Annotated in this window: 47 protein-coding genes (2 of these 47 running past the window's edge); 41 read left to right on the top strand and 6 right to left on the bottom strand. The window is 54.7% G+C overall.

Annotated elements, in window-relative coordinates; genetic code table 11:
• From NSU18_RS03460 to NSU18_RS03305, 32 genes are all read left to right on the top strand, one after another.
• A protein-coding gene (locus NSU18_RS03460) for an SDR family NAD(P)-dependent oxidoreductase (RefSeq protein ID WP_341148224.1) crosses the window boundary here: on the top strand, positions 1-8,074 show its 3' portion. 866 nt of this gene lie to the left of the window's left edge; 8,074 of the gene's 8,940 nt are visible here — the last part of the coding sequence; its start codon lies beyond the left edge, outside the window; it ends in the stop codon at positions 8,072-8,074.
• A complete protein-coding gene (locus NSU18_RS03455) occupies positions 8,071-10,650 on the top strand; it encodes an alpha/beta fold hydrolase (protein ID WP_341148223.1) in 2,580 nt (859 codons plus the stop codon). The genes NSU18_RS03460 and NSU18_RS03455 overlap by 4 nt, the downstream gene beginning before the upstream one ends.
• Before the next feature lie 112 nt (positions 10,651-10,762).
• Positions 10,763-11,470 (top strand): MBL fold metallo-hydrolase, encoded by a 708-nt coding sequence (locus tag NSU18_RS03450; protein ID WP_341021939.1) that lies wholly within the window; start codon positions 10,763-10,765, stop codon positions 11,468-11,470.
• A gap of 28 nt (positions 11,471-11,498) precedes the next feature.
• Positions 11,499-14,882, top strand: a complete 3,384-nt coding sequence (gene fabD / locus NSU18_RS03445) for an ACP S-malonyltransferase (protein ID WP_341148222.1) — start codon at positions 11,499-11,501, stop codon at positions 14,880-14,882.
• Entirely contained in the window at positions 14,879-15,118 is a 240-nt protein-coding gene (locus NSU18_RS03440; RefSeq protein WP_341021942.1) for a phosphopantetheine-binding protein, read from the top strand. The genes fabD and NSU18_RS03440 overlap by 4 nt, the downstream gene beginning before the upstream one ends.
• Positions 15,105-16,409, top strand: a complete 1,305-nt coding sequence (locus tag NSU18_RS03435; protein ID WP_341148221.1) for a beta-ketoacyl synthase N-terminal-like domain-containing protein — start codon at positions 15,105-15,107, stop codon at positions 16,407-16,409. Before NSU18_RS03440 ends, NSU18_RS03435 begins: the two co-directional genes overlap by 14 nt.
• A complete protein-coding gene (locus NSU18_RS03430) occupies positions 16,410-17,642 on the top strand; it encodes a hydroxymethylglutaryl-CoA synthase family protein (protein WP_341021945.1) in 1,233 nt (410 codons plus the stop codon).
• A 3-nt stretch (positions 17,643-17,645) separates the two neighbouring features.
• Complete coding sequence (locus tag NSU18_RS03425) at positions 17,646-18,437, top strand: enoyl-CoA hydratase-related protein (RefSeq protein WP_341148220.1); 792 nt, start codon at positions 17,646-17,648, stop codon at positions 18,435-18,437.
• A gap of 12 nt (positions 18,438-18,449) precedes the next feature.
• Positions 18,450-19,223: a 4'-phosphopantetheinyl transferase family protein gene (locus tag NSU18_RS03420; RefSeq protein WP_341148219.1), complete on the top strand. Its 774-nt coding sequence runs from the start codon at positions 18,450-18,452 to the stop codon at positions 19,221-19,223.
• A 39-nt stretch (positions 19,224-19,262) separates the two neighbouring features.
• A complete protein-coding gene (locus tag NSU18_RS03415) occupies positions 19,263-19,775 on the top strand; it encodes a flavodoxin domain-containing protein (protein ID WP_341148218.1) in 513 nt (170 codons plus the stop codon).
• Entirely contained in the window at positions 19,772-20,539 is a 768-nt protein-coding gene (locus NSU18_RS03410; protein WP_341148217.1) for an electron transfer flavoprotein subunit beta/FixA family protein, read from the top strand. The genes NSU18_RS03415 and NSU18_RS03410 overlap by 4 nt, the downstream gene beginning before the upstream one ends.
• A 64-nt stretch (positions 20,540-20,603) precedes the next feature.
• Positions 20,604-21,629 carry an electron transfer flavoprotein subunit alpha/FixB family protein gene (locus NSU18_RS03405; RefSeq protein WP_341148216.1) on the top strand — a complete coding sequence of 342 codons (1,026 nt, stop codon included), beginning with the start codon at positions 20,604-20,606 and terminating at the stop codon, positions 21,627-21,629.
• A gap of 4 nt (positions 21,630-21,633) precedes the next feature.
• Positions 21,634-21,912, top strand: a complete 279-nt coding sequence (locus tag NSU18_RS03400; protein ID WP_341021953.1) for an acyl carrier protein — start codon at positions 21,634-21,636, stop codon at positions 21,910-21,912.
• 11 nt (positions 21,913-21,923) lie between these two features.
• Positions 21,924-23,003: a 3-oxoacyl-ACP synthase III family protein gene (locus tag NSU18_RS03395; protein ID WP_341148215.1), complete on the top strand. Its 1,080-nt coding sequence runs from the start codon at positions 21,924-21,926 to the stop codon at positions 23,001-23,003.
• Between the two features lie 16 nt (positions 23,004-23,019).
• The gene (locus tag NSU18_RS03390; protein WP_341148214.1) at positions 23,020-24,057 is read left to right on the top strand and encodes a hypothetical protein; all 1,038 of its coding nucleotides are present in this window, start codon (positions 23,020-23,022) and stop codon (positions 24,055-24,057) included.
• 20 nt (positions 24,058-24,077) lie between these two features.
• Positions 24,078-25,709, top strand: coding sequence for a class I adenylate-forming enzyme family protein (locus tag NSU18_RS03385; RefSeq protein WP_341148213.1), 1,632 nt, complete (start codon positions 24,078-24,080; stop codon positions 25,707-25,709).
• A 55-nt stretch (positions 25,710-25,764) separates the two neighbouring features.
• Positions 25,765-26,919, top strand: coding sequence for an acyl-CoA dehydrogenase family protein (locus NSU18_RS03380; RefSeq protein ID WP_341021958.1), 1,155 nt, complete (start codon positions 25,765-25,767; stop codon positions 26,917-26,919).
• Entirely contained in the window at positions 26,912-28,537 is a 1,626-nt protein-coding gene (locus NSU18_RS03375) for an amino acid adenylation domain-containing protein (protein WP_341148212.1), read from the top strand. Before NSU18_RS03380 ends, NSU18_RS03375 begins: the two co-directional genes overlap by 8 nt.
• A gap of 27 nt (positions 28,538-28,564) precedes the next feature.
• The gene (locus NSU18_RS03370) at positions 28,565-28,834 is read left to right on the top strand and encodes an acyl carrier protein (protein WP_341148211.1); all 270 of its coding nucleotides are present in this window, start codon (positions 28,565-28,567) and stop codon (positions 28,832-28,834) included.
• A 5-nt stretch (positions 28,835-28,839) separates the two neighbouring features.
• Positions 28,840-31,788, top strand: a complete 2,949-nt coding sequence (locus NSU18_RS03365) for a non-ribosomal peptide synthetase (RefSeq protein ID WP_341148210.1) — start codon at positions 28,840-28,842, stop codon at positions 31,786-31,788.
• Positions 31,789-31,791: 3 nt separating this feature from the next.
• On the top strand, positions 31,792-33,162 hold the full coding sequence (locus tag NSU18_RS03360; protein WP_341148209.1) for a coproporphyrinogen-III oxidase family protein: 1,371 nt from the start codon (positions 31,792-31,794) through the stop codon (positions 33,160-33,162).
• Positions 33,159-33,407, top strand: a complete 249-nt coding sequence (locus tag NSU18_RS03355) for a phosphopantetheine-binding protein (protein ID WP_341021966.1) — start codon at positions 33,159-33,161, stop codon at positions 33,405-33,407. Before NSU18_RS03360 ends, NSU18_RS03355 begins: the two co-directional genes overlap by 4 nt.
• A 6-nt stretch (positions 33,408-33,413) precedes the next feature.
• Positions 33,414-34,157 (top strand): response regulator transcription factor, encoded by a 744-nt coding sequence (locus tag NSU18_RS03350; RefSeq protein ID WP_341021968.1) that lies wholly within the window; start codon positions 33,414-33,416, stop codon positions 34,155-34,157.
• The gene (locus NSU18_RS03345; protein WP_341148208.1) at positions 34,154-35,185 is read left to right on the top strand and encodes a sensor histidine kinase; all 1,032 of its coding nucleotides are present in this window, start codon (positions 34,154-34,156) and stop codon (positions 35,183-35,185) included. The genes NSU18_RS03350 and NSU18_RS03345 overlap by 4 nt, the downstream gene beginning before the upstream one ends.
• Positions 35,186-35,256: 71 nt before the next feature.
• Positions 35,257-36,039: an ABC transporter ATP-binding protein gene (locus NSU18_RS03340; RefSeq protein ID WP_445321786.1), complete on the top strand. Its 783-nt coding sequence runs from the start codon at positions 35,257-35,259 to the stop codon at positions 36,037-36,039.
• Complete coding sequence (locus tag NSU18_RS03335) at positions 36,029-37,987, top strand: ABC transporter permease (protein ID WP_341021971.1); 1,959 nt, start codon at positions 36,029-36,031, stop codon at positions 37,985-37,987. Before NSU18_RS03340 ends, NSU18_RS03335 begins: the two co-directional genes overlap by 11 nt.
• A gap of 143 nt (positions 37,988-38,130) precedes the next feature.
• On the top strand, positions 38,131-39,981 hold the full coding sequence (locus NSU18_RS03330; protein ID WP_341148207.1) for a cache domain-containing sensor histidine kinase: 1,851 nt from the start codon (positions 38,131-38,133) through the stop codon (positions 39,979-39,981).
• Positions 39,978-40,823, top strand: a complete 846-nt coding sequence (locus tag NSU18_RS03325) for a response regulator transcription factor (RefSeq protein WP_341021974.1) — start codon at positions 39,978-39,980, stop codon at positions 40,821-40,823. The genes NSU18_RS03330 and NSU18_RS03325 overlap by 4 nt, the downstream gene beginning before the upstream one ends.
• A 630-nt stretch (positions 40,824-41,453) precedes the next feature.
• Positions 41,454-42,749: an ABC transporter substrate-binding protein gene (locus NSU18_RS03320; RefSeq protein WP_341021975.1), complete on the top strand. Its 1,296-nt coding sequence runs from the start codon at positions 41,454-41,456 to the stop codon at positions 42,747-42,749.
• An 85-nt stretch (positions 42,750-42,834) separates the two neighbouring features.
• Complete coding sequence (locus NSU18_RS03315; RefSeq protein WP_341021977.1) at positions 42,835-43,719, top strand: carbohydrate ABC transporter permease; 885 nt, start codon at positions 42,835-42,837, stop codon at positions 43,717-43,719.
• Positions 43,720-43,731: 12 nt separating this feature from the next.
• Entirely contained in the window at positions 43,732-44,559 is an 828-nt protein-coding gene (locus tag NSU18_RS03310) for a carbohydrate ABC transporter permease (RefSeq protein WP_341021979.1), read from the top strand.
• A gap of 22 nt (positions 44,560-44,581) precedes the next feature.
• Positions 44,582-46,189 carry a bifunctional metallophosphatase/5'-nucleotidase gene (locus tag NSU18_RS03305; protein ID WP_341150976.1) on the top strand — a complete coding sequence of 536 codons (1,608 nt, stop codon included), beginning with the start codon at positions 44,582-44,584 and terminating at the stop codon, positions 46,187-46,189.
• Between the two features lie 68 nt (positions 46,190-46,257).
• Here NSU18_RS03305 and NSU18_RS03300 read toward each other — a convergent pair whose 3' ends face one another.
• From NSU18_RS03300 to NSU18_RS03280, 5 genes are read right to left on the bottom strand one after another with little or no spacing between them, the layout of a single operon-like run.
• The gene (locus NSU18_RS03300; RefSeq protein ID WP_341148206.1) at positions 46,258-46,755 is read right to left on the bottom strand and encodes a hypothetical protein; all 498 of its coding nucleotides are present in this window, start codon (positions 46,753-46,755) and stop codon (positions 46,258-46,260) included.
• Positions 46,752-47,078, bottom strand: a complete 327-nt coding sequence (locus NSU18_RS03295; protein WP_341148205.1) for a hypothetical protein — start codon at positions 47,076-47,078, stop codon at positions 46,752-46,754. Before NSU18_RS03295 ends, NSU18_RS03300 begins: the two co-directional genes overlap by 4 nt.
• Before the next feature lie 4 nt (positions 47,079-47,082).
• Complete coding sequence (locus tag NSU18_RS03290) at positions 47,083-48,327, bottom strand: beta-ketoacyl-[acyl-carrier-protein] synthase family protein (protein ID WP_341021982.1); 1,245 nt, start codon at positions 48,325-48,327, stop codon at positions 47,083-47,085.
• Positions 48,324-49,610, bottom strand: coding sequence for a beta-ketoacyl synthase N-terminal-like domain-containing protein (locus tag NSU18_RS03285; protein ID WP_341148204.1), 1,287 nt, complete (start codon positions 49,608-49,610; stop codon positions 48,324-48,326). The genes NSU18_RS03290 and NSU18_RS03285 overlap by 4 nt, the downstream gene beginning before the upstream one ends.
• A 4-nt stretch (positions 49,611-49,614) precedes the next feature.
• A complete protein-coding gene (locus NSU18_RS03280; RefSeq protein ID WP_341021986.1) occupies positions 49,615-50,625 on the bottom strand; it encodes an NAD-dependent epimerase/dehydratase family protein in 1,011 nt (336 codons plus the stop codon).
• A 197-nt stretch (positions 50,626-50,822) separates the two neighbouring features.
• On the opposite strand from NSU18_RS03280, the gene NSU18_RS03275 reads away from it, so the two are divergent.
• The 6 genes from NSU18_RS03275 to NSU18_RS03250 all read left to right on the top strand — a co-directional run bounded on the left by NSU18_RS03275 (position 50,823) and on the right by NSU18_RS03250 (position 54,583).
• Complete coding sequence (locus NSU18_RS03275) at positions 50,823-51,218, top strand: acyl carrier protein (protein WP_341021988.1); 396 nt, start codon at positions 50,823-50,825, stop codon at positions 51,216-51,218.
• Positions 51,219-51,224: 6 nt separating this feature from the next.
• Positions 51,225-51,980, top strand: a complete 756-nt coding sequence (locus NSU18_RS03270; RefSeq protein WP_341021990.1) for an SDR family NAD(P)-dependent oxidoreductase — start codon at positions 51,225-51,227, stop codon at positions 51,978-51,980.
• Positions 51,981-52,050: 70 nt separating this feature from the next.
• Positions 52,051-52,500, top strand: coding sequence for a hypothetical protein (locus NSU18_RS03265; RefSeq protein WP_341021992.1), 450 nt, complete (start codon positions 52,051-52,053; stop codon positions 52,498-52,500).
• A complete protein-coding gene (locus tag NSU18_RS03260) occupies positions 52,481-53,710 on the top strand; it encodes a glycosyltransferase (protein ID WP_341148203.1) in 1,230 nt (409 codons plus the stop codon). The genes NSU18_RS03265 and NSU18_RS03260 overlap by 20 nt, the downstream gene beginning before the upstream one ends.
• Positions 53,697-54,119 carry a thioesterase family protein gene (locus NSU18_RS03255; protein WP_341148202.1) on the top strand — a complete coding sequence of 141 codons (423 nt, stop codon included), beginning with the start codon at positions 53,697-53,699 and terminating at the stop codon, positions 54,117-54,119. The genes NSU18_RS03260 and NSU18_RS03255 overlap by 14 nt, the downstream gene beginning before the upstream one ends.
• Positions 54,116-54,583 (top strand): hypothetical protein, encoded by a 468-nt coding sequence (locus NSU18_RS03250; RefSeq protein WP_341148201.1) that lies wholly within the window; start codon positions 54,116-54,118, stop codon positions 54,581-54,583. The genes NSU18_RS03255 and NSU18_RS03250 overlap by 4 nt, the downstream gene beginning before the upstream one ends.
• Here the strand turns inward: NSU18_RS03250 and NSU18_RS03245 are convergent.
• Complete coding sequence (locus NSU18_RS03245) at positions 54,558-55,292, bottom strand: SDR family NAD(P)-dependent oxidoreductase (protein ID WP_341148200.1); 735 nt, start codon at positions 55,290-55,292, stop codon at positions 54,558-54,560. The genes NSU18_RS03250 and NSU18_RS03245 overlap by 26 nt on opposite strands.
• Positions 55,293-55,391: 99 nt before the next feature.
• Here NSU18_RS03245 and NSU18_RS03240 point away from each other — a divergent pair, with 99 nt between their 5' ends.
• The 3 genes in view from NSU18_RS03240 to NSU18_RS03230 are tightly spaced (at most 25 nt apart) and all read left to right on the top strand, a layout consistent with a single transcriptional unit that may run on beyond the window.
• A complete protein-coding gene (locus tag NSU18_RS03240; RefSeq protein ID WP_341148199.1) occupies positions 55,392-56,402 on the top strand; it encodes an NADP-dependent oxidoreductase in 1,011 nt (336 codons plus the stop codon).
• Positions 56,403-56,427: 25 nt separating this feature from the next.
• On the top strand, positions 56,428-57,387 hold the full coding sequence (locus NSU18_RS03235) for a phosphotriesterase family protein (RefSeq protein ID WP_341148198.1): 960 nt from the start codon (positions 56,428-56,430) through the stop codon (positions 57,385-57,387).
• A gap of 21 nt (positions 57,388-57,408) precedes the next feature.
• Positions 57,409-57,671: the 5' portion of a sugar efflux transporter gene (locus NSU18_RS03230; protein ID WP_341022006.1), read on the top strand. Its footprint extends 973 nt past the window's final position; the window shows 263 of its 1,236 coding nt (coding positions 1-263); the start codon lies at positions 57,409-57,411; its stop codon lies beyond the right edge, outside the window.

Raw genomic sequence — 57,671 nt, 5'->3', positions numbered from 1 at the left:
CACCTTAGGCGGAGAAGCGCTGTACCTGGCCTGCGATATTGCAAATCCTGCGGAGGTGCATGCGGCAGTCCGGGAGGCGAAGCAGCGGTATGGAGCGGTTAACGGTGTGATCCATGCGGCGGGACAGGTGAGTGGGCAGCTTGTTTTTCAGAAAAACACCGCCGCCTTCGCAGAGGTTCTCCGGCCGAAAATCGCCGGAATCGCCGCCCTCGATGAAGCTACTCGGCACGAGCCGCTGGATTTCTTCGCCGCCTTCTCCTCAACGTCTTCCTTGCTGGGGGATTTCGGTCAATGCGACTACGCGTTGGCGAACCGGTTCATGGACCGGTATTTGCAGCTCAGGCATCAATGGATGGAGCAAGGCAGGCGGCAGGGCAAGAGCCTAAGCGTGAATTGGCCGCTGTGGGAAGCGGGAGGCATGCACCTGGACCCGCAGGGGGAACAGCTCTATTTGCAGACCTCCGGGATGGGATATTTATCCGCTGAGCTGGGAATCAGCGCTTTTGAACAACTATTGGCAAGTGAGACCCGGCAAGCCGCAGTAGTATACGGGGAACGGGCAAGGCTGGAGATGCAGCTGAAGCTGAAGCCGGAGCAGGCCGCGCAGGTCAAGGGAGGAAGTGTGAGGTTGGAGGAGCATACGGAGATCAACACCGGATCATTGGAACAACAGGCGATGCAGGATGTGCTGAACCTGGCGGCGCAGATTTTGCAGACACAGCCCGGGAAGCTGAACGTGGAGGAGAACATGGGCGATTTCGGCTTTGATTCGCTGTCATTGAAGGAATTCGCCGACGAATTAAGCGGGCTGTATGATATTGAACTGTCACCGGCGGTCTTCTTTGCCAAAACTACACTGGAAGAGCTGCTCGCGTTCCTGCTGGAGGAGTTCGGCCCGGAGGTTCAGGCGCACTATTCCGCTGTAACTCTGGCGGCTACGCCAGCTGCTTCACCTGAACGGGCAGAGCCGCTGCATGAGTTCCCGGCTGCGTCCGCATCGCCTCCCATGGGGGCTGACGCTGATTCGCAGCGCTTCACAGCAGCATCCGCAGACGAAGCACAGCCGCCGGAGCTACTGCCGCTGGCCCGCAAATTCCCGGGCCGCAGCAAGACCAGCCGCACTATCGCCGCTCCGAAACCGGCAGCGCTGCGGGATGTGGCGGTGACCGGCATGAGCTTCAAGCTGCCGGGCGCCGATACGGCAGAGGAGCTCTGGCGGATTCTGGAGAACCAGGAGAACCAGATCCGGGAGATTCCGGCAGACCGCTGGGATTGGAAGGCGTACTACAGTACGGACCCGCAGGCGGAGAACCGGACGAATTCCCGCTGGGGCGGCTTTATCAGCGGCCATGATACATTTGATGCGAAGTTCTTCCAGATCTCTCCACGTGAAGCAGAGCTGATGGACCCGCAGCAGAGATTGTTTATTCAGGCCGTCTGGAAGGCTGTGGAGGACAGCGGGTACAAGATGTCCGCGCTTGCCGGGCAGCCGGTGGGTGTCTTCTCCGGTGTACAATTCAATGATTATCAGCAGCTCTTATCTGCGAACATGGACAAGATTCAGGCCCAGTCCAGCATTGGTAATGCAACTGCTCTGCTCAGCAACCGCGTATCCTATCTGTTCAATTTCAAAGGGCCGAGCGAATCCATTGACACCGCCTGCTCCAGCAGTCTCGTCGCCCTGCACCGGGCGGTGAAGTCTATCCAGCAGGGAGAGAGCAGCCTTGCTCTGGCCGGCGGGGTGAGCCTGATGCTTGATCCCAATACCTATGTAGGAGCAGGAGTAATGGGCGTATTCTCCCCGGAAGGACAATGCAGAACCTTCGACCGCAGTGCGGACGGCTACGTTAAGGGTGAAGGTGTTGGAGTCATAGTGCTGAAGCCGCTGGAGCAGGCCGTAGCAGATGGAGATCACATCTACGGCGTAATCAAGGGCACTGCCGTGAATCACGGGGGGCGTGGGCATTCGCTGACTGCCCCGAGCCCGGATGCTCAGGCGGAGCTGGTGGTGCAGGCCTTCACTGAGGCGGGTGTCGATCCGTCAGCCGTATCTTACATTGAGACGCATGGAACGGGCACAGAGCTGGGGGACCCGGTGGAGATCAACGGGCTGAAGAAGGCCTTCACTGAACTGTACCGCCGCCGGGATACCCTTCCGGGTCCCGGACCGCGGATTGGTCTTGGCGCATTCAAATCGAATATCGGCCATCTGGAGCCTGCATCCGGGATTGCCGGGGTGATTAAGGTATTGCTGTCTCTCTCCAGAGGCAAGCTGCCTGGAAACCTTCATTTCAAGGAGCTCAATCCGTATATTCAGCTGGAGGGCACCCCGTTCTATGTACTGGAGCACACGAAGAACTGGGAGGCAGGGGTGAACAGAGACGGACAGCCGGTGCCGCGCTGCGCAGGTGTCAGCTCCTTCGGCTTCGGCGGCACGAACGCCCACGCCGTTATTGAAGAGTATTTGCAGCCTGTACAGCCCATACGGGCTGTGCATGAACCCGCCGTATTTCTCCTGTCGGCCAAGAATGCTGACCGGCTGTGCGAGTATGCGGCACTCCTTCAGAGCGCACTTACCGGAGCGGCGGATATACACAGGATGGCTTATACCCTCCAGACCGGACGGGAAGAGCTGGAGGAACGGCTCGCTGTCATTGGCTCGACACCGGAGGAGCTGAGGGAGGCACTGGCCGCTTATTGCGGCGGGTATCCGTCAGATTCGCTCTTCACAGGCAGCGTCCCTAAATCCCGCATAGCAGCCCAAGCAGCGGACAATTCCCCTACGGAAATCACCGGTGCCTTGTCCGTTAGGAATCATGTTTTCCTCGCCAAGGCATGGACAAAGGGCAGCACCATAGATTGGACTGTGCTATACGGCAACCGTTATCCGGTAAGAATGCCCTTGCCGGGGTACCCTTTTGCACAGTCCCGTTATTGGATGCCGCTGAAGGAGTCAGGCGGTGTTCCCGCCAAGACTGAAGTTCCTATCCATGCTCTGCACGCGCTGATTGACCGGAACAGGTCCACGCTGTACGAGCAGGTGTTCGAGAAAACCTTTGCAGGTAACGAATTCTATCTGTCCGACCATGGGCATGTCCTGCCGGGCGTTGTCTATCTGGAGATGATCCGGGCAGCCGGTGCACTGGCCGCTCCTGGGCAGACCGTTACCGGAATCCGCAATGTAGTCTGGTCAAGTCCGGTTCTGGTGGACAAGCAAGCGCTGGAGGTTAGGGCTGTATTGCAGCCTGGTGCCCAAGGAATCGGTTTTCAGATCTATTCCGGACAGGACGGACAGCGGGTGGAACACGCCCAAGGCAAGCTGGTGCTTACCTCTTCCGCAGACAGACTGCCGGAGAGCCTGGATGTCAGTCTCCTAACCGGCCGATGCAGCGGAGGGGAGCAAGAGGCGCGCTCCTACTATGAGCTGCTGCGTAGTCTGGGTGCTGAGCTGGGCCACCGCTTCTCAGGGATACAGGCCTTTTATTTCAATCCGGCAGAGGCCATCTCCAGGCTGGCCGTGCCGGAAGATCTCCGGCCGACACTGGACAGTTACCAGCTTCATCCGACTTTAACGGACGGAGGCTTGCAGTCAGCAGTGGCTTTTGCCTACCGGACAGGACTGATCGACCGGCAGGTGCTGTTCGTGCCGTTCGTGCTGGGACAGCTCGACATTATCGATGCTTCCGTTCAGCCCGCATACGCTTATGTTAAGCGCTCGCCGGGCCAGGGACTGAAATTCGATATTGCGTTCCTGACGGAAGCCGGAAATGTGGTCTCAAGAATGAAGGAGCTTACGCTCCGCCCGTTCCAGGTGAACCCGCATGCAGAAGCTTCATCTTCCTTGCCAGAGCCGAAGTCAAGTGCCGGTGAGCTGGTCTATCTGACCCCAAGCTGGGTGGAGAGTGCTATAGAACCGCTGGCAGAACCCTCCGCTTCAGGAGTCACCCTCCTGGTCATGGGGGCTCCCGTTGAACAAGAGGCCCAGCAAGGCGCTGAATTTCCTGCCGATGCCATACAGGTAAAATCCGCTTCAATCTACTGCAAGCTGGCCGCAGATCAGGTTCAGCTGAATCCGTCCGATCCGCAGAGCTACGCAAGACTGGCAGAGGATTACAGCATCGCCGAGGATACGCGACTGCAGATTATCTATCTGCTTGGCAGTCCGGGCTGCCGGACAGTCAAGGAACGTGTGGACAAGGATATCTATCCCGTGTTCCACCTGTGTAAATGGCTGGCCTCCATCCGCTTCCGGCATCCGGTCCGTCTGGTCTGCATCTACCGCAATGGGCAGACAGTCGCCGAGTATAGCGCACTGTCCGGCTTCTTCCGCTCAGCCGCGCTGGAGAATCCGAAGCTTCAGGGCAGCCTGATCCAGCTCAAGGATCACAGCAGATTGAAGGATGTACTGGAGCAGGAGCTCTCAGACAGCAGACCTGAATATGAGGTCAAGTATGAAGACGGCACCAGATATAGCCGGCGCTTAATTCCCTCACTGCCGCTTGCGGGCAGCACAGGCAAGCTGAAGACCGGCGGTGCTTATATGATTGTCGGCGGGCTGGGCGGGCTGGGCTACAAGGTGGCCGAGCATTTGGCGGCAAAGTATCAGGCCCGGCTGATCCTCTGCGGCAGAAGCATAAGCGCCGACCCCGCCAAGCTGGATCGGCTGAGGGTTCTTGGCGGTGATGCAGCCTATCTCCCGCTGGATTTAGCGGACGAGAAGGCCGTAGAGCTGGCGGTAACAGCAGCCAAAGGGATCTATAACCGGCTGGATGGTGTCATCCACTCCGCAGGTGTCATTAAGGATTCGCTGCTGGCCAAAAAGAACATGGCGGATATAGCCGAGGTGCTGAGTGCCAAGGTATACGGAACAGTTCATCTATACCGGGCGCTGTCCCGCGATAATCCGGAGCTGCTGTTCCTGCCGTTCTCTTCATCCACCGCGCTGATCGGTAATATCGGGCAGAGTGACTATGCTTATGCCAACAGCTTCTTGGATCATTATGTGGCGCTTATGAATGAGAAGCGGGGCAGAAGGGATACCGCAGTGAACTGGTCCTTGTGGGACAAGGGCGGCATGCAGGTGGACAGCGGGACAAGGGAGCTATTGTGGACGAGATTCGGGATGCTCCCGCTATCCGATCAATCAGGACTGCTCGCCCTGGAAGAGAGCCTGTCCTCCCCGGAAGCCCAGGTGATGGTGGTCTCCGGCGACAAGGAGAGAATGATTCAGGCATTCACCGGGACAGCGGGTCAGCCGAAGCGCCAGCTAAGACAGCCGGAAGGCTGCGATAGCGCCGCGCATGCGGATACCGGACGGAGCCGTCAACTGGAGGAAGCACTCATCGGGATTATGGCAGAGATCCTTAAGAGCGACCGGAGTGAGATTCACCGGGAATCCGACCTTGCTGAGCTCGGCTTCGATTCCATCTCGTTCACCGAGCTGTCGAATGCCGTTAACCGGACGCTTGGGGTGGAAATTACACCTACGCTGTTCTTTGAGCAGTCTACACCAGCTGCAATTGCGGAAGCGGTCTACGGGGAGTACCGGTCTGTGATAGACCGGCATTTTGCGCCGGAGGAGGAGCTTAAGACCGGTCTTTTGACGGTTCAAGCGAAGCAATCAGATTCTGAGCAATCCGCCCTTCAGGCTCAGGCTGCCTTCAGACTGATGCACCCTGAACCGGGTACCGGGGCAGCCCAGGCTCTGCAATCAGCCAATCCACCCGCACAGCCGGGACAGACTACGGGCGTTCTGCCCGGTGCCAGAGAGCCTATCGCCATCGTGGGCATGAGCGGGATGATGCCCGGAGCAGACGACCTGGAGCAGTTCTGGTCCAATCTGGCGGCACAGAAGGATATGGTCACTACCATTCCTGAAGACCGCTGGAGCTGGCAGGAACGGTACGGTGATCCGCGCCGGGAGGCCGGGAGAACAGACGTGAAATACGGTGCATTCCTGAAGCGCATTGATACGTTTGATCCGTTATTCTTCGGTATTTCACCAGTGGAGGCGGAGAAAATGGACCCGCAGGAGAGACATATGCTTCAGACCGTATGGCATACGCTGGAGAATGCGGGCTACAAGCCGGAGACGCTGTCGGGTACCCGGACCTCGGTGTTCATCGGGGTATCGAACGGGGATTATCAGGAACTGCTCCTTAAGGAGGAGATAGCCACTACGCTGACCCGCACGATGCTGACGAACCGTATCTCCTATTTCTTCAATTGGAGCGGACCGAGCGAGCCGGTGGATACAGCCTGCTCCAGCTCCCTGGTGGCAATCCACCGTGCGGTGGAGTCCATCTGGAATGAAGGCTGCCCTTATGCGGTAGCAGGCGGAATCAACCTGATTGCCAGCCCGAACCTCTTCATTGCGGGCGGAAGTCTGGGGATGCTCAGTAAGGACGGGAAATGCAAGACCTTCGACAAAGACGCCGACGGGTATGTACGGGGCGAAGGGGCGGGTGCGCTGCTGCTGAAGCCGCTGTCCGCCGCCGTCAGGGATAAGGACTATATTCATGGGGTGATCCGGGGAACTGCGGTTAATCACGGAGGGAAGTCGAATTCAATCACTTCGCCGCATGCCAAAGCCCAGGCTGAGGTAATTATCCGCGCCCATGCAGCCGCAGGGATAGACCCTTCCACGGTCACTTACATCGAGACACACGGTACAGGCACCAGCCTGGGCGATCCGATTGAGATCGAAGGATTGAAAAAAGCCTTCAAAGCCCTCTACCAGCAGTGGGGCAAGCCTGAATCCGAGCTTCCGCAATGTGTAATCGGTTCGCTCAAAACGGCGGTCGGCCATCTGGAATCGGCGGCGGGCATAGCGGGTGTCAGCAAAGTGCTGCTGTCGATGAAGTACGGGAGCATTCCGGGAAACATCCATTTTAAGGAACTCAACCCCTATATCAAGCTGGAGGGCAGCGGGCTTAGCATAGCGGAGCACACGGTTCCATGGAAGCCGCTTACAGGCAGCCGGGACAGCGTAATTCCGCGCAGGGCAGGTGTCAGCGCATTCGGCGTAGGCGGGAGCAATGCCCATATCGTGCTGGAGGAATACCGCAACCCTACGGCGGAGGTCCCTGTACAGAGCCGCAATCCGCACATCATCACTCTCTCTGCCAAAAGCAGGACCAGCCTCAGGGAAAACAGCCGCAGGCTACAGGCCTACATTGGCCGCATGTTGACAGCTGAAGCGGCCAGTCCTGCGCTGAATAACAATATCCACAGCATCGAGACAAGTCTGCTGCGGGACGTTACCGCCTTATTCAGAGCAGTGATGGCGCTTGACGGGGAGGAGATTGATCCGGGAGCGGAGCTTGAGGAATACGGTCTGGATGCGGTCAAGACACTGCAGCTTCTGGAGCTGCTGAGGGACAAATTCGGACTTGAGTTCAAGGATGCCGTCTACGGCTTCTCTTCCCTTGGCAGTCTGGTGATGTTCCTGATGCAGCACGACCCTTCGGGACTCAGCAACTATTATGAGCTGCGGCACAAGACACTTCTACCTGAAGAAAGGGTCTGCCTGCACGAGAGTCTGACCCTGGAGGAGCTGGCCTACAATCTTCAGACCGGACGCGCCGAGATGACGGAGCGGCTGGCTATTGTGGCAGACAGTCTGGGCATGCTCCACGGGAAGCTGGAGGCCTACCTGTCCGGGCTTCAAGGCCAGTCCGGCATCTACGAAGGGCAGAGCAGTCAGCGCTCGGCACTCAGCCAGCTGTTCGACGGCGAGGAGAGCAGCCTGTTCATGAGTGAGTTGTTGCTTGCCCGGAGACTGGATAAGCTTGCGCAGCTCTGGGTGCAGGGAGTATCCATCGACTGGAGCACCTGGTACCCGCAGCCTCTGCGCAAGACACCGCTGCCCGAATATGCTTTTGACGAAGAACGTTACTGGCTGCCAAGTCCGGTGAAGGCTCCTGAAGGAGAAGCGCCTGTCTTGCCCTCCTTCATTGAAGAAGCGTCCGAAGTCTTGGACGATAACCAGCTGCTGATGTGGCTGAACAAGCTGCATAACAGGGAAATAAGCGCCGAGAATCTAAATCTGTTAGTGGGGGATCTCCTGGAATGAGCACCTATTCGAGAATGCAGCTGTTGAAGCTGGTGGAGAATCAGCAAATGTCACCGGAGGAAGCGTTAAAAATCATTAGAGAGAACACCCCACGGCCTTCCGGCATGCCGGTACAGCCGCCGCAGAAGATGCAGGAGATGCAGGAGGAACTGCAATATGGAGCAGCCTCTCCCCCTGCGCCAGCTGAGCGGCTGAGTTCGGCCGGACCATTGAATAAGCTGCTGGCAGAGGGGGTATCCGCACTGCTGAAGGTACCGGCAGACAAAATCCGCCCGGATGACGACTGGAAGAGCTTCGGGTTCGATTCTATCAGCTTCACGGGCTTTCACAGCTTTTTAACCGAACGCCTGGGGTTCAGCTTTCCACTGGACAGCTTTTTTGAATACAGCACGATCAACAGCTTAAGCGGATATTTGCTTGCTTCCTTTCCCGAAGCAGCAGGTCAGGATCTCAGCGGGGCAGCCAATGTACAAGACAAGGAGCAAGTGAGCTCTCCAAGTTACCAGCCTGAAGAGAGCCCACGGGCCCCACAGGATTCCCTGTGGCTGGTCAACAGCGCAGACCGCTTTTTCCTTGACTTCTGGAGCAAGCTTGACGGCTCTTCCGCTGCTTCGGCCAAGACAGGGTATCAAACGTTGTCTGTATCCGAGCTGGATCGTGTGCCGCACAAATATATACAAGTATTGGTCAATACCTCCGCCGGACAGAAAATAGAAGCGGTGATCTCGGGGAAGGGCAAGCCGCTGGTAATTGTCGGCGGGGTGGGGATGGCCTCGCCGATGATTCTGCATCAGCTTGATTATTTCTCCAGCCGCTGCCGGGTCATTAGCATTCATAATCCGGGCTGCGGTCTCAGTGAGGCTATTGATGATTACTCGCTGGAGCACAGGGTCCAAGTAATTGCCGAAGTATTGGACCGGCTGGGAGTGACGGAAGCAGTGGATGTGATCGGTATATCCTGGGGAGGGATGATCGGACAAACGTTCAGTGTCATGTACCCGGAGCGGGTCTCCAGTCTGATTCTGGTCAGCTCCATCTATGAAATCGTCAATGAGAATCCGCAGATGGATGCCGATTCGGCCATGCGCAAGGATCTGGAAGCCGTCGACCGCGGGCTCGATTCACTGGAGCTGATGGAATACGGGAAGAGCATCGACAAGCAGATTTTCACGAAGTATATGGAATATTATCTGCCCGGCAATCACCGCAGCTACTCTACTGCCGGACTGCTCGGCCGTATCCGGGTGCCGGTACTGATCATCTGCGGCAGGAAAGACACCATTATCAATACCCGGCAATCTGCAGAGATGGCAGCTGCCATCCCTGGTGCCCATAGTCTGGAGCTGGCGGACGCCGCCCATTTCCTGTTCATGACACATCACGGCGAACTTAACCGGGCTGTGGAAGAGTTCATCTTCCCGGCGGAACCCGCTCCCTTCCGTCTGCAGGACAACAGCGCGCTCCTGAAGGACAAGGAGGAACTGCACCTGTTGGAGCTGGATATAAAAGGAATTGAAGGCTACGCCGGTCTGGAGGATCGCCTGAATGAATTGTGCATGAGCTATGCCTACAGGTATATCAGTCAATGCGGCTTCGATACTTCGCCCGGGGCAGTCCATGACAGGACTGTCTGGGTGAAGCAGTTGAAGCTTCTCCCGGCGTATAGCCGGCTGCTGGACTCTATGATCGGCATGCTGGCAGAGGACGGGGTGGTCAGACTGCTCGGCAGCCGCCTGCAATTCATCAAGCCCGAAGCGGAGATTCCTGAACCGCAGCAGTTATACGAGGCTTGTCTGGAGGATTATCCCGACTTCCGGGGAATGCTCCGGTTCCTGGATTATTGCTGCGCCCATTATAAGGAGGCCCTCAGCGGGGCCATTCCGCCGGTCAGCGTACTTTTTCCCAAAGGCAGCGCGGAAGCACTGGAGCAGAGCAACCGGGATACGGCAGAGCATGGTAGGGAGCGGGTCTATGCCAGGGTAACACATGATATTCTTGCTTCCTTAATCTCTAAGGCCCGCAGCGGCAAGCCGGTCCATATCCTGGAGATTGGCGGCGGGACCGGCTTGTTGACCCGTCAGCTGCTCGATTTGGCCGCACTGCCGAATGTGAATTACAGCTTCACGGATATCGGGGAATATTTCATTACCAAGGCGAAGGATAATCCCGACTTCAAGGCGCTGCATTTCAGGACCTTCGATATCAGCAAGAATCCGGCAGATCAGGGCCTCGCACTGCACAGCTTCGATGCTGTGGTTGGGCTAAATGTAGTCCATGCTACAAGAGATATAGGCGTGACACTGGAGCACCTCCGGCAGGTGCTTGTACCGGGTGGGCTGCTGATGCTGATTGAGGCCTGCCAGCGGCGGCGCTGGGTGGATCTGGTCTGGGGGCTTGCCGAAGGCTGGTGGCTGTTCGAGGACCGGAAGCTGCGCAATAGCTCTCCGATCATAGACCCGTATGCCTGGGAGCAGGCCTTCGCAGATGCGGGCTACCATGACATCCATCTCCTGCCCGGAGACGATGAACGGCGCTTTATGGCGGACTGTATTCTCATTGCGGGGCACAGACGGTAAATATACTATATATTGAAACAAAATTTAACATTATACAGCATAAACATTCATTGACAGTCAGAGAACGAGTAGATGATAATTTAGTAGATTAGTAGTGAAAATTCTGGAAAATATGACACAGCAAATCTTCAAGGAGGCGGGCATGGAAGCGACCTATGATCTGTTTACGCTTAAAACGCAGTGCATGACTTTTTTGAACTACGCTTATCTCGGTATTGACAAGACCTCCCGCAAAGCTTTTGTGGTTGATCCGTCCTGGGATGTATCGCAGATGATCCGTATTTTGGAGTCACATGACGCCTCGCTTGAGGCTGTGCTGCTGACCCACTCTCATTTTGACCACACCAATATGGTAAAGAAGCTCGAAAGGCTCTACCGTCCCACCGTCTATATCTCCAAAACAGAGGCGGACTACTATAAATACCGCTGCAACCGGCTCAGAACCGTTGAGGACATGGACCGGATTCACATTGGAGATTCAGCAATCACCTGTCTCGTGACCCCCGGGCATACCCCGGGCAGCGTCTGTTACTGGGGCGAAGACCATCTGTTCTCCGGCGATACGGTATTTATCGAAGGCTGCGGCTTATGCGACAGCGACGGCGGTTCGGCAGAGGATATGTTCTACAGCATCCACCGGCTGATCCGGCTGATTCCGCCAAGCGCACAGGTATTCCCGGGCCATTCCTTCGGTGATCCGCCGGGCAAAGAGATGAGCTATCTTTACAAGAAGAATCTGTATTTTCAGATCGATGATATCAATCATTTTGTGAAATACAGGAACCGCAAGAATAATGCCAGAGTGTTTGATTTCAAATAAGCCGCTCCACATTCGGGAGGTACGGAAAATGCACAGCGAAATGGTGTTTATGTTCTCCGGGCAAGGCTCACAGTACCACAAGATGGGGTATGAATTGTTCGAAAAGCAGCCGGTATTCCGTCAATCCATGGAGCGTCTGGACCGGATCTTTCATGAGCTGACCGGCAAAAGTGTGATTACAGAGCTGTATCTGGGCACGAAGCGCAAAGGCTCCAAGTTCGAAGATATTGTCTATTCCCATCCCGCAATCTTCATGGTTCAGTATGCGCTGGCAGAAACATTGGCGGCAGAGGGCATCACCCCGCACTATATACTGGGTGTCAGTCTTGGAGAGTATGTTGCACTGGCTGTAGCTAAAGTGCTGACGCCGCAGCAGGCACTGGAGCTGATCGTGAAGCAAGTAGAGCTGCTCCGCGCAAACTGCACTACCGGTGCGATGATTGCCGTACTGGATCATGAACAGCTCTATCACGAGAACGTAGAGCTGAACTCCCGCTCGGAACTGATCGCGGTGAATTTCGACCAGCATTTCACCATTGCCTGCAGACGCGAGCAGGTTAAGGAAGTTCAGAAGTTCATCAAAGAGCGCGGCGTAGCCAGCCTGAAGCTGCCGGTCAATTACGCCTTTCACTCCTCATCTATCGACGAACTGGAGGAGCCTTACCGTACATATTTGCAGAAAATAGAGTACAAGTCTCCGGCCGGGGAAGTCACTCTGGTATCCTCTATGGCCGGAGGAATCGTGCAGAAGGTTGATGAATCGTTCCTGTGGGATGTGCTGAGGAAGCCGATGAACTTCCGGGGGGCACTTGAGAGTCTGGCTGCCGGGGGAGAACGGTTCTTTCTTGATCTGGGTCCTTCCGGCACCCTGGAGAATTTCAGCAAATACATTTTGGGGAAAAAGCAGTCCGGGCAAATCCGGTCCGTAATTACGCCGATGGGCAGTGAATTGAAGAAGCTGAATGAGCTCGTTGCTGAATGTACGCAAATGAACCTTGAGAAGGAGGCGGAGGAGCCGCTGATGAGCAAGAAAGCCTATTTATTTCCGGGACAGGGTGCACAGTTCGTTGGCATGGGAGGCAGTCTGTTCCAGGAGTATCCCGAATATACAGCGATTGCGGACCGGGTGCTCGGTTATTCCATTGAAGAGCTGTGCCTTAGGAACAGCAGTAACCTGCTGGATACTACTGCTTATACGCAGCCTGCGCTCTATGTCGTTAATGTGCTGTCCTATCTTAAGGAATTACAGAAGGGAAGCGGAACACCGGATTACGTAGCCGGACATAGCCTGGGTGAGTACAGTGCGCTCTATGCGGCGGGTGTGTTCGATTTCGAGACGGGACTGAGAATTGTGCAGCAACGGGGCGCACTGATGAATTCAGCCACCGGCGGCGGCATGGCCGCGGTCATCGGGCTGACAGAGGAAGAGGTCCTGCGGATTCTAGCACAGAACAGTCTCGACCAGCTGGATGTGGCTAATCTTAATACACCTACGCAGATCGCTGTCTCCGGTCTGAAGGAGGATGTCGAAGCCGCCAAAGAAATCTTCGAGAAGAACGGTGCTTCCGCTTATGTGATTCTGAATGTCAGCGGTGCTTTTCATTCCCGGTATATGCGCCCTTCAGCGATGCAATTCCGGGAATTCCTCAGCCAGTTCGAGTTCGCGCCGCCGTCTATTCCGGTCATTGCCAACCTGACAGCCCGGCCGTATTCGGCAGACGGCGCTCTGCACTATATGACCGAGCAGATGATCAGCAGTGTGAAATGGTCCGAATCTGTCCGTTATCTCATGGGCAGGCACCCGGACATGGAGCTGACCCAGATCGGCCCGGGACATGTAATCGCAGGACTGGTCAGCAAAATTCAGCGCGAAGCCGGACCGCTCATCGTCGATGATGCCGCCGAAGCGGCACTGGCCATCGCTGAAGCAGCCGCGACCGCCGAAGCAGATACGCTGCCGGACACGGATGACAAGGCTGCGGTGCCAGCCGTGGCTGTAACTCCGGAAGCTGACGAAGCTGCGGAAATCTTGGAGGCTGCAGAAGCTGTGACGCAAGAGCAGCCAGCCCTTGGAGGAGCTCTCACCGGGACCGGGCTGGGAAGCCCGGTATTCAAGCACCGGTACGGATTGGACTATGCATATCTGATGGGAGGCATGAATGACGGAATATCTTCACAGGAGCTGGTTGTGCAAGCCGGGAGAGCCGGCTGTCTCGCCTTTCTGGGAGCCGGCGGCATGAAGGCAGCGGAGCTTGGGAATGCAATCCGACATATCCGCCGGGAACTCGGGGACAGCAAGCTTCTTGGGGTGTCTGTCACCTATCACCCGATTTATCCGCAGCAGGAGGAGCAGCTGATCGATCTCCTGCTCCAGGAGAAGATCAGGCTGGTTGAAGCCTCCTCTTACCTCACCTTGACGCCAGCACTGATTAAATACCGTCTGCTGGGCCTTACACTGGCGGAGGATGGTACTGTGCAGAGCAGCCACAAGATCATCGCCAAGGTCTCGCGGCCCGACATTGCTTCCATGTTCATGTCGCCCGCTCCGGCCCGCATCGTGGACAAGCTGCTGGCACAGCGGCAGATTACGGCGGAGCAGGCGGAGCTGGCCCGGCTGATTCCGGTTGCGGATGATCTCTGCGCTGCCGGAGATTCGGCCGGGCCGACGGATCAGGCCAACCTTCTGAGCCTGCTGCCGACGCTTATCCGGCTGAAGAAAGAGCTGGCGGTCACCTTCGCTCCGGTGAGCAGGATGCATATCGGCGCTGCCGGAGGCATCGGAACACCGGAGGCTGCCGCAGGACTGTTCCTGATGGGTGCGGATTTCATTCTGACCGGGTCCATTAATCAGTGTACGGTGGAGAGCGGCACCAGCCCAGAGGTCAAAGAGCTGCTGGCGCAGGTGAGTGTATACGACATGGCATATGTGCCTTCCCGTGAGCTGTTCGAGCTGGGCGGCAAGGCCCAGGTGGTCAAGAAAGGGCTGTTCTTCCCGGCTAGAGCCAACAAATTATATGAGCTGTACCGCAGCACCGCCTCTATTCAGCAGCTGGACAGCAAGACGAAGTCCCAGCTCGAAGACAAATACTTCGGCCGGCCTTTGGCGGATGTTCTGGAGTCCAGCCGCCAGGCGATGCCGCCTGAAGAACAGGCTGCTGTCCAGGCAGATCCGAAGCAGCAGCTTGCCGCAGTTCTCAAATGGTACATGACCCGGGGCAGGATTTCCGCCATCTCCGGGGATTCCGGCAACAAGGTCAATTACAGCATCATGTGCGGCCCTGCTATGGGAGCCTTCAACCAATGGGTGAAGGGAAGCCCGCTGGAAGTCTGGAGAAACCGCCGGGCGGGCGATATAGCGGTCAGGATCATGGACGGGGCAGCCCGGATTCTAAGAGGAGAGGGATACGAATGAGCAAAGATCAAGTACTGGAGATTATGAAGCTGAAGATGATCGATATCCTGCCGGACTTAACGCCCGGCCAGATCCGCAGAGAAGTGAGCATGAAAGACCTGGGCGCGAACTCCATTGACCGGTTCGATATTATCTCCGACACCATGGACGAATTGAAGCTCAAGATACCGCTGCTCCAGTTCGGAAGTTTCAAGAATATCGGAGAGGTCGTAGATTTCCTGCATGAGAATCTCTGAGCGCGCACCTGGTTACCGGTATGCTGATTACCGCCCGGTATACGTTACCGGGATGGGGATTGTCAGCGCGGCTGCAAGCGGCACCGAAGCCTTCAGCCAGGCGCTGCGGCACGGACGCAGCGGAATAGGCTATCTTGAAGGGTTAACCTATGCGGACGGGCAACCGCTGATCGGTGCAGCCCTGCCGGAGGAAGGGCTTGAGCCAGCCTTCCTCTGTTATAAAGGGGATTTATCGCGGAATGCCGGCCGGTTATTCCGTATCTCCGGCAAATCGGTTAAGGCCTCAGCACTGGCCGCTGCCCAGGCCTGGCAGGAGGCGAAGCTGAATATAACCAAGCCTGAGGCGGAGCGGATTGGACTGCTTATAGCCGGAAGCAATATTTCACCGGCAATCAGCTATGCAGCCATGACGGCATGCGGGGGGCAGCCGGAGCTGCTCCATCCCCGTTATGCTCTGAATTACATGGATACCTGCCAGCTCGGGGTACTAAGCGAGATGTTCGGCATCCGCGGAGAAGGGGCCACGGTTGGCGGGGCTTCAGCTAGCGGCAATGCGGCAGTGCTTAGAGCAGCGCAGATGATTCAGCTGGGCATAGCCGATGTCTGTATGGTTATTGGTCCCCTGGCTGATCTGTCCCCGCTGGAGCTGCAAAGCTTCCTTAACATAGGAGCCTACGGCGGCCGGAGCTTCCATTCGGCCCCTGCTCATGCATGCCGTCCCTTCGACAGCCGGCATGAGGGCTTCATCTTCGGGCAGGCCGCCGCCTGCCTGATCCTGGAGGGAGCCGACAGCGCGGAGGCCCGGGAAGCAGAGGTGCTGGCCACCATTGCGGGAGGCGCAGCTTCGCTGGATGCCCATAGCCTGTCCGATCCGAATGAGGACGGACAGGTGCGGACCATGGAGCTGGCGCTGCGTACCGCCGGACTTGGCCCCTCAGGGGTAGATTATATCAATGCGCATGGCACCTCAACACCGCTGGGGGATGTGACAGAGCTGAGATCCATCGCCCGGGTATTCGGCAGCCACACGCCTGGCCTGAGGCTGAATTCGACCAAAACACTGACCGGACATTGTCTGTATGCGGCCGGAGTAGTTGAAGCCGTGGCGACGATTCTCCAGATGCAGGGGGAATATCTTCATCCACTGCCCTGGCTGGAGGAGCCGGTTAGCCCGAATTACCGGTTCGCCGCGAGGCAGGCGGAGCCTGCAAGCATTACCTGCGGGCTCAGCAATTCCTACGGCTTCGGGGGAATCAACACCGGGATTATTATCAGAAAAGGAGCAAGCTGAATGCGTGTGGGGATTGAGAGCATCAATTTTTACGGAGGACCGGCGGTCATTCCGGCCCGGACGATCTTCGAGGGCCGGGGGCTGGACCTTAGCCGGTTCGACAACCTGATGATGGACCGCAAGTCGGTGGGCGTAGCCTGCGAGGATGCTGTAACCGGCGGGGTCAATGCGGCGAAGCCGATCATTGACGCTCTGAGCGAAGCGGACAGAAACCGGATTGAGCTGGTCATTACAGCCAGCGAGTCGGGCGTCGATTTCGGTAAATCACTCAGCACCTATATCCATGACTATCTGGGCCTCGGCCGTCATTGCCGGTTATTCGAGCTGAAGCAGGCCTGCTACGGCGGCACCGCCGGACTGCATATGGCTGCGTGCTTCATCGCCTCGGGGGCGTCTCCGGGAGCCAAGGCACTAGTCATTGCTACCGATGTTGCCAGGGCGGCTGCCAAAAGCACCTATGGGGAGCCGACCCAGGCTGTCGGAGCCGTAGCGATGCTGATCAGTGCCAATCCTGAGATTCTGGAGCTGGATTTCGGCGCTACCGGCCATTACAGCTATGAGGTAATGGACACCTGCCGTCCGCTGCCGGAGATCGAGACCGGGAACCCGGATTTATCGCTGCTGTCTTATCTGGACTGCCTGGAGAACGCCTACAAGAATTATAAGGACAAGGTGGACGGTGTCGATTTCCGTGAGACCTTCGATTACCTGGCCTTCCATACGCCGTTCGGCGGTATGGTCAAGGGCGCGCACCGCAAGCTGATCCATGATGAGCTGAAGCTGAGGGGCTCTGCGGTCCAGCAGGATTTTGAGCAGAGAGTGGCCCCCTCCCTGACCTACGGCATGCAGGTGGGGAATGTCTATTCCGCCGCCTTGTACCTCAGTCTGTGCAGCTTGATTGACCAGGCGGATATTCAGGATTACCGCAGAGTCGGGTTGTTCTCCTATGGCTCTGGCTGTTCCTCTGAATTCTACAGCGGGGTGATTACACCGGAATCCGTCAGGAAGCTAAGCGCAATGAACATACAGGGGCATCTGGACAGCCGTTACGAACTGACCTTTGAGGAATACGACGATATTCTGGATCAGAACGTGGAGTGGCTGTTCGGAATCCGCGATAAGAAGGTGGATTTCTCCAGATTCAGCGGGATTTATGATCACTTCTTCAAGGGCAAGGGTTACCTTGTGCTGACAGAGGTCGATGATTTTCACCGCAAGTATGCGTGGAGCTGAACCATGGTTATGGACTATCAAGCCATTGCCGTTAGCCACCTGGGCGATGGACTGTACAGCATCCGGCTGAGCCGTCCCGGGTCCAGGAATAGCCTGTCTGCCGTTCTTGTATCCGAGCTGCTGGCTGCCTTGGGAAGACTTGAAGCGCTGGACGGCTGCAAAGCTATTGTTCTGGAAGGCACCGGCGGTTATTTCTGCACAGGGATGAACTTCCAGGCATTCGTGGACGGGGAGGCTGCCGGAGGAAGCGCTGATTCCGGTGCCCCACCCTCCGCAGACTTTATGCAGCTCTTGAAGAGGCTCGGCAATCTGTCCAGGATGGTGATTGCCAAAATCGACGGGCAGGTGCTTGCCGGCGGCATCGGACTTATGGCCGCCTGCGATTATGTCATCGCCACACCGCGCTCCACCTTCGCTCTGCCGGAGGCCATCTGGGGCCTCGTTCCCGCACTGGTCAGCCCTTATCTGATCCGCCGGACAGGCTACTGGCAGGCGTACAAGATGACGCTAACCACACTGCCATTGTCTGCGGAAGAAGCGCTGGGGTGCAGACTGGCTGATGAGGTGACCGATACCCCGGATGCTGCCGTCCAGCGGCTGTACCGGAGAATCAGCCGGATCTCGCCGCAGACGGTCCGGGAAATTAAGGGCTATTTCCGGGAGATGTGGATCATCAACGAGCGGATGGAGAAGGCTGCCGTGGCGGAGATCGACAAGCTGACCGCATCACCGGAGGTGAGGGAGAACATTCAGAATTATGTACGTTATCAAAGATTTCCTTGGGAGAAAGAATAGGGGTGCAGACAGGTGCAATATACAGCGTTCGCAAGGCAATATGAACAATTTCTCTCCGAGACGGTGAGAAGATGCCATCTGGAGCTGGAAGGACCGGAGGGAAGCTACGGGTTGAAGCTCAGCGTGGTTTCCTTGCCGCCGGAGGACGGTCCGCTGGACTATCTGAGTGCGGCGGAGAAGGAGCAATATTTCGGCTTCCAGTATCCCAGAAGACGCAACAGCTATCTGCTCGGCAAGCTTGCCGCCAAGATGGCTGCGGCGGGGGAAGAGGATGACCTCGCCGGCATCCAGATTGAACACGGTATTCTGTGCCAGCCGATAGTGTCCGGAAGTACCCGGCGGATTACCATTACCCATTGCGATGGGCTGGGGGCCGCGGTGGATTACGATCCGCGTCTCATGGCGGGCGTCGATATCGAGCTGGTGGACGAGAAGGCTGTGGAGGGAATCAGAAGAATTACCAGTAAGCAGGAGGAGGAGCTGATCAAGGAATCCGGGCCTCTGCTTGCCCTCCCGAACTTTTTGACTCTGCTCTGGACGGCCAAGGAAGCGATGTCCAAGGTCATCCAGACCGGCTTCACCGTTCCCACTGAGCTGTTTGAAGTCAAATCATGCAGCCGCAGCGGACGGGGAGCCATCAGCCAGTTCAAGAATTTCACTCAATTTAAGGCAATATCCGTTCTGCGGGAGGAATATGTTTTTACCATTGTGCTGCCGGCCAAGGCGATGACTGATTCCTCGGAGGCCTTGCTGCTGCAATCCCTGCAGGAGCTGCTGCCGGACTAACCGGCAGACCATAACATTTACATTTTCAGGAGGTGCTGTATGAAAAGTCTTGTCCTTTACACGAGTGTCTATGGAAGCACGAAGCAATATGCGCAGTGGATCGCGGAGGAGCTTGGAGCCGATCTGGCAGACATCGGGAGCTTCGACATGAAGCAGGCAGACCGGTATGACACAGTGATCATAGGCACGTATGTCCGGGTTCAGAAGCTGGTCATCGCCGATTATCTGAAAAAGGTGTGGGGTCACCTGCAGGATAAGAAGGTCATCCTCTTCTCCGTCTCCAAGACGCCTGTACAGAGCGAAGCCACCTTCAAAAACTATACCAAAAGCATTCCTGAGAAAATCCGTGCCGGCCTTACGTATTTCCCGCTGGAAGGACGCTTCAACTTCGAAACACTTGCCGATAAGGATAAAACCATGATGAAAGTCGGCCAGAAAATGACCCGGCTGTTCATGGGCAAGGAAATGGCGGAAGAAATGGTCCGGAACTGCGACGATGTGCGCAAAGAGAATATTTCGCCGATTCTCCGGGAATTGCGCCAGCCTTCATGAGCAGCGGAGCAGCCTTCCAAGCTACGGAGGGATGGCATATCGCCGTCTGTGTCAAGCAGGTACAGACCGCAGGCTCCGGACTGGCGCTGAATCCGGCGGACGTCTTCGCCCTCGAAGAGGCCCTGCGGATTAGACAGCGCCTGGGCGGGAGCGTGACCGCGGTCAGCATGGGTGCGGTATCCGCAGCCAAGACCCTGCGGAGCTGTATCGCACTTGGAGCGGATCGGGGGGTGCTTCTGACCGACAAGCTGTTCGCGGGCGGAGATACACTGGCAACAGCGATTGTCCTCGCCCGGGGACTTCAGCTTCTGGGCCAGCCGGATCTGGTCCTGTGCGGCACGCACTCCACTGACGGGGAGACGGGTCAGGTCGGCCCCGCGCTGGCGGAGAAGCTGGGAGTGGCCCACACCACGCATGTGCAAGAGATTCTTGCACTGGAGGAACGCTTCATCATCTGCAAGCGGATGACGGAGAATGGTTCTGAAATCGTACAATTGGCGCTCCCGGCCCTGATTACGGTGCACCAGGGCATCAACCAGCCGCGAATGGCTACCGTTAAGGGCATTCTGCAAGCGGGCCGCTCTGAAATTACAAGGCTGTCCGCCGCAGAGCTTAGTCTGGACAAGGCAGCCTGCGGGCTTGCAGGTTCCCCAACCCGGGTATTAGCTGTGCGTAATGCCGTAGAAGGGCAGGTACAGCACACCGTCAGCAGTAAGAGCCTTCACGAGCAGATCCAGGAGGTCGCCCGGCTCGTCCTTGGGTAAGGATGCTCCAGAGCGGAACCCCGCTGTATATCTTCGCTACATTCATTAGGATAAGGAGGCAGCCATGCCGAATCAGTGCCTGCGGGCCAGAGAATACGAAGGGATCATGATTGCCTGTGAATACAGTGACGGAATACTCCATCCGGCCGCTTACGAGCTGCTGGGCTGCGCCCGTGAGCTGGCTGCGAAGCTGCAGACGGATATTGCCGTGGTGCTTACCGGCAGCGGAGCCGCCGCAGATGCAGACTCTTGTATCCGACATGGCGCGGACACCGTCTATATACTGGATCAGCCCGTGCTAAGTCCGGTTAATGAGGAGCTTCATACTGCTCTGCTGTATCAGCTAGTGATGGACAAGAAGCCGGAAATTCTGTTATTCTCCTCCACCATACATAGCAAATCCATCGCGGCCACACTGGCCTCCAGATTGAACACCGGCTTAACCGCAGACTGCACCGGGCTGGATATTGATCCGGCCCAGCGCATGCTGCTGCAGATCCGTCCCGCCCGCGAAGGGACGCTGATGGCCACCATCTGCTGTCCGGAGGCCAGACCGCAAATGGCTACCATCCGCCCCGGAGCCATGCTTCCCGCGCCGCCGGGTCCGCACCGCACGGGCCAGGTCATCCGCCCGCAGCTCAAGCTTCCGCAGACGCTCCGCACCTCCGTCCTTGAGGTCATCCGCAGCCGTGAAGCTGCGGATTCCTCCTCCGCTTCGGGTATCATCGTTGCCGCCGGGCGCGGCGTGTGCAGCAAGGAGGGCATGGATCTGGTCCGGGAACTGGCCGCATGTCTGGGTGCAGAGCTTGGTGCTACCCGGCCCGTAATTGACCAAGGCTGGCTGGACTATTCCCGGCAGATCGGCTTAACCGGCCGGAATGTCAGCGGACGGATCTATCTCGCCGTCGGCATATCGGGAGCCGTTCAGCACACCGTGGGCATCCGCAGAATGGACACGGTCATTGCCATCAACAAGGACCGGAACGCGCCGATTCTGGGACTGGCTGCCCACGGTATTGTGGCCGATCTGTTCGAGGCCGTCCCTCTCCTGATTGACCAGGTTAGACACAATATGACAACAGGCAGGTGAGCATATGCAAGAGCGGATAAGCTTTACACAGTTTCAGCAGATTTTCGCCGGATATTTGGGAATTGAGTCCTCCAGACTGACCCCGGAGGTCAATCTGCTGCTGGAGCTGGGGATCGATTCTTTATCCTTAGTGAACGCGATGCTAAGACTCGAGAGAGAGTATCAGGTCATGTTCAATCCCGAAGACCGCGTGATGACCCGGACATTGGGCGAAGCCTACGAACGGTTCAATCACTATAGAAGCCTGGGCGGGGACTTGCAGACCGGCAGTCTATCATCTTAATGGAGAGGAACATGACTATGTTGAATCTGTCTATACGCGCCTTATCCTATTACATCCCTAAGGGGCGCATGAACAACGGGGAGATTGTAGAATGGTTCGCGGAGAATTATTGTCAGGAGCTGCCCAAGGATGATCTGGAGCAGCTCGTGTACGGCAGCAAGCGCAAGCTCGATTTCCTGGAGATAGAGACCCGCTCCTGCTCTGTGGACTACAGGGAAGACGGCTCGGTGCAGATGGCTGTGAAGGTTGCCCTGGAAGCAATCGGCAAGGCGGGGATCCCGGCAAGCGAAGTGGACCTGCTGCTGTTCGTGGGCGTCTGCAATCCGTTCCGTGAGCCGTCGTATGCCATGATTCTCGCACATGAGCTGGGGATGAGCCGGAGCAATTATTATGACATCAACGATACCTGTAACGGATTCCTCAAAGCGATGGAGCTGTCCAGTCTATACATATCTTCCGGCAAATACCGCAATATTCTCGTGGTAACCAGTGAGAATCCGCTGGAGCTGCTGGAGGCCTCCAATTACGCAGGCAAGGTCAGCAGCCTTGCAGACGCGGATTACAAAATGAATCTGCTGTTCGCCGGGGCAGGCGCCGCCGCGATGCTGCTGGGTGCCGATCATGGCGAACGATCTATCCGGTATTACGGGGAGCAGCGGAATCATGAGGATTGGGAGCTGTCCCTTTATGTATCGCCCAAAATCCATATGCCCGTACCAAGCTTCGCGGAGATGGATTTTATGAGCCGGTCGGACGGCCGCGGGATTGCCGCCAAGGTCATTCGCGATATGCCGGGCTTTGTTGAAGAATTCCTGGACGGGCACGGGCTGAGTAAGGACAGTATCGATTATATTTTCTCCCACCAGCTCGGCCGCAATATTACCAATTCACTGCTGAATAAGCTGGAGGTGCAGACAGATAAGGTTTTCCCTGTCAATACGTTTCCCCTGAACGGCAATATGGGCAGCACTAATATCCCTGCGGGCCTGGCTATTGGCGAAGAGCAGGGGCTGCTGCATAAGGGAAATTCTATTCTGCTGCTGGGCAGCGCATGCGGCTTAACGTATGCAGCGGCGTATCTCATATGGTAGGAGAGGGAGGAGAACGATGAAGACTGCGAATTTCCCCGTTCCTAAGCTGATTGTAAGAGAACCGCTTGACCTGGAGATTATCCGCAAAAGAGTCGCTTACGGCAACTATTCCTGCACGGACAAGCTTGTGCCCATGATCCGGGCACGGGGTACGAATCTACAGAGGCAGAAGGACGGGAATCTGCGTATCATCGGCTGGCAGCGGGATATTACCCGTATGCGAAAGCAGGATGTCTCCCTGTCGTTCATGATCCATCTGACGGTAAGCCCGGAAGGGCTGATTCTGGAAGCGGCGGTGGACGAGCTTTTTAACGGCGGGAAGGGTGTGTTGTGTTCCAGAGAGTATCTGGAGCGGAAGCTGAAGGAGGAGCTGGAAGGGGAGCGGTTCGACAGGAAGCTCGCCGCCAGGCTCCGGTTTGACCGGTTTAAGTGCTTTCATATTTATGAGATTATGAGCGGGATTTACAGCTCCTACTTCATGTATAGGCAGCAGGTGGAGGAAGGAGGCACCGGTGCATTATTTTACGAAGAGGATATTGTGGATATTTATGCTGCGGACGGCAATCTGTACTTAACCGGGCTTCAGGCCTTCAGCGGAAAAGAGGAGCTATCGTATACGGTGGTCCTATATGATGTGTTCAATCATATCACCTTCGACCAGGAGGGGTACATGAAGCTGAAATCGCCGGTTCTGGCCGAATTCTATCTGAATGGAGAGCTGGTCCACACGGATGAGATCTATCAGAAGGAGAATGACTATATCTTCATCCGTATGCAGAAGTTCCTGTTCGTCTGTGTGGAGAAATTGAAGGCGGAGCTGTTCCCGGACTACGCGGACAAGATGATGAATACCAACCTCGCCCCCGGCGCGTTCATCGGGATTATCATGCAGGCCATCGGCATCCGTTCATTCTCGAACAATTTCAATTATATCCAGTATATCATGACGGCTATGCAGCGACCCCGCAAACGGCCGGGCTGTATCGGCGCCATTCTGAACGAGGAAGAGGCCGCGCAGCATTTCGAAGGCTTTGATCTATCCTATCTGGGCTGATAAAGGAGACAGGTACACCAATGATCCATTATGAACGTTTGACCATTGATTGCGTACTGGATACGTTACGGCGGGATTACCCCGGCAAGCCTGCCGTGGTGTTCGAGCAGGAGACCGTAACCTTCGCGCAGTTGTATGATTATGCCGCCACGATCGCCGGCAATTTGCTGGACCTCGGCATCCGGAAGAATGACAAGGTGGCCGTACTGCTGCCTAACAGTCTGGAATATCTGTATCTCTACTTCGCCCTGTTCCGGATCGGCGCATGGATCGTTCCCGTCAGCACACGTTATGAGCCGGATGAGATCAGGCGGATTCTGGAGGATTCCGATGCGGAGACGATCATTTATCAGGACCGTCTGGGCATTTTTAATTATGAAGAGATTCTGTTGAAGGAGCTGCGTCCCCAGCTGCCAGCTATCCGCAATTATATTGTGCTGGGCGATGAGCCTCAGGCAGGCAGTCTGCCGTTCTCCTCACTGCTGAGCCCTCTGACCGTTCCGCTGAATAACAGGCTGCTTGAACCTGCTCAGCCTGACGATATTGCGATTCTGGGCTACACCTCAGGAACCACCGGCCACCCCAAGGGTGTGATGATCACTCACCGCAATCTGGTGGCTACCTCTTATTACGGCGGACAATTGCTGGATATCCGGGAGGATATCGGCTTTTCGATTGCTCCCCTCTATGCTGCACAGGGCTTCAATGCCGTGCTGGTCTACTTCGTCTCCTGTATTACGATGAAATGGATCACCAACTTCAACCCCAATGATATTCTGAGCCATGTCGCCAAAAATGGAATTAACCTCTTTCACACCCAGCCGACGATGTGGAGCCTGATTCTGGCCATGCCCTACTGCAAGCCGGGGCTGTTCCGCGAGCTGCGCAAGGTCGTGGTCTCCGGTTCGTTGTGCACCCCTTATCTGGCCCGCTCCATCGAGGAGACTACCCAATGTACGCTGATTAATGCCTACGGCATTATTGAAGCTACCGGTCTGGTCACCATGACGCGGCTGGATGATCCGCCGGATGTCCGGCTGCACACCGTAGGCAGGCCGATTGAAGGCTTCGAGGCCAAGATTGTGGACCGGGACCGCAAGGAGCTGCCGAAGGGCGAGATCGGTGAGCTGGCCATCCGGGGCTATCTGATGAAGGGGTACTACAAGAATGAGGCTAAGACACGTGAGGTGATCGATGAGGAAGGATGGCTGTACACCGGGGATCTGGCTTGTTATTACAAGGACGGCGTCAACATTTGTATTGCCGGACGGATCAAGGATATGGTCATCCGCGGCGGCTTCAATGTCTATCCGGCAGATATTGAAGAATGTGTACTGCACATGGACAAGGTGGAGGATGTGTCGGTAGTCGGGGAGCCGGATGAGATCCTGGGCGAGGCGCTGGCTGCTTTTGTCATCCCGAGGCCCGGAGTCCTGCTGACCGAAGGTGAAGTCAAGGCCTACTGCCGCGGCAAAATCGCCAACTACAAGGTACCCGACCGGGTGCACCTCGTCTCCCAGCTGCCGGTGCTGGAGTCCGGCAAGGTGCAGAAGAATGTCCTCAGAAGGTGGGCCGTGGAAGGAATTCCGGCGGAAAGCCAATTTCTGCTGAATGACGTCATCGTCAGAGGTATGGGCGGAGAGAACCTGTAACATTAACTTGTATTCATTGTATGTTCATAAATCTCAGGGTTGAGGGGCGCTTAATGTGGATTTCAGCTATACCGAGGAGCAGCGGCAGATCTGCAGCCTTATGGAGGAATGCAGCGGGCGATATTTGAACGACGGAGTATATGAGGATGATGAGCACGGCACCTTCCGCAGGGATAAATGGTCCAGAATCGCAGATACCGGCTTGCTTGGACTTCCCTTCCCGGAGCGTTACGGCGGCGCAGAGCAGGGGATGCTGACTACCGCGCTGGCGGTGTACTCGCTGGCGCGGCACTGCCATGACGAAGGCCTGGTGTTCTCGGTGTGCGCACAAATGTCGGCGGCACAGGTACCCCTCTGGGTGTATGGTACCGGAGAACAGCAGACAAGGTATCTGGCACCGCTGATCGGCGGCAGATTCATCGGCAGCAGTGTCATTACAGAGCCTGGGTCCGGGTCCGACTCTTCTGCCATGACCACCTCGGTCGAGAAGCTTGCGGACGGGTATCTGCTGAATGGCGTCAAGACCTTTGCCACACTGGCCCCGGAAGCCGATATCCTGCTGGTGTACGGCAAGCATGCGAACGGATTGCCAATGCTGGATGTGTCTGCTTTTATTCTGGAGGCACAGCAGGAGGAGTACAGGATTGGCCAGATCTTCGGCAAAATGGGTCTGCGGACCAGTCCGATGAGTGAGGTTCTGCTGAACCAGACCCGCATTCCGGCTGACAGGCTGCTGGGACGGGAGCGGCAGGGGATGGGGATCTTCTTCAAGGCAATGCTGTGGGAGCGGATTATCGTCAGTGCTTATCATGCCGGAGCCATGGAACAGCAATATGAACAGACGTATCATTATGCAAGCAAGAGGAAGCAGTTCGGACAAGCTATTCTCTCCTTCGAAGGGGTCTATGACAAGCTGGTCCAGATGCGGCTCCGGTTGGAAACGGGCAGGCTGATGCTGTTCAAGGTATGCGCCGACTTCGATCAGGGACGCTGCGGGATGCACAGTGCTTCTATGCTGAAGCTGCATACCTCCGAATCCAAGGTGCAGAACAGTCTGGCGGCTGTACAGATCTGGGGGGCTTACGGATATGTGAAGGAGAGCGCCCCGGAGAAGCAGATGCGGGATTCACTGGCCTCCAAGCTGTACTCCGGCACAAGTGAGATGCAGAAGAAAATCATGATGGAAGGTCTGGGGGAAGGGTATGAGTGATTATCTGCTTCAGCATTACCTGATCCGCAGCGCCGAACGCTGCCCGGAGCGGACGGCGTTGTATCATGAAGGCCGGGAGCTGACCTATGGCGGTCTCTACCGTCGCAGTCTGCAGATTTCCGATGCCCTGATCTCCGCGGGTATGCTGCCGGGGGAGACTGCTGCAATCTGTCTGGACAAGTCTCCGCAGGCGATATGTGCCATGTTCGGCGTGCTGTTCACCGCAGGAGCGTATATTCCGCTGGATACGACCTATTCTCCTGTTCAGCGGATGCTGACCATCCTGGAGAGCAGCGGGACGCATTACCTGATTACGGAGCGCAAGAATCTTAAGAAGCTGTTGAAGGAGGCAGACTCCGGGCAAGCAGAACATCTAAGATCGCTGCATGTACTGTTTCTGGATGAGAAGGAGGCAGAGTCAGAGGATGACAATGAAGATGGAGCGTATGTCTGCAAAGCCGTTCATGTGGAGACAGAGCAGCCACTGCGTGACCTGCAGAGCGGCAGAAGGCCGCCGATCAGCGAGGATCTGGCCTATATTCTATACACTTCAGGCTCCACTGGAGTGCCTAAGGGAGTGATGATTACCCATCTCAATGCCAGAACCTTCATTGACTGGTGCTGCAGCTACTTCAAGCCGGAAGAGCAGGACCGCTTCTCGGCGGTAGCGCCTTTTCATTTCGACCTGGCGGTCTTCGATATCTTCGTGCCGGTTGCCGTGGGGGCGACTCTGATCCTGCTGGGCACTGAGGTCATACAGCATCCGTCACGCTTCCTTGCTGCAGTCAGGCAAGAGCGGATTAGCTGGATCTACACCGTACCTTCCCTGTGGAATGCCGTAGTCAAATACGCCCAGTTCCCCGATGGCGGTCTGCCTTCGGTGCGCGGCCTGCTGTTCGCGGGAGAGGTTCTGCAGCCGAAGCTGCTGCTGCGGATGATGGAGCTGCTGCCGCAAGCAGATTTCTACAATCTATACGGACTAATAGAGACCAATGTCTGTACCTGTTATCCACTGACGGCTCAACAGGTTATACGGGATGCCCCGGTGCCGATTGGTTATCCCTGCGGGAATACCGGTGTGGTGGTAATCACCGCTGACGGCCGCCTTGCAGGCAGCGATGAAGAGGGGGAGATCTGTGTTAGAGGCTCCATCGTCATGAAGGGATACTATCGTAATCCACAGCTTACAGAGCAGAGCTTCCGCCGGGTTCCCCCGGAATGGGGGCTTGGAGACAAGCTCTATTGTACCGGGGACATGGCTACAGTGGACGAAGACGGCGTACTTGTCCTGATTGGACGCAGGGACGCTATGATCAAGCGCTCAGGCTTCCGCGTTGAGCTGCCTGAGATTGAGCGTGTGCTGTATGAGCTGGAGATGATCCTTGATGCCGCAGTGGTTGATATCGAAGACCATGAGGGCTATCCGCTAATCTGTGCCGCAGTGATCGTGCAGGATGCAGGCAGCTTCACTGTTCTCGGGCTGAAGCAGGAGGTCGGCAAGCGGCTGCCGGGCTATATGGTTCCCGATCTGGTTCATGTATACGACTGCTTCCCGGCCGGGGGCAGCTGCAAAGTGGACCGGCAGCAATTGAAGCTTGAATTCGGCAGGCGGCTGTGAAATACGAAGAGAGAGGAGAACGTATAGATGCAGAATATGCTGTATGAGATTATCGCTGGCGTATGCTATTTCGATCAGGAGGAGCTGCATCCGGGCTTATCGATTGCCGACGATCTGGCCATTACCTCGGTGATGATCGTGGAGTATATCGCCATAGTAGAGAGAAGGCTTGGCATTAATCTGGAGAAGCATGTAGACGAGCTGCTAGGCTGCGAGACGCTGGGCGGACTGACCGGGCTTACGGAAGAGCTGGGCCGGGAGCAGTCTGCACCGGACGCAATGCACACGGGGAGGTAATAGTGATGACGGAATCCCGCTGCGGGCGTTCTTCTGCTAATGCTGCCACACTGCATGAATGCTTCGAGCTTCAGGCAGCCCGGCAGCCGGGGCAGACTGCCATCGTTACAGCAGGAGAGTCTATGAGTTACGGGGAGCTGAACCGGCAGGCCAACCGCCTGGCGCATAAGCTGATTGCCCGGGGTATCCGGCCGAATGACCATGTCGGGGTTATTATGAACCGGAATAAGCATCTGGTCGTGGCCCTCTTGGCTGTGCTAAAAAGCGGGGCCGCGTATGTACCGTTAGATCCCCGTTACCCGGACAGCCGCAAAAATTATATTTTGCAGCACTCGGGGGCGGTTGCCGCGATTTGTGAAAACGGAGAACCGCTGGATGTGCCCGTTCAATTCACACTGGGAGCTGCTGACCTTACGGCAGATCCGGCAGCTTCCCCCTCTTCCGCTGATAACCCCGGTCTCCCGGTTCAGGGAAGGGATCTGGCCTATATCATGTACACCTCCGGCTCGACCGGCATGCCCAAGGGTGTGATGATTGAGCACCGCTCTGCCGTTAACCTGATCGGCTGGGTGAACCGTGAGCTACATATGTCCAGCAGGGACAAGGGATTATGTGTAACCTCGGTATGCTTCGATCTGTCCGTATATGATATCTTCGGTCTCCTGGCAGCTGGCGGCACGATTGTCCTGTGCCCGGAGTCCGATATTACCAGTCCTGCCGGCCTTATCCGCATCCTGCTGGAACAGGGAATTACATTCTGGAACTCTGTGCCTGCGACCCTGCAATATCTGATCAGGCATGCGGCGGAGCAGCTGCCGGATTTCACCCAAATGCAGCTGCGGCATATCTTCCTGAGCGGCGACTGGATTCCCCTGGAGCTGGCACGGAGCTATTCCCGTTACTTCCCCCGGGCCAAGCTGACCGCACTCGGCGGAGCTACGGAGGCTGCGGTCTGGTCCATCTATCATCATGTCGCTGAGGTCTGCGGGAACTGGACGAGCATTCCCTACGGCCTGCCGGTTGCGCAGAATGTCTGGTACATTCTCGATGATTCCGGGCAGCCGGTGGACGCGGGCGAGACCGGAGAGCTATACATCGGAGGGATCGGGGTGGCGCGCGGTTACATCAATGACCCGGACAAAAGCGCGCGGGCCTTCCTGCCCGATCCCTTCGGCAACCCTGCAGCGGACCGGATGTACAGGACAGGCGATCTGGGCCGGATGAGGGAGGACGGGATGATCGAATTCCTCGGCCGCCGTGACGATCAGGTGAAGATTCGCGGTTACCGCGTCGAGACGAAGGAGGTGGAGAAGCGGCTGCTGGACTATCCGGGAATCCGGGATGCAATCGTTACAGCCAGGAGCCAGGGTTCGGGGGAGAAGCATCTATGCGCCTATTTGACTGCAAGCCAGCCAGACATACCAGTCACTGCGCTCAGGCAGCATCTGGCTGAGCACCTGCCCGTCTACATGATTCCGTCCATATTCGTCCGGGTGGAGCAGCTCCCGTTGAATGCCAACGGCAAGGTGGATAAAAAACAGCTGCCCGAGGTCACCCTGAATGCCATGCTCACGGACAGTGTATACATTCCCTGCACCACTCCGCTGCAGCAGTCCATCCGCCAGGCCTGGGAGGCGGTGCTGGAGCTCAAGGAGCCTGGCCTGCACCATGATTTCTTTGAAATCGGCGGCAGCTCGGTGGAAGCTGTCGCGCTGCACAGCGAGCTTGCTGCAAGAGGCATAACTCTTGCGTATGAAGATCTGCTGAGCAGCTCTACTATCGGAGCGCAGGCTATGCTTGCTGAGCAGGGACTTGCCGTGTATACCACGGCTGCTGCAAGCCTTAGGGGTGACGCTTACCATAAGGAGGCAGCGGCTGGCGCCAGCTTCCCGGAGCAGAGCAACGTCCCGGGAAGCCCGATCATACCGGCATCCGGCATCCAGATATGCCGCGCTGCCCAGCCGCAGCCTTTTAACGACCTATATTACAAAAGCTGTCTCTATAACTCACTGTTCCCTGTGCTGAACGTCTTCGGCAGAAACCTGAATACATTTCTGTGCAGCGATATATATGTATATCGCCTGGAGAGTTCTGAGGCCGGACCGTCGTCCATCTCTGCGGTCTGTCTTGAATCCGCCACACCCGAGGCGCTGCTGGAGCAGTTGCGGCTTACCGTCAGGTACGAGGCCCCGCTGGAAGGGAAGGCGCTGAAGCAGAGGCTTATTGCGGGACTTGAGCGGCAGAGCCTGTTCATTCTGTGGGTGGACAGCTTCTATGAGCCGGCCCGCAGGGACACCTACCGAAAGAAGCATCTTGCCCATACGCTGCTGGTCTATGGCTTCAATGAGTTGCAGGATCAGTTCCTTGTGCTGGAGCACAGTCATAAGGATGCGTTGAATTACAGGGAACGGATGCTTACAGCAGGTGATCTGCTGAATGGTTGCCAAGGCTATCTCCAGCATCTCATGCTGCCGGAGCAGACATACACGCTGATGGAATTCCCGCGTGACCAGCAGCCTTATCTTTATGATAGGCTGCCCGATATCTATAAACTCCGCAGCCTGTACCGCACCTGCCAGGATGACTTGGCCGGAGGTATCGCGGCCTTGTCTGTCTTCCTTGCGGATTATGCCGCTCTACCGGGGAATCCCGAAGAGCCGCATACCCGGCGGCTGATCGCCGGTCTGAATACCATCATTGATTTCAAGCGGGCGGAGCAGTACCGGCTGGAGCGTCTGTTCACAGATCAACCTGCCGCTGCCTCCATCGCGGGCGGGATTATCCGCGCATGGCTGGATATCCGCAGCGATCTCATCCGCTGGAGTAAGGGTATTCAACTGCCGGAAGACTGGCGGACTGCCCATGAACGGCTGCTGAAGGATATCATGCACAAGGAAGAGGAGCTTATAGTGAGACTGTGCAGCCCGGCAAGAACGGGCAAGGAGGGAGCTTAGAACGTGAAACTGGCCACAGAGCATCAACTGCATTATCTGTCACAGAAGTACAACGAATATAATCTGCCGATGTATCTGAGCTATCCGGTGGACAGCCACTGGCGCCAGCCTGCGGATGAATCCGCCATCGCCCTTACCCTTAATGAACTGGAGGAGGCACAGGTCTACGTACATATCCCGTTCTGCAAATCCATCTGCTACTATTGCTGCTGTGACCGGGTGCTGGGCGGCAGAGAGGAAGATCAGGATCTCTATATCGGTGCGCTGGAGCAGGAGCTGGAGCTTAAGCTGGCAGACCGCAGCCGGAAGCTGAGGTCCGGCAATATCCACTGGGGCGGCGGAACACCGGCTTATCTGAATGAACGGCAGATCGAACGGCTGTACGGGAGTCTGAGCCGGTATGTGGAGCCGCTGGATAACGCCAGAGTGAAGCTGGAGGCCTACCCGGACAAGCAGATTGTAAGCGAAGGGAAGCTGCGGCTGCTCAAGGCGCTGGGCTTCAATTATATCAGCTTTGGTGTTCAGGATTTCGACACCCGGGTCCTGAATGCCATTCACCGGGAATGCGATCTGGAAGAGACACGGGAGATTATAGGACTTGCCCGCAGCATGGACTTCACGGTGAATGTTGATCTGTGCTACGGCTTGCCCTATCAGGGTCTCGGAGAGTTCGAACGCACACTGCGGGAGATTGTCAAGATCGCTCCGGACAAAATTGTGGCCTTCCCGTACGCCCATTATCCGGCCATCTATCCGCTGCAGCGCAAAATCCCGCTGCTCAGCCTGCCCAATTCTTACATGGTAGCCCGTCTTTTCGAGTTGGCCAGGGAGGTGCTGTCGCCGGATTATACCATGATGGGCAGCGATACCTTCATCCGCAATATTGGAAGAGAGCGGCATCCGGGACCGCAGGTGGTCAGGGATTTCATGGGCTCCTCGGAGATCGGCAGCCCGGAGCTGCTGGGACTGGGCAAGTCGGCCGTCAGCAAGACCGGCAGGCTCTATTATAAGAACACCACGGCTATGGACCGTTACCGCTCAGCGCTGGATCAGGGCAGACTCCCTGTAGAGTCCGGCAGAACCCATCAGCTGTCGGAGGATGACCTGGTTCGTGCTGAGCTTATCCTGCTGCGGCTCCTCGGCGGCATGTCCATCGACAAAGCGGCGTTCACTTCCAGCTGCGGCGCAGATTTCGACACTTACTTCCAGCAGGAAATCATTCAGCTTCGTGCCATGGAGCGGGACGGGCTCCTGGAAGGGGTAGATTCTCCGCTGATTCAGGTCACACCAAGCGGTACCTATTTCATCCGGGCGATTGCCCATGTTTTTGATCCCTATTACAAATCCCCCAGTATTGGAGAAAACAGTATATGAAAATCACAGAACAAGTTACAATGATCGTAGCGGGTCTGACCCGCGTTCCTGCTGTGGAGCTGCGCCCGGACACTGATATCTTCGAGTCCCGGCTGCTGAGCTCTCTGGGTCTGCTTGACCTGGTGGACAGACTGGAGCGCGAATTCAAGATCATTATTCTGCCCGAGGAACTGATACATGAACACTTCGCAAGCATCGGCACGATCATCGGGTTTGTCGGCCATAAGCTCGCGGAGGCTTCATAACAGGGAATGATCCAGGGAACTGCGGGCTGCGGAGAGGTGAGCGAATTGTTCAAGATTATGATCGTCGAGGATGATATCAAAATCCGTACGCTGATGACTGATATCCTGCGCAAGTACAGCTATGAGGTGGTGGAGGTTGCAGATTTCCAGGCGGTGGAGAAAATCTTCGAGCAGGAAGCGCCGCAGCTGGTACTGCTTGACCTGAACCTGCCCTACTATGACGGCTTCTATTATTGCCGCGTATTTAGAAGAAAGACTACAGTTCCGATCATTATCATCTCCGCCAGGGATGAAGAGTCCAGCCAGGTGCTCAGCATGGAGCTGGGCGCCGATGACTACATCGTCAAGCCGCTGAATATTCAGGTGCTGCTGGCGAAGATTATGGCCATTTTGCGCCGCAATTACGGGGAGTACGCCGGTAAGTCCGAGCCGCTGCCGGAGCCGCTCCCCATTCATTTGGATGACCGCAATTTCAGCATCTCCTGCAAGGGCGCGGTGGAGGAGCTGAGCAAGAACGAATATAAGCTGCTGAAGAAGCTGATGGAGCAAAAGGATACCATCGTCACCCGGGAAGAGCTCCTGGAGGAGCTGTGGGACGATGTGCATTTCGTGGTGGACAATACGCTGACGGTCAATGTAACCCGGGTCAAGAGCAAGCTTGCGAGTCTCGGCTTTCAGGATGTCATCAGGGTCAAACGGGGCGTGGGTTATATTTTTGACTCATCGGTGATGGGAGGGACGCGTAAGTGAGTATCAGGCTGTTCCGGTCTTTTGCGCGCGACCATTTATCCTTTACCCTTGTCTATTTCACGAGCCATGTGCTGGTCAGCGTCTACTGCTATTTTTATGTCAGCAACAGCATTCAGCTTCTGTATCTGCTCAGTATTTATCTGTATATTTTCATCCTGTTCATGGGCTTCCGGTTCATCCGTTACGTCTCCACCCACCGGGAGCTCCAGCGCTTGTCCGAGAATATCGAGATTGAAGAGAAGGGCTTCTCGGCCGAGCAGCAGTCTGCCATCCGGCTTATTCACCAGCTTCACCACAGCTACCAGGACCAGATCTATGAGGTCAAGGCCCGGGCCGACAACACCCATAAGTTCATCTCCCAGTGGATACATAATCTCAAAACACCCTTGTCGGTCATCGACCTCATTCTTCAGAATTACAAAATGAATCCCACCGGCCATGCCCTGGCCCTCCAGCATATAGAAGAGGAGAAGGACAAAATTCTCAGTATGCTGAACCAGATGCTGAAGTTTTTCCGTCTGGAGCATTTCACCCGCGATTACAACCCGGGACCGGTCAAGCTGCTGGAATCGCTCCGTCATCTGATCAACAGCAAGCGGAACCAGTACATCTATAACAATGTATACCCGGTGATAGAATGTGAGGACGAGCAGATCACGGTCATGACAGACAGCAAATGGAATACGGCGATGCTTGATCAGATTATCTCGAATGCGATCAAATACTCTGACTCCAGGGGAGAGGCCAAGTCCATCTATTTCCGTCTTCAGCAGCAGGGCGAGCAGGTGGTACTGTCCATCCGGGATGAGGGGATCGGGATTGAGCCTGTAGATTTGCAGCGGGTCTTCCAGCCCTTTTTTACCGGAAAAAACGGACGTACCCATCATCAGGCTACCGGCATCGGCCTCTACGTCTGCTCGGAAATTGCCCGCAAGCTGGGCCACCGGCTCACGATTACCTCTGAAGCAGGTCTAAGCACCGAGGTGCAGATTTCGTATCTTTCAAAAATGAAAGACAATATAACTTAAATGGATGGATGTGGAAGCCCCGATTCCCTACAATAGAGCTACCGGAAAGAAACACGATGAATAGATGATTAATGGGAGATGAAGCTGTGAGCGTAGTACTGGAAGTCAAAGAGGTTAAGAAAGTATATGGTGTACAGAACGGTGAGCATTCGACAGTGGCACTGGATTCCGTAAGCTTCAACGTAGAGAAGGGGGACTTCATCGGGATTATGGGACCCTCCGGGAGCGGCAAGACCACCTTGCTGAACATCCTCAGCGGAATCGGTAAGCCGAGCTATGGCGAGGTTCTGATCGGGGGCAAGAACATTACCTCCATGGATAAGAACCAGATGGCCCTCTTCCGCAGACAGCATCTGGGCTTCGTCTTCCAGGAATTCAACCTCATGGACAGCCTGACGCTGAAGGAAAATGTGATGCTGCCGATGATTCTCGACAAGCGCGATAAAGAGCATATGGAGTCTAAGAGCGAGGAAATCATGAAGCTGCTGGGCATCGACGAGATTGCCGGCAAATACCCGTACAACATCTCCGGCGGACAGCAGCAGAGAGTGGCGGTGAGCCGCGCGCTGATTAATGATCCGGACATTATTTTCGCCGATGAGCCTACAGGCAACCTGGATTCCAAGTCGTCGAATGCCGTGATGAAATGTATCGAGAAGATGAACCAGGAACGGGACAGCACCATTCTGATGGTTACGCATGATGCCTTCGCAGCCAGCTTCTGCAAGAAGATTATCTTCATTAAAGACGGTGCGATCAGCATGGAGATTGTCAGCAGCGGAGTCCGCAAGGAGTTCTTCGATCAGATTCTCGACTGTCTGGCCATCATTGGAGGGGAAAGCAATGACCTTTAGAGACGTTACGATTAAAAATTTCAAGCGCAATGTCCGCAATTTCTTCTCCTACTTCATCTGCAGCGCCTTTGCGATCACGATTTTTCACCTCTACGCTGCGCTCTTATTCAATAAAAGCATCCGTGAAGGAGCGACGGAGGATGTCATCCAGATTGTCCTGATGCTAAGTCTGGTTGCGCTGACGCTCTTCTCCGTATTCTTCATCAACTATGCGCATTCCTCATTCATCAAGGCGAGAAGCAAGGAATTCGCCATCTTCATGTCACTCGGGATGCATAAAAATGATCTGCAGAAGATCATCCTGCTGGAGAATCTGATCATCAGCGTGTCCTCGCTTATCGCCGGAATCATCACGGGTGCGATCTTCTCCAGGCTGTTCCAGAACGTAGCGATCAATCTGCTGGATCTGCAAGGCGTAGCTTATTCACTCAGTGCAGCAAGCTTCATTGTTACTGCGGCTGTCTTCACGGTAATCTTCGCTGCCTCGCAGCTGATCTCAAGCGTCAAGGTCGGGAAGCTCGATATCGCAGACCTGATGAAGGATTCCCGCAAGCAGGATAATCAGGCGAAGGCAAGTGATGCCAAGCTGGGGCTGCTGGGGGTAGGGCTGGTTATAGCGTCCATTCTCTTCCTGATCTTCATCTCGAACGCTGAGAGCCTGAATACCAACCCCTTCATGATTATCACCTATGTTCTGATGAGCTTCATCGGGATCTACATGGTGATCTCCCATCTCGGGAATACACTGATTACCTTCCTCAAGAACAAGAAATTCTACTACCGGCACATCCTGTCGATCACAGAAATCAATCACAAATTCAATCAGAACAAACGGATCATGTTCATCCTGAGCATTCTTAGCGGAATGACGATCTTCCTCGTCGCATCCCCGTTCTCCTTACTGCAATTGTCAGAGAGCATCGCCGAGCGGAATAAATATGATGTGGAGTATATATCCGTTGCCGGTGTACATGTGCTGGAGAAAGACCAGCTGGAGCAGGTGCTGAAGACATCCGCTGAGCCGCTGAAGTCAATCCAGGAGACCCACTTCCTGAATCTGCGGATGAATCTGGAAGGCGATAAATACGATATCCTGAAGACGAAGCCGATCATCTCGCAGGAGATGTATAACAAGCTGACCGGGGAGAAGGTATCGGTGGGCGCAGGTGAGGTTCTTAACATTGTGACAGCCTGGGAGCCGGGTACCCACGGCATCGGAGAAGGAGAGAAGATCCAGTTCACCGACGGCAAGCAGACCTTCGATTACAAGGTGAAGGCCTCTTATCACGGCAACTGGTTTGCAACAGCCAGCTCGTATCCGACCAGCTCAGGCATCGTAGTGAGCAACGAGGATTACAAGAATATGGAGTCCAAGGTAGGTGCGGCGGCAACCGGAACTCATTACGGAATTGATTTTGCAGCCTGGAAGGGGACGGACGGGGTTATTCAGAAGCTTAAGGATACCCTGGATGCTACAGACAAGGACGGAAGCGGCAAGATGTTTGCCGTTGCATCCAAGGTAGATGCCTACAAAGCGCTGAAGAAGAACTATTCGCTCTTTGTATTCGTCACCTCATTGATCGGGGTATTATTCTTTGTCGCTGGCGGAATGGTGCTGTACTTCAAGCAGTATACCGAAATCGGGAACGCCACCATCTTTTTCAGGAAGCTCTACAAAATCGGGATCAGCGACAAGGAGATCCGCTCGGTCGTCTCGGCAGAGCTGCTTATCACCTTCTTTGTCCCGCTGCTGCTTGGCAGCATCCTGGGTTATTCGGTCATCTATCTGATCACCCATGTGATGAGCGGATCGGACATCGTTGGCGAGTTCATGAAGAATACCACCATTGTTGTGGCGGTCTATATCGTGTTCCAGCTCAGCTTCTTCTTCATCACCAAACGCAAGTACAGCCAGGAGGTTGTCCGCAAGCTGACCCGTGCGGCTTAAATCGGCCCGTTGAGCTCCGGCTGGGTTATTTCCTGCAACTCCCCGCAAGCAGCGGTTTCTCTAAGTTACGGAGAGCCGCTGCTTTTCTGTTGTTGTAATTTGTGTATAATACATGTACAACCATACTTGTAACGGAGGGAACGATGAAGCGGTTCATGCCATATCCATCCCTCTTGAAGAGGCTAAGGGCTGATCTGCCCTTTCTGTTCAGCGGCAGGATGCCGCTGCGGCGGAAGATTCTGCTAAGCAACCTCCTGATTGTCCTGCTGGCACTGGTGATTTTCATGGTCAGCATTCAGCGGATTGTCTTCAATCAGACCCTGGAGAGAACCACGGCAAGCTCACAGCAGGAAGTGCGGCTGGTCAAGCAGTCGATGGAGACGGTGTTCCAGTCGGTCCAGAATTTCACGAAGTTCGTGCTGATTAATCAGGACACCCAGAAGCTGCTCAGCAGAGGTACCGGTCCCGGAAATGATGCCGCTGCACTGAAGTCGATCTACAATACACTGGCTGCAATGCTGGTCACCGAGCCGAATATCGATTCTGTTATTATTGAATCGTTGAACGGCAATCTCTATTACACCTCCAATCTGACCGGCGTGACCCGGGAGAGTCTCGGCATCTATCCCCGCGCGGAGATTGATGCAGCCAGAGGCGGGGCAGTGTGGGCGGATTCGCTTACGCCTGCCTTTCTGTCCGGGATGAAGCACAAGAATATGATCAGTGTGGGCAGAGTCATTAAGAGCATGGAGAGCGGGACCCCGCTTGGCTATATCTATGTCAACATTGATGAGCGGACACTTGCACGCCTCTATCATAATGAACAGAACCCGGAGAGCGCTACGCTGGTCATCAACCGGAACGGAAGAATCATCTCTGCGAATGAAGCCTCAAGGGTGAACCAGCCGGTCCCGGAGGCCTCCCTTACAGATTGGGTCAAGTCAGTCTCACAAGGAACCCGGACCCAGGAGGTCGCTGGCGACCGTTATTTAGTATCCATGCAGAGTCTCACCCCCTATGACTGGAAGGTAGTCCAGCTGGTGACGATATCGGAGCTAACCTACGGGTATTGGAAAATCGCCCTGCTGCTGGCCGGGTTCGGCCTGATCAGCATTCTGTCGGCCGTGCTTCTGTCCATTCTGTTCGCCCGCCGGCTGACCCGGCCGCTCAGCCAGCTTAGCGAAGCGATTGTCGAGGTGGGCAGCGGGAATCTGGAGCGGCGCGCCGCCGCCGATTCCGAGGATGAGGTCGGCCGGCTGGGAGCTACCTTCAATGAAATGGTGGAGCGCATCCAGCGCCTGATGGTCCAGGTGGAGACGGAAGAGCAGACCAAAAGGATGCTGGAGCTGCGGCTGCTCTATTCGCAGATCAAGCCTCATTTCCTGTACAATACACTGGACACGATCCGTGCGATGGCAGTGATGTCGGGGGCGAAGGACATCAGCAGGATGCTGAAGGCGCTGGGTGAGTTCTACCGGATCTCGCTTAGCAACGGTCAGGAGCTGATAACGGTGGCCCAGGAGCAGAAGCATCTGGAGAGCTACCTCTATATTCAGCAGATCCGATTCCCTAAGCTGAACTACCGGATATCGTTCGGGCCTGGACTGGAGTCCTGCCTGGTGCCGACCATGCTGCTTCAGCCGCTGGTCGAGAATGCGATCCACCATGGCATTAGAGGAATGGCGGACGGCGGCTGGTGTGAAATTACCTGCGCAGCGGAAAGCACGGACGGACAGAATCTGCTGTGCTTCACCGTCCGTGACAACGGTAAGGGCATGAGCGAAGAGCAGCAGCGGCTGATCTGGTCGGAGCATGACAGCGCGGAGAGATACAGCTTCGGACTCCGAAATATTCAGGACCGCATCCGCCTGCGGTTCGGAGCGGCTTATGGAATCCTGCTAGCCTCTGAGCCGGGCCGGGGCGTAGAAGTGAAGCTGCGCTTGCCGCTGCTTAAGCAGACGAACGAACAGGAAGAGGGGACAGTCAGACTATGAACACAGCACCGGTAGCCCGCGTCCTGATTGTGGACGACGAGTATTATTTCAGGCAGCTGCTGATCCGTCTGGTGGATTGGGAAGCCGCCGGGTTCGAGGTGGCCGCAGAAGCCGATGACGGCGCGGCCGCCTTGCAGATCATCGGGGAGCAGCCTATCGATCTCATCATTACGGATATTGAGATGCCAAATATGAACGGGCTTGAATTCATTGGGGAAGTCCGTAAGCTGAATTCGGCGGCTAAGCTGATTTTCATCACCAGCTACGATAATTTCTCCTATGCACAGCAGGCCATCTCGCTTGGAGCGGACCATTATCTGCTGAAGCCTATCGATGAGGATGCTGTGGAACAAGCTCTTCGCACGATCCGCACGCAGCTGACAGAGAAGTGGGAGGCAGAGCGGTATATCAACCGGCTCAGAATCAAAGCCGGGGATGTACAGGAGCCGCAGGCAGTTGATGCCCGTGCTCAGAAGCGACAGAGCAGCGGTACTGCCTTAATCACCAAAACCATTGCCTATGTGACGGCACATTATGCCGAGGATACGTTGTCACTGCAGAGTACGGCCAGCGCCCTGTTTGTGAACCCTAGCTATTTAAGCCATGCGTTTAAGAAGGAGACCGGCGAGTCGTTTGTGGAATATGTGACAAACGTCCGTCTTGGTGAAGCCATGAAGCTGCTTAGCCAGGGGGCCTTCGAGGAAGAAGCACCCGCACCCAAGATTGCGACGATAGCCCGGCAGGTGGGCTACAAGGACCCGTTTTATTTCAGCAAATGCTTCAAGAAACGTTACGGAATGACCCCGAATACCGTGTACAGCGGTAGTTATTCGGATACATAAGCAGCAGCTATAGGCAGGGCCCGGTGTTTTGCAGCCGGGCTTTTCTATGTTAAGGAATTATGATTTACCCGTCTGCGAATAGGTTTGTACGCGAATGTAATCAAAAAACCGAACACAAGGGGTGCTGCTACGCCGGGAGGTGGTCCTCATTCTTCACAGCCAGTAACATTTATAGAGGAATGCTGCAAGAAGTGCAACAATATTGCTCAATAGAAGCGACGAATGCCGAAATCCTGCATGAAATGCAACAAATCCAACGTTAAATCGCTCTAACCACCGAACTTTGTGCAAAAAATGCAACATTGTACTTCAACCCCGTAACATTTATAGAGAAATCCTGCAAGAAGTGCAACAATGCTGCTCCTTACAAGCGGCTGGTCAGAGAAGGCACCCGCTTCCTTCACCCGCAGTGTAATTTTGTTCCTGATTGCTTTTCTGTCGGTTAAAGTTAACCCTGTGTAAAGCTGCCGTTAACATGGGAACGCCCCGTAAATTGAGTGTAAACTTACCTGACACACCTAAAAATTTTACTGTTAAAACCAACATATCTCCATTCGTACACGGCGGTTCACTTGTTAAGATGATACCTGTAAGTCAATTCCCGAAATATTGAAAGGTGGTCCAACACAAATGTTCGGAAAAAAGCTTGGGGTAGTTGCAGCATCCATCGCGCTTAGCAGTGTAGTGCTTAGTGCTTGCGGAGGAGCCAACGGTAACGAAGGGGCAACTCAGAATCAGGATGCGAAAGCGGCGGAAGGTAAGGAATCTGTCTCCTTATGGATGTTCGATGCAGATCCGATGTATCAGGCTGCTGCCGAGGCTACCGCAGCGGAAGTCGGCGTGGATTTGAATTATGAGTACATACAGGACGAGACCTACAAGACCAAAATCAGTGTTGCACTGGCTGCCAATGAGCTACCGGATGTATTCCAGCAGCATGCCGGGAAGTCCTACCGGACACCTGTACTGCAATCGAAAACGGTAGCCCCGCTGAACGATACCCTGGATTCCACAGGACTTGGTGCGAAATTTCTGGACAACCAGCTGGTGAAAGAAGAAGACGGCAATATCTATTCCGTTCCTTCCAATATCAGTACAACCCTGGTCTTCTACTATAACAAAAAGCTGATGAGCGATCTGGGCGCTACGCCTCCTGCAACCTGGGATGATCTTCAGGCGCTGGTATCCAAAGCCGATGATAAAGGGATCATCCCTATCGCCCTCGGCGGCAAGGAAAGATGGCAGGGTGATCTGCTGTACAACCTGCTTGTAGCGCGTCAGGACGTTAACGCCTTCGACAATGCGATTAAAGGCGATGCGAAGTTTACAGATGCTCCATTTGTAGATGCGGCGAAGCAGGTAGCCACCCTGGTAAGCAGCAATGCCTTCCAGAAAGGCTTCCTAGGCTCGGCTTACCTGGATGCCCAGGAGCTGTTCAAGAATGATAAGGCGCTGATCTGGATTGACGGCAGCTTCAACTTCGGCGCGTTGTCGAAGGCCATGGGCGATAATCTCGGATATATCGCATTCCCGAAGACGGGTGCAGAGGATGTCTACAGTGCGACGATCGGCTTCCAGAACTCGGCGGCACCTTACTCCTTGTTCGTGAACAACAGCTCCAAGCACCTTGACAAAGCCAAGGAATTCGCCATTAAGCTGTCTCTGAAGCTCAATGATGAGTTCGTACGCAAAGGCCTGCCGGGCTATGCAGCCAGTGAAGTGAAGTCGGAGTCGCAGAATGAGCAGCTCTCCGCTTATGCTGCCGATATCAGCAAAACAGCCAAAACCCAGGCGATGTGGTTCGGCCTGCTGTCGGCAGATACAGGTCAGGAATACCGCGATATGACGCAGCAGCTCTATGGCGGCAATCTGACGCCTGAGGAATACACGGCCCAGCTGGAAACATTGCTCCGTTCGGCAGAGTAAGACACGCTTTACAAATATAATAGGGGAAAGGCGATGCAGTCTCTTGGACCGCATCGCTTTTCTGCACTCTGATAGGTGGATAGTGATGGAAAGAGCGCTCTCGGATAAGAAATTAATCGCTTTGTTTCTAGTACCCGGCTTAACCATATTTCTGGTCTTCTATTTCGTGCCGATCCTCATGACGGCGTATTACAGCTTCCAGGAGTGGGACGGAATTAACCCTATGGCCTTCGTGGGCCTGGACAATTACACCAAGATGTTCACCGCAGATAAAAGCTTCTGGAAGGCGGTATGGAACAGTGTAGCCTTCCTCCTGACTGGCGTGTTCGTCCAGCTTCCGCTCTCGTTCGGCCTGGCGCTCTTGGTCTCCCGCAAAATGAAGGGACGCAAATGGTTCCGCAATATTTACTTTTTCCCGGTGGTCATGTCAACAACGATGGTCAGTCTGCTGTGGGTCAAAATCTACGATCCGAACATCGGGATGCTGAACACGCTGCTGGAGGCCGTTCACCTTGGCAGCTGGGCACAGGCCTGGCTTGGAGATACCAAGACGGCACTTTTGTCCGTCCTGATCGTAACAACCTGGCATTATGTAGGCTATAACATGCTGATCCTGTTTGCAGGTATCCAGGGTATCTCGGAACAGTATTATGAAGCCGCGAAGCTGGACGGAGCTGTCGGCTGGAAGGCAGTCCGTTATATCACGCTTCCGCTGCTGTCTGATGTGCTGCGGATCTGTGTCGTGCTGAACGTGATTTACGCGCTCAAGACCTTTGAGAGTGTGTATGTGATGACGAACGGCGGACCGCTGCATTCCACAACAATGATTGCCCTGAAAATGTTCCAGGAAGCGTTCCTGAAGCAGAACTTCGGCTACGGCAGTGCGCTTGCCGTATTCATGGTGCTGGAGTGTCTGATCATCGCCTGGGTACTCAACAAAGTGCTGACCCGTGAAAAAATTGAATATTAAGGAGGACCGGACATGCTGAAGACTACGAAAAATACAGGCATCTATCTGTTGATGATCCTCATTGCCGTCCTCCAGTTGTTCCCGCTATACTGGCTTGTGGTAAGTGCGTTTAAGGATAATTCGGAGATTATCGGCGGAGTGGTCTGGGCGCTCCCCACAGAATGGCGGTTTAGTAATTTCTCAGAGGCTTGGGTAAGCGCCAAGGTGAATCAATACTTTTTCAACAGTGTGTCCGTTACGCTGATTACCCTCTTGTGCGTGCTGCTGTTCGCTTCGATGATGGCTTACGCGCTGACACGGATGAGATTCAAATACAACGGACTGATTCTGTTCATTCTGCTCATGGGGGTCATGGTGCCGATTCATGCTACGCTGATTCCGCTGTTCATGATCCTGAAGAATCTCGGTATTCTCAGCTCGCGGCTGTCGATTATCCTGCCGTACATCGCTGTGAATCTGCCAATTGGCGTCTATATGCTGTCGGCGTTCCTGCGGAGCATGCCGAAGGAGCTGGAGGAGGCTGCGTTCATCGACGGCTGCGGGGTGGTGAAATCCTTCTTCAAGGTCGTGCTTCCTCTGCTGAAGCCGCCGCTTGCCTCGGTTGCGATCTTCGTGTTCCTCGCCGTATGGAATGAGCTGCTGATGGCGGCAACCTTTATCCAGAAGGAAACGCTGCGGACGCTGCCGCTCGGGCTGATGAACTTCAGCGGCCAGTACAGCATTAGCTGGGGACCGCTGGCCGCAGCAATGGTAATCTCTACGCTGCCGATTCTGCTTGCTTATGTGCTGTTCAGTGACCAGATGGAGAAGAGCTTCACCGCAGGCGCAATTCTGAAATAAGAGACGAAGAAGGGTGGACGAGATGATGGAACCGGCAGCAAGCCGTAACCTGCGCAAGATTGTGATTATCGCTACTTCGGATGTTCATGGCAATCTGTGGGGCTACCGTTATGAAGACGGACTCGATACCGTAAATGACGGGCTCGGCAGAGTAGCAGCTTACGTCCGGGAGCTTAGAGAGAGCGGAACCGAGGTTCTGCTGATCGATAACGGTGACATCTTCCAGGGAAATATGCTGACTGACGATGTCTACAATAAGCGGCCGGATGAGAGGCATCCGGTCGCGGCAGCACTTAATGCCATGGGCTATGCTGCACTGACGCTGGGCAACCATGAGTTTAACTTCGGCCTTGGCCTGATTGAGCGGATCAGGCAGGAGCTGAACTTCCCGGTGCTTGCTGCCAATGTCTGGGACACGGAAGGCAGACCCTTTGCAGAGCCATATGTGATCCTAGAACAGCACGGCATCCGGATTGCGGTTATCGGTCTGACGAATCCCAACGTTCCGCGCTGGGATGGAGGAAAGGTTGAGGGCCTAAGGTTCGGCCATATGGCCGAGACCGCGCAAGCGATAGCGGCTTCCCTCCGAGCGGAAGGGAAGGCGGACCTGATTGTGATCAGCGCCCATGCGGGTATGGTCGCAGAATTCGATGAAGAGGGCGGCTCGGATGCCGCCGGACGGATTGCGGAGCTTGTTCCTGAAGCAGATGTGCTGCTGGTCGGCCATATGCATATTACCGTAAACCAGCGCATCGGGAATACCGTTATTGGAGGGCCGCGGGACCGGGGGCGGGAAGTTGTACGCTTCGACCTGACACTGGAGCTGGAAGGCGGTCAGCCCAAGGTTGTGAGCCGGGAGGTCACGGTGGTAGATATGAGTAGCTGGGAGCCGGACCCGGAACTGCGCAGTATGGTTGCTGGGGCGCATGAAGAGACCCTCCGGTTCATCGCCGAAGGCGGTGGTGGCTCTTCCATAGAAGGGGAGGGCGGCATTCTGGGGTATGCAGCGGCCGATTTCCAGCCTGAAGAGACTGCCGGGCTGCCCGCCGGACGGGTGCAGGATACGGCGGTCATAACCTTGATCCAGCGTGCCATGCTGGAGGCCAGCGGAGCGGATGTTGCCGCTACTAGCCTGTTTAACGACAACGCGGATCTGAAGCAGGGACCGCTGACGTATGCAGATGTCTACCGCATTTACCCTTTTGATAATGTGCTGTATGTGGTTACCGTTACCGGCAAGGAGCTAAAGGCTTATATGGAAGCTTCAGCTTCACATTTCCGGCAGTGGCAGCCCGGAGAGACGAATATATCCGCCGATCCCGAGGTGCCGAGCTACCTCTACGATATGTTCGCCGGGGTCAATTATCAGATCGACCTCTCGCAGCCGGCAGGCCGGCGGATCATCCACCTGGCCTACCGGGGCAGACCGCTTGCCGATACGGACGAATTGCAGCTTGCCGTCAACAATTACCGTTACAGCAGTCTATTGAAGGCCTCGGGACTGGTCAGCGCCGTGAAGCACTGGGAGTCGGACTGCAGCGTCCGCGAGCTGCTGGTGCGCTACATCCGGGAGCGCCAGACGATTATACCGGAGGTAGATCATAACTGGTCCATTACCGGAATGGATTAAAATAAGAGCAGCCCCACATTGAATGAACGATCAATGTGGGGCTGCTTCCGGATAAGGCGGGGTGAATTTTATTCACCCCATATTGGTGTGCCCAGGGATTCGAGAGTTTCTACAGCTTCATGAACCGGGAGGTTGGTCATGCCGAATTCATTGTGCACAATATCCTGAATCTCCTGTATGGAGTGCAGCTTCATTTGCTCTTGGCTCTCCTGATACCGGATGGTGAATGTATTATTTACAAGAGACAGCGAGCGCTGCCGGTCCGGCTGCCACTGATAGACCCGCAGGATAGTGGTGAACAGACGCTGCGGCTCATTGCTCCAGTGAATAAGCCGGTGAACTTCCGGCAAGCCTGCGCGCTCATCGGGACGAAATATCCAGTGATGCTGTTCTTTGCCTGTAATTCCGTGCACCAGATGGAATTTAAGCTTGTTGCTCGGGTCAGGATAGCCCATAACCCGGGAATGGTGAATCATAAGCTCATGCGGCTGGGAGATATCCAGCGGATAATAGACGGGATGCCCCAGTGCTACATCCGTATAATAGAGCCGGTCTGCAATCTTCACGTTGTTGCCAGATGGGAGGCGTATTTAATAGGATAAGCATCGTAGCCAAGCTCCTGCAGCAGCTTGCAGAAATAATAATTGCCCGTGTGGCACACGCCGGAGTAATCAAATCTATACATATGATCCAAGTAGACTTCCTGCGGAGGAAGATAGTATTGCTGTTCTTCAAAGGCCTTAAGATAATGCAGCTTGGAGATATTCTCAAAGACTAGACGGGTCATCCGCGACCTGACTAAGCGCTGCAGATAATCCAGGCTGGGAGGCTCCACAACCATGCCGATCCGCTTCAGGTACAACCCAGCCCATGCTGAAGGAGTCTCCATTCGTTCATCCCCGCTTATATTTAGCAATGACCAGAGACGCATTCTGTCCGCCCATGCCGAATGAATTGGTGAGGGCCATCTCTATGTCCGCAGGTTTCGATATATTCGGAGTATAGTTCAGGTCACACTGGGGATCAGGGGTTCTGTAATTGATCGTTGGCGGAATGAACCCGCTGCCCAGGCTAAGAATCGTTACCAGAGTCTCCATGGCCCCGGCGGCTGTCATCAGATGGCCATGCATCGATTTGGTGGAGCTGATGTCCAGTTGCCCGGCGAGGGTACCGAAGACTGCCTTAATCGCTTCAGTCTCATGCTTATCGTTCTTGGGTGTCCCTGTGCCATGCGCGTTAATGTAGGTGATGGCCTCCGGCGGCACTCCGGCATCCTCAATAGCCCGCTCCATGGACAGGATCATTCCCAGGGAAGACTCATGCGGGTCTGTGATGGAATAACCGTCCAGCGAGCTGCCATACCCCCGTATCTCCGCATAGATCGGCGCATGCCGGCGGAGTGCATCCTCTTCCCGCTCGAGCAGGAATAGAACCGAGCCTTCCCCGATTGTGAAGCCGTTCCTGTTCAGGTCAAACGGGGAGCAATTCTCAGTGCAATCATCCTTCGTGGGCTCAAGCGCACCGAGCCGGCAGAGGCGGGCCAGAGACATCGGGTCCAGCTTGGACGAGACTCCCCCGGTGATCACCGCATCGGCATCCCCGGATCTCAGCATAAGCATGGCGTCGCCAATCGCCTGCGCGGAAGCAGCGCAAGTGCCGAAATTCGCTATACTTGGGCCTCCTATGCCAAAATCACGGGCAGCATGATAGAACATATAAGAGGGCTGGTTAGCGAGCAGTGTCTCAAGCTCCATCGGCTCTGATGGAGTCTGCTCTGCATTGCCATAAGCGTACAGATACTGGAGATCCTCAGGAGAGGAGGTATTGGGGTCAGTGCCTACAATTAAGCTGATGCGTTCGGGAGCATAGAACCTTCCTGGACCGCCGGTTTCCAGAAGCTCCTTCACACAGGAGTAGAACAGCTTGAAAATAATATTGCCGGCAACAGGGTACTGCACCCGGTCCAGCGCCGAATCATCAATCACAGCTGCATGTTTAACAGGCAGGCTGCCCACCTGATACCGCTGAATCGGCCTGATTCCTGAATGGCCCGCCTTCAGATGGGTGACTATGGATTCCAGTTGGTTGCCCAGAGGGGTAATCGCGCTTATTCCCGTTACTACAATTTTGCTTCTCATCGCGGGTGATTGTCCCCTTTCTCAAGAATGATAGCGCTGTAGGCCCCGCCCGGTCCTGCACTGCTCACGACAGTCCGTTCAATATCCATGGCCGCATTCTCCGGGCGGACCCATTTGGTGCGGCTGTCAGAGGGCGCAGATGTATGGTTCAGCGGCACAGCAGTTTGGCTGATCATCGATTGCACCGCCAGGATCACGTCGAGCAGACCGGATACGGGGCCGAGATACCCAAGATACCCCTTCAATGCAGAAGCGCTTACGCTTGAGCCATTCCACACAGCAGAGATACCCTTAAGCTCAGCATCATCCCAAGCGGCAACAGACGGTGCGTTGCACATCATCAGATCAATGTCACCCGGGGCAAGCTTGGCACGCTCCAGCGCCAGATTCAGGGCCTTCGTGAAGCCTGCCGCCGACAATTCCAAGTAAGTCTCACCAGGAACGGTCAGGCTGGCCCCGCCTTGGATTCTGGCAAGTATAGGGCGGCCATTGCTTAGGGCAACTTCTTCCCTTTCCAGGAAAATAGCGCCCGCGCCCTCACTCATAAGCGTGCCTGATGATTGCGGGCTGAAGGGAGTGACCAGCTTTTCAGGATTCCCCCGTGCGGCCGTGCTTCTGACGAGTCCGGTCTCCAGCCACCACCTGAATTCATGGGCGCTGAAGGGACTGAAGGAGGCGGAGACCATGGCTTGGTCTATCCGCCCGGTCTCGATGGCACTAGCCGCAGACAGGAGGGCTGTTATGCCTCCGCAATCGCTATTACAATACAAGTTGCCGGGTCCGTGCGCTCCCGTGGTTTTGGCAATGAAGTGCGAAGGTACCGTGGTTAGTTGCTTCACGCCGCTTAAGGGAGGAATCCGGTGCAGGTTATCCCCCAGCCGTGAAAAATCCATGGCTCCCTCTCCGCCGCTGCTGCAGATCGAACGAATGATCTGCAGCGTCTCAGGGTCCAGATTTACCGGATGATTGGCCACATAGACCGCACAATTCATAGCGTTATTCTCCAGACTTGCGAGCAGTCCATAGTCATTCAGCATTTGATAGGCGGCCTTCATCTGCAGCTTATTGTATCTCAGCATCATGTTAGAGCCGGAAATGCCCAGGTCTCTGATACTGAAATTCGGAATTTCACCTCCGATGGAGCAGCTGCAGGCGGATGCATCGAATAGGCTAATGGCGCTATAGGCTGTTTTGCCTTGAAGCATGGCTTCATAGATCTCCACGGGCGTATAGCCCAGAGGAGTAACACAGCCCATGCCGGTTATAACAACGGATGGTTTCATAGGATTATACAACTCCTGTCGTTGCTGTATGGGATTCGGGCAGCCAGTATCGTTCATACCAGTCTACGGTTTGCCGGATTCCTTCCTCCAGCGGAGTATCTGCTGACCACTGAAGAATCGCCTTGGCCCGCTCAGGGGAGAGATGCTGTTGCAGAATTTCCCTGCCGCTCTGAACTTCATATTGCGGTTCAATATAATCCAGATTCATTGTGCGCTGAATAAGTGAGGTAACCTTCTGGATCTCCCACAGCTTGCCGGTCCCGAAGTTAAATACATGCTCTCCGTCCTGATGTCCTTCATAATGGTACATGGCCATATATGCCTGGACCAAATCCTTGATGTAGAGGAAGTCCCGCATATAGGTTCCGACTGAAGAGATTCGGATGACAGGCCGGAGCTTGCCGTATAGCCGCTGTATGGTCCCGGGAATAAGCCTGCGGAAGTTCAGATCGCCTCCTCCGTAAATATTGCCGAAGCGCCCGACTACAATAGGCAGGCTGAAGCTGTGTCTGTAGCTCTGGGAGATCAGGTCGGAACAGGATTTCGAGGCGTCGTAAGGATTCCTGCCCTGAATGGGCATCTCTTCATCATAGGGGAGAATGGGGCTGTCACCGTAGACTTTGTCACTGGAGGCAATAATGATTTTGGAGATCTGGTCCTTGTGAATCCGGCAGACCTCCAGCAGATTGTAAGTACCCTTCACGTTGGTCTCGAACGTCTGCCAGGGGATCTGGTATGCCAAATCCTGCATGGATACGGCAGCCAGATGAAAGACGGTGTTAATTCTTTCGTCCGTGATAGCGCGTTCAATTAGGTGGTAGTCAGCAATTGAACCATAATAACAGCGGATTTCCTTGTCCAGCCCCATTTTAACAAACGGGCTTCGCGGGTTGAGCTCACTTAGGATGGAGGTTAGTTCAGCACCTTGTTCAAGCAAATGTTGAGTGAGCCATGTCCCTACGAATCCTGATGCACCTGTAACCAGCGCACGGCAGTCCGATAAAGCGCCCTTCATTGACATAACCTCCTACAAATCGACTGATAGAACACTAGGATAATACATCCATTTTTGCCGATAATAACTCACTATGAAAATAATTTCAATAGTAAATAACACTATCTTTAACTCTTTTATCGCCAAAAAAATCATTGCTATGAATAGAAAAATATGTATACAATAACAAAGAAATCTATTCTTCGCGGAGGTGCGTTATGGATCAGACCATTTACAGCAAAGTGAAAAAATTGTTGCAGGATGTCCTTGATCTGCCAGAGGCTCAAATCATGCCGGACACTTATCTTTACAGAGATTTAAACCTGGAAAGTGCAGAGACGCTGGAGCTAACGTTCATGCTTGAACAGGAATTCGGCATCAAGATCGACAGCCAGGAATTCTGGAATTTGCCCAATGTGATTGCCAACCGGGGAATGTTCAGCGACGGCCGGCTGTCTCCGGATGCCGTGTCTTCTGTACGGCAATATTTCACTGTATCGGATGAGGACCTCTCGGCGCTTGCCAGCCCCTATGATCTGTTCAATTATCTGACCGTAGAGAATATGGTAGATTTCGTATCGGCCAAGTTAGAGAAATCGGAGAATAGGGTGTGACCGGCCGTGAAGATTGATTTCTCGGGCAAAGTAGTCATTATTACCGGAGGAAGCAGAGGCATTGGGCGGGGAATGGTCACACATTTCGCACGGGCTAACGCGACCGTATACTTCACCTATTTATCCAGTGAAGATCAGGCAGCAGCAGTTGTGCAAGAGTGCAGGGAGCAATACGGGGCAGATGTCACCGGCCTGAGAGTGGACGGGAGATCCAAGCCTGATGTGGAGAGCTTTATGGATACGGTCTGGAATGATCATAAGCGTATAGATGTTGTAGTTAATAATGCTGCCTGGATTCCAAGAGGACTGTTTCTGCAAATGAGCGAGCAGGATTGGAGCGAGGGAATCAGCGCCAACCTGAATTCTGTCATTGCCTTCTGCTCTTCGGCTATCAAATATATGATCCTGAATAAATCGGGATCGATCATCAATATTTCATCCCGCTCGGCACTGCAGCCCGGGCGGGGCCAAGCAGTATACACAGCAACCAAAGGTGCGGTTGAATCGCTAACGAAGGTACTGGCACTGGAATACGGTTCGTATAACATCCGTGTTAACACTATTGCGCCCGGACTAATCGAAACCGATGTCGTAAATACGATGCAAACCGGGGTCAAGAAGAAGATTCAGGAGCGCACTCCCCTTGGAAGAATGGGCACCGTAGACGATGTCAGTCATGCAGCGCTGTTCCTGGCCAGTGAATATGCCTCATATATTACAGGCACCCAATTGCCGGTGACCGGAGGAAGACATTTGGATTAACTTTGGCGGGTAAGGGATGTGAAGCTGCTTGCGGTATATGCAATTGGTATCTTTTACAAGAGTAGGTCCCATGGAGGCAGAGTCCTGCCAGGTTCTCCAGCCCCGTGAGGATGTCTTTGAAGCGGAATGCGATACAGGATTGACGGTGCCATTCTATGTTCTGCTTGAGTCCGTATTCCAGACTGCAGGCAGGCTTGCGCGTGAAGTCACCCATAACCGGCATGGAGCGGGAATTGTAAGCTTCAGTAATTTTGTGTTTGCCAGGCCTGTTTTTCAGGATGAGCAAGTCACGTATTATGCCAAGCTATTATCGGTCAATGAGGAGAAGCGCAGCTTTTTCTTCCGGATTACGATTTCCGCAGAGGGACAGTTGATTGTGCCTGACGGGAGATTAATCACGAAGCAGGAGGATGTGATCTCTACTCATAGCTTGAATAACAACATAAGGCTGTCTGCAGAAGACGGAATGAACCTGCTCAGATTGAAGAGGGGGGAGAAGCGTGTGGATCTGGATTTTTAATATTATGATGATGTCATTATTTCTGGTGCCGGGATTTCTTGCTGTTTATTTTATACTGGAGAGGCAGCGTTCCCGCCGGACAATAGCCGCCAAGCCGCCTTATCATCCTAAGGTTACCGTGCTGCTTCCCTTTCGCGGACTGGACTATAACTTTGAAGCCACCCTGCGGAGTCTTGCCAGCCAGCAGTATGCCGGGAGCTATGAAGTGCTCGCGGTTACCTCGGAGGAGAACGGAAGAGGGGAGGAGCTGGTTCATCAATATGCGGCGCTATCACCTCGTATTCATCTGGTGAAGGCATCTCATTCCGAGGTCTCCCGTAACCGGAGCGATAAGGTGAATAATCTGTTAACCGGCATAGCGCACGCATCCAAGGATACGGAAGTCTATGTATTTATTGACTCGGACATCGTGCCCCAGCCATCCTGGATTGAACAGATGGTACAGCCGCTGCAGTCCGCTCAAGTCGGCCTCACCAGCGGCAGCGCATGGATCGTATCCAAGAGCAGGAGTGTGTTGGCCCTGGCGGCAAGATACTGGGATTTTCTGGCGACCACCATGATCACGTTTCCTGTCACCCGTTTTGCCAGAGGTTTTTCTTTTGGGATACGCAAAAATGTGTTTGAACAGATCGGGATGAAATTCATCTGGTCAGAGGCCTTTCATGATAACTTCACCATTTCGGATGTAGTACGGAGAGCAGGATTCCGCATCCAATACGTTCCCGATTGCCTGGTGCCGGAGCATTTCGATATCCAAGGCTTCGCTTGGGTGAAATGGGTGAAGCGCCAGGCCCTGAACACGAAGGTAAATTACAAGCGGTTATGGGCGTTTGGCTTCTTCCTGGTGACAATGCCGCGGTTATTGGGCGCGGTTCTATTCCTGGTTGCCCTCGGGTTCAGAATAACAGGCGATGTCCCTTCCTTGCTGTACATCTTCTTGTACTGGCCATTGCTGCATATAGCAGGGGCCGCTCTTGTTGTGGCCGCCGTATCCCGGGACGCTTCGCATATTCAGGATTATCGCCCGTCGTTTATCCGGGTAGCCGTGCTGGTGCTCGCTTCATTCGTATCTGTGGTATATTGCATAAGCTCGCTGTGGGCTGTGATCTCCAACAAAATGGAGTGGAGAAACCTCGTCTATCATCAAAAAACACCATTTACTACCGTCGTAACGGGAGAAAAGGGGAGGAAGCAGGATGCTGGACAATGAGGCCTATTCGGTGATCCATCAGCGGATCTATTTCAAGAACACCGACGCCGGCGGGGTGGTCTATTTCGGTAACGCCTGTGAGTTTATTGAAGCCGGTTGTACCGAATGGTTTCGGACGCACGCTCTTTCCCTCAAAGAAATTCTTGATCAATACCAACTTTTTTTTGTGATGAAAAAAGTTGAAATTGATTTTTTGCACCCGGTCTACTATGACGAGTTCATAGAGATTCGAACGTCCGTGAAGCGTATTATGCATTATTGGATTGATTTCCACACCGAAATCCGGGTGGATCAGGATAAGCGTTACACTGCGGAGAACCGGATGGTTCCGGTCAATCTATTGACCAAAGCACCTGCTCCCATTCCTGAGAGCATCTACTCTGCTATCCAAGGAGCATGCACAATATGAGATACATTTTTATGGATGAAATCACTGCTCTGACGGCTGACTCTATTTCCGGGAAGAAGTATGTTTCTTTGAATGAAGATATCTTTCGGGATCACTTTCCCGACCAGCCTGTGCTGCCTGCGGCGCTGATTACGGAGTCTATCATTCAATTATCGAGGTTGTTCACATGGATCAACAGCGATTACCGCTGTTCGCTGATCCCCGTAAGCTTTGAACGGCTTAAGTTTTTGCGGATGGTGTCGCCGCCGGATATTCTTGAGGTTGAGCTTACCTTTGAGAATACCGGCAGCGAAGGGGACATGAAGGCGCGGGCAAGAGTAATGTGCAGGGAGTCAGAGCTTGTCTGTGAAGGCTCCGTTCTGTTCCGGGAGGTCCCGCTGGATGCGCTTCACCGGGAGGAGCGTTGCCGGTCCTTAACCGGAATTCTAACCCGTAATCTCAGTTCAGGTGTGAGCCGCCCGTAACCGGCAGATCTGCTCCGGTGATGAAGCTTGCCGCTTCGCTCCCCAGAAAAGCAGCAGCATGACACACATCCGAAGCGTAGCCCACCCGTTGTAACGGTATCTTGCGGACATCTTCCTCTGTGACCTGTTTCGGCTTCTCGGTGACAATCAGACCAGGGGAGATGGTGTTGACCCTGATGCCAAAGGCTCCGTATTCAAGGCAGAGTGATTTGGTCAGGGAATTGACGGCTTGCTTAGTGGAGGAATAGGCGGCTTGTCCCCGGACCGGGTGATCGGCGCAGACTGTGGATATATTGATGATGCAGCCTGATTTTTGCCGGATCATATACGGGAGTGCGGAGGTACAGTGATGTACCACACCCATCAGATTGGTCTGAAGGGAGGTATTCCATAGCTCGGTGGTGGTGTTGCCGAAATCAGCTCTCCATATGAACGCGGCATTATTAATCAGCAGATCAACCGCCTGATGCTGCCGCCAGACATCCGAAGTAAATGCCTCAACCTGTTGGTCTGACCCCGCATCGACCTGGACCCCAACCGGTTGCGGACCGTCGGCTGAACCGGCAATGACAGGCTGGAATCGTTCAGCAGAGAGATAAGTATAGTACACCTTAGCTTTCATCGCACTAAAAGACTGCACAAGCTGACGGCCGATGCCCCGCGAACCGCCTGTAATCAGAACTACCTTACCGGTATAATCGAAATCCATAATGAGCGCCTCCTTATCTGATCTATTATCATCATATGTAATTAGTAGAATATATGCAATATTATACTATATTATATATTAAAAGGAATTGATGAAGGCATGCCCTCCCTAACAAATACTAGAATTGTAATGTGCCAGCGGCCTCAGGGCATCCCGCAGCAAGAACATTTCCGGATGGAGACGGTTGAGGTTCCAGCCCTTTCAGATGGAGAAGTCCTTGTAAAGAGCAGCTATCTGTCGGTTGACCCATACATGCGAGGCCTGATGCGCCGCAGCAAATCCTATATGGATTCCTATCGGCTCGGGGAGATTTTTGGCGGGGCGGGTATCGGCGAGGTAGTGGAGAGCCGGTCCTCCAGTCTTCAGGCAGGAGAGAGGGTGTGGGGCATCCTGGGCTGGCAGGAATATAGCGTACATAAGGCCGGACAATTATTGAAGATGGACCCGGGCATCCAGCCAGCTACAGCCTATTTGAGTATTCTGGGTACCCCTGGACTGATCGCTTATTTCGGTCTTGCCGACGTATGTAAGCCCCGTGAAGGCGAGACCCTTGTAGTATCCAGCGGGGCAGGGGCCGTCGGCGCAGCCGTTGGCCAAATCGCCAAAAAAATCTATGGCTGCCATGTCGTTGGCATTACCGGCTCGAATGAGAAGGTTCACTATTTGAAAGAAGCATTAGGCTTTGATGAAGCAATCAATTATCGCCTGGAGCAGAACCTGCGCATCGAATTGATGAAGGCATGTCCTCATGGGATTGATATGTACTTCGATAATGTCGGGGGAGATATATCCGATGCCGTATTCGGTCATATCAATGATCACGCCCGGATCGCGGTCTGCGGTCAAATTGCGCTCTATAATCTCGTGAGACCAGAGGCAGGCTCCCGGATCTTACCGGCTGTTCTTCTTCATAGAGCGATGGTCAAGGGAATTCTGATCGCCGATTATGAAGACCGTCTTACAGAAGCCAGGCTGGAACTGGTGAGATGGCTTAGGGAAGGGCAGCTGAAATGCCCAGAGACCATTACTGAGGGGCTGAAGAACACTGTCGATGCCTTCATTAATTTGTTCAGCGGCACGAATCCGGGCAAACAACTAGTACGTATCTAATCAATAAAAAAGGAAAATAATACCTATGACTAACATAAACTCAGTAACAGGGTCCGTTGACAGTTCACAGCTTGGGCCTACGCTGACCCATGAGCACCTGCGGGTCAGAACCGTCGAAGTCGCTACGCAATTTCCTCATCTATACAACCGTATTGAAGAGCTTCAACTGGCGAAGGAGCAGGTTCTGGCAGCCAGGAATGACGGGATACAGACCCTCTGTGACCCGACTGTTATGGGGCAGGACCGGGATATTACCTTCATAAGGGAGGTGTCCGAGAGTACAGGGATGACCATTATTGCAGCGACTGGCATGTATACTTGCCGGGACCTGCCTGAACCGTTACGTAATAAGAGTATTGATTACATCGCGGAGCTATTCATCAGAGATATTGAGGTGGGTATTCAGAATACGGAGATCAAAGCCGGGTTCATCAAGTGTGCAACAGATGTTCAGGGGGTTACGCCGGATGTGGAGAAGATCATCCGTGCGGCTGCCCGCGCCCACAAGAGAACCGGGGTACCGATTATGACTCATACCCATGCGGCCTCAAGGAATGGGCTGGACCAGCTCGATCTGCTGGAAGACGAAGGCGTCAACGCGCGGGCGGTGATTATCGGGCATTCAGGGGATACCCGTGATATGGCCTACTTATCCCAATTGTTGAACCGGCAGGCCTATTTGGGCATAGACCGGTTTGGTCTGTCTGTCGGGATCATCAATCAGGAGCGTCCTGACCTGCTGCTGAAGCTGATACAGAGCGGTTATCACAAGCAGTTGCTGGTCTCTCAAGATTATTGCGGGTCCATTGATTGGTGGGAGCGGGAAGAGGTGCGTTCCTTTGCCCCCGACTGGTCCATGACTCATCTGACCCGTGATGTTCTGCCGTATATCATAGATCAAGGGGTAGCCCCGGACATTCTGAGCGGGATCATGGTCAACAATGTACGGGAATGGTTTGAATATGCAGCGAATGATACCTATTAAATCATAACTGGAGATAGAACGATGAGGATGAATTCCGGTTTTCTCAAAGACATTATCAAAATGCCGAGCTTCGTAGCCCTAGTTTTTACCATCACTATGCTGGGACTTAGTGTATCGGCAACCAACCCCTTTTTATCGCTGTATTGTATTCAGGAGGCGGGCATGACTCCTTTGTCGTATGGCATACTGATGTCGATCACCATGGTCTTCGGCCTGTTCATCAGTACGTTTCTTGGCAAGGCTTCGGATACCCGCTTCAGCAGGAAAACAATCATTATCTTCAC

Origin of the sequence: Paenibacillus sp. FSL H8-0048 (assembly GCF_038002825.1) — a bacterium.
In the GTDB taxonomy this organism is placed as follows: domain Bacteria; phylum Bacillota; class Bacilli; order Paenibacillales; family Paenibacillaceae; genus Paenibacillus_AQ.
Note: the sequence above shows the minus strand (reverse complement) of the source record. Positions and strands in the feature narration are given on the sequence as shown.

What these genes read in the sequence shown, in the direction of transcription:
- NSU18_RS03450 (WP_341021939.1), top strand. Translation starts at nt 10,763, where the DNA reads ATGACACAGCAAATCTTCAAGGAGGCGGGCATGGAAGCGACCTATGAT.
- NSU18_RS03240 (WP_341148199.1), top strand. Translation starts at nt 55,392, where the DNA reads ATGCCCTCCCTAACAAATACTAGAATTGTAATGTGCCAGCGGCCTCAG.
- NSU18_RS03315 (WP_341021977.1), top strand. Translation starts at nt 42,835, where the DNA reads ATGGAAAGAGCGCTCTCGGATAAGAAATTAATCGCTTTGTTTCTAGTA.
- NSU18_RS03405 (WP_341148216.1), top strand. Translation starts at nt 20,604, where the DNA reads ATGCCGAATCAGTGCCTGCGGGCCAGAGAATACGAAGGGATCATGATT.
- NSU18_RS03280 (WP_341021986.1), bottom strand. Translation starts at nt 50,625, where the DNA reads ATGAAGGGCGCTTTATCGGACTGCCGTGCGCTGGTTACAGGTGCATCA.
- NSU18_RS03365 (WP_341148210.1), top strand. Translation starts at nt 28,840, where the DNA reads ATGACGGAATCCCGCTGCGGGCGTTCTTCTGCTAATGCTGCCACACTG.
- NSU18_RS03305 (WP_341150976.1), top strand. Translation starts at nt 44,582, where the DNA reads ATGATGGAACCGGCAGCAAGCCGTAACCTGCGCAAGATTGTGATTATC.
- NSU18_RS03385 (WP_341148213.1), top strand. Translation starts at nt 24,078, where the DNA reads ATGATCCATTATGAACGTTTGACCATTGATTGCGTACTGGATACGTTA.
- NSU18_RS03390 (WP_341148214.1), top strand. Translation starts at nt 23,020, where the DNA reads ATGAAGACTGCGAATTTCCCCGTTCCTAAGCTGATTGTAAGAGAACCG.
- NSU18_RS03370 (WP_341148211.1), top strand. Translation starts at nt 28,565, where the DNA reads ATGCAGAATATGCTGTATGAGATTATCGCTGGCGTATGCTATTTCGAT.
- NSU18_RS03415 (WP_341148218.1), top strand. Translation starts at nt 19,263, where the DNA reads ATGAAAAGTCTTGTCCTTTACACGAGTGTCTATGGAAGCACGAAGCAA.
- NSU18_RS03245 (WP_341148200.1), bottom strand. Translation starts at nt 55,292, where the DNA reads ATGGATTTCGATTATACCGGTAAGGTAGTTCTGATTACAGGCGGTTCG.
- NSU18_RS03435 (WP_341148221.1), top strand. Translation starts at nt 15,105, where the DNA reads ATGAGAATCTCTGAGCGCGCACCTGGTTACCGGTATGCTGATTACCGC.
- fabD (WP_341148222.1), top strand. Translation starts at nt 11,499, where the DNA reads ATGCACAGCGAAATGGTGTTTATGTTCTCCGGGCAAGGCTCACAGTAC.
- NSU18_RS03395 (WP_341148215.1), top strand. Translation starts at nt 21,924, where the DNA reads ATGACTATGTTGAATCTGTCTATACGCGCCTTATCCTATTACATCCCT.
- NSU18_RS03400 (WP_341021953.1), top strand. Translation starts at nt 21,634, where the DNA reads ATGCAAGAGCGGATAAGCTTTACACAGTTTCAGCAGATTTTCGCCGGA.
- NSU18_RS03350 (WP_341021968.1), top strand. Translation starts at nt 33,414, where the DNA reads ATGATCCAGGGAACTGCGGGCTGCGGAGAGGTGAGCGAATTGTTCAAG.
- NSU18_RS03255 (WP_341148202.1), top strand. Translation starts at nt 53,697, where the DNA reads ATGCTGGACAATGAGGCCTATTCGGTGATCCATCAGCGGATCTATTTC.
- NSU18_RS03410 (WP_341148217.1), top strand. Translation starts at nt 19,772, where the DNA reads ATGAGCAGCGGAGCAGCCTTCCAAGCTACGGAGGGATGGCATATCGCC.
- NSU18_RS03355 (WP_341021966.1), top strand. Translation starts at nt 33,159, where the DNA reads ATGAAAATCACAGAACAAGTTACAATGATCGTAGCGGGTCTGACCCGC.
- NSU18_RS03430 (WP_341021945.1), top strand. Translation starts at nt 16,410, where the DNA reads ATGCGTGTGGGGATTGAGAGCATCAATTTTTACGGAGGACCGGCGGTC.
- NSU18_RS03265 (WP_341021992.1), top strand. Translation starts at nt 52,051, where the DNA reads ATGGAGGCAGAGTCCTGCCAGGTTCTCCAGCCCCGTGAGGATGTCTTT.
- NSU18_RS03425 (WP_341148220.1), top strand. Translation starts at nt 17,646, where the DNA reads ATGGTTATGGACTATCAAGCCATTGCCGTTAGCCACCTGGGCGATGGA.
- NSU18_RS03310 (WP_341021979.1), top strand. Translation starts at nt 43,732, where the DNA reads ATGCTGAAGACTACGAAAAATACAGGCATCTATCTGTTGATGATCCTC.
- NSU18_RS03235 (WP_341148198.1), top strand. Translation starts at nt 56,428, where the DNA reads ATGACTAACATAAACTCAGTAACAGGGTCCGTTGACAGTTCACAGCTT.
- NSU18_RS03340 (WP_445321786.1), top strand. Translation starts at nt 35,257, where the DNA reads ATGGGAGATGAAGCTGTGAGCGTAGTACTGGAAGTCAAAGAGGTTAAG.
- NSU18_RS03375 (WP_341148212.1), top strand. Translation starts at nt 26,912, where the DNA reads ATGAGTGATTATCTGCTTCAGCATTACCTGATCCGCAGCGCCGAACGC.
- NSU18_RS03330 (WP_341148207.1), top strand. Translation starts at nt 38,131, where the DNA reads ATGAAGCGGTTCATGCCATATCCATCCCTCTTGAAGAGGCTAAGGGCT.
- NSU18_RS03320 (WP_341021975.1), top strand. Translation starts at nt 41,454, where the DNA reads ATGTTCGGAAAAAAGCTTGGGGTAGTTGCAGCATCCATCGCGCTTAGC.
- NSU18_RS03250 (WP_341148201.1), top strand. Translation starts at nt 54,116, where the DNA reads ATGAGATACATTTTTATGGATGAAATCACTGCTCTGACGGCTGACTCT.
- NSU18_RS03275 (WP_341021988.1), top strand. Translation starts at nt 50,823, where the DNA reads ATGGATCAGACCATTTACAGCAAAGTGAAAAAATTGTTGCAGGATGTC.
- NSU18_RS03455 (WP_341148223.1), top strand. Translation starts at nt 8,071, where the DNA reads ATGAGCACCTATTCGAGAATGCAGCTGTTGAAGCTGGTGGAGAATCAG.
- NSU18_RS03440 (WP_341021942.1), top strand. Translation starts at nt 14,879, where the DNA reads ATGAGCAAAGATCAAGTACTGGAGATTATGAAGCTGAAGATGATCGAT.
- NSU18_RS03335 (WP_341021971.1), top strand. Translation starts at nt 36,029, where the DNA reads ATGACCTTTAGAGACGTTACGATTAAAAATTTCAAGCGCAATGTCCGC.
- NSU18_RS03325 (WP_341021974.1), top strand. Translation starts at nt 39,978, where the DNA reads ATGAACACAGCACCGGTAGCCCGCGTCCTGATTGTGGACGACGAGTAT.
- NSU18_RS03295 (WP_341148205.1), bottom strand. Translation starts at nt 47,078, where the DNA reads ATGGAGACTCCTTCAGCATGGGCTGGGTTGTACCTGAAGCGGATCGGC.
- NSU18_RS03290 (WP_341021982.1), bottom strand. Translation starts at nt 48,327, where the DNA reads ATGAGAAGCAAAATTGTAGTAACGGGAATAAGCGCGATTACCCCTCTG.
- NSU18_RS03285 (WP_341148204.1), bottom strand. Translation starts at nt 49,610, where the DNA reads ATGAAACCATCCGTTGTTATAACCGGCATGGGCTGTGTTACTCCTCTG.